The organism is Chitinophaga costaii (genome assembly GCF_900094705.1).
GTDB lineage: Bacteria > Bacteroidota > Bacteroidia > Chitinophagales > Chitinophagaceae > Chitinophaga > Chitinophaga costaii.
Genome location: NZ_FMAR01000009.1, coordinates 57,672 through 115,342, shown reverse-complemented (window position 1 = coordinate 115,342; position 57,671 = coordinate 57,672). Strand labels below are relative to the sequence as shown.

At 49.6% G+C, this 57,671-nt stretch carries 51 protein-coding genes (2 of these 51 cut by a window edge); 29 read left to right on the top strand and 22 right to left on the bottom strand.

The features are described 5' to 3' along the window. Both GA0116948_RS13475 and GA0116948_RS13465 read right to left on the bottom strand, forming a co-directional pair. Positions 1–539, bottom strand: partial view of an SMI1/KNR4 family protein gene (locus tag GA0116948_RS13475; protein WP_089713102.1) — the start only. 1,690 nt of this gene lie to the left of the window's left edge; 539 of the gene's 2,229 nt are visible here — the first part of the coding sequence; the start codon lies at positions 537–539; the stop codon falls past the left edge of the window. A 569-nt stretch (positions 540–1,108) separates the two neighbouring features. Next, a complete protein-coding gene (locus tag GA0116948_RS13465) occupies positions 1,109–2,218 on the bottom strand; it encodes a lipase family protein (RefSeq protein ID WP_089713096.1) in 1,110 nt (369 codons plus the stop codon). A gap of 99 nt (positions 2,219–2,317) precedes the next feature. Between GA0116948_RS13465 and aspA the strand changes: the two genes are divergently transcribed. After that, a complete protein-coding gene (gene aspA / locus GA0116948_RS13460; protein WP_089713092.1) occupies positions 2,318–3,724 on the top strand; it encodes an aspartate ammonia-lyase in 1,407 nt (468 codons plus the stop codon). 69 nt (positions 3,725–3,793) lie between these two features. Here aspA and GA0116948_RS13455 read toward each other — a convergent pair whose 3' ends face one another. Both GA0116948_RS13455 and GA0116948_RS13450 read right to left on the bottom strand, forming a co-directional pair. Then, a complete protein-coding gene (locus GA0116948_RS13455) occupies positions 3,794–4,318 on the bottom strand; it encodes a 5' nucleotidase, NT5C type (RefSeq protein WP_089713089.1) in 525 nt (174 codons plus the stop codon). 13 nt (positions 4,319–4,331) lie between these two features. Then, the gene (locus GA0116948_RS13450; RefSeq protein WP_249260573.1) at positions 4,332–6,791 is read right to left on the bottom strand and encodes an MG2 domain-containing protein; all 2,460 of its coding nucleotides are present in this window, start codon (positions 6,789–6,791) and stop codon (positions 4,332–4,334) included. 148 nt (positions 6,792–6,939) lie between these two features. Here GA0116948_RS13450 and GA0116948_RS13445 point away from each other — a divergent pair, with 148 nt between their 5' ends. From GA0116948_RS13445 to GA0116948_RS13405, 9 genes are all read left to right on the top strand, one after another. Then, positions 6,940–8,190, top strand: coding sequence for a BaiN/RdsA family NAD(P)/FAD-dependent oxidoreductase (locus tag GA0116948_RS13445; protein ID WP_089713083.1), 1,251 nt, complete (start codon positions 6,940–6,942; stop codon positions 8,188–8,190). 93 nt (positions 8,191–8,283) lie between these two features. Then, the gene (locus tag GA0116948_RS13440) at positions 8,284–8,877 is read left to right on the top strand and encodes an RNA polymerase sigma factor (protein WP_165798472.1); all 594 of its coding nucleotides are present in this window, start codon (positions 8,284–8,286) and stop codon (positions 8,875–8,877) included. Positions 8,878–8,986: 109 nt separating this feature from the next. Further along, on the top strand, positions 8,987–10,141 hold the full coding sequence (locus GA0116948_RS13435; RefSeq protein ID WP_089713077.1) for a FecR family protein: 1,155 nt from the start codon (positions 8,987–8,989) through the stop codon (positions 10,139–10,141). Positions 10,142–10,331: 190 nt separating this feature from the next. Next, the gene (locus GA0116948_RS13430; RefSeq protein ID WP_089713074.1) at positions 10,332–13,778 is read left to right on the top strand and encodes a SusC/RagA family TonB-linked outer membrane protein; all 3,447 of its coding nucleotides are present in this window, start codon (positions 10,332–10,334) and stop codon (positions 13,776–13,778) included. Between the two features lie 10 nt (positions 13,779–13,788). Then, complete coding sequence (locus tag GA0116948_RS13425) at positions 13,789–15,285, top strand: RagB/SusD family nutrient uptake outer membrane protein (protein ID WP_165798471.1); 1,497 nt, start codon at positions 13,789–13,791, stop codon at positions 15,283–15,285. Positions 15,286–15,333: 48 nt separating this feature from the next. Beyond that, positions 15,334–16,257 carry an ABC transporter ATP-binding protein gene (locus GA0116948_RS13420; RefSeq protein WP_089713067.1) on the top strand — a complete coding sequence of 308 codons (924 nt, stop codon included), beginning with the start codon at positions 15,334–15,336 and terminating at the stop codon, positions 16,255–16,257. Between the two features lie 28 nt (positions 16,258–16,285). Beyond that, positions 16,286–18,580: a Gldg family protein gene (locus tag GA0116948_RS13415; RefSeq protein WP_089713064.1), complete on the top strand. Its 2,295-nt coding sequence runs from the start codon at positions 16,286–16,288 to the stop codon at positions 18,578–18,580. Positions 18,581–18,582: 2 nt separating this feature from the next. Continuing rightward, positions 18,583–19,929, top strand: a complete 1,347-nt coding sequence (locus GA0116948_RS13410) for a MutS-related protein (RefSeq protein ID WP_089713062.1) — start codon at positions 18,583–18,585, stop codon at positions 19,927–19,929. Then, positions 19,926–21,257 carry a MutS-related protein gene (locus GA0116948_RS13405; RefSeq protein WP_089713059.1) on the top strand — a complete coding sequence of 444 codons (1,332 nt, stop codon included), beginning with the start codon at positions 19,926–19,928 and terminating at the stop codon, positions 21,255–21,257. The genes GA0116948_RS13410 and GA0116948_RS13405 overlap by 4 nt, the downstream gene beginning before the upstream one ends. A 22-nt stretch (positions 21,258–21,279) precedes the next feature. On the opposite strand, the gene GA0116948_RS13400 is transcribed toward GA0116948_RS13405, so the two are convergent. Continuing rightward, positions 21,280–21,906: a deoxynucleoside kinase gene (locus GA0116948_RS13400; protein WP_089713056.1), complete on the bottom strand. Its 627-nt coding sequence runs from the start codon at positions 21,904–21,906 to the stop codon at positions 21,280–21,282. Next, entirely contained in the window at positions 21,896–22,396 is a 501-nt protein-coding gene (gene folK, locus GA0116948_RS13395; protein ID WP_089713053.1) for a 2-amino-4-hydroxy-6-hydroxymethyldihydropteridine diphosphokinase, read from the bottom strand. The genes GA0116948_RS13400 and folK overlap by 11 nt, the downstream gene beginning before the upstream one ends. A 91-nt stretch (positions 22,397–22,487) precedes the next feature. On the opposite strand from folK, the gene sppA reads away from it, so the two are divergent. The 6 genes from sppA (at position 22,488) to GA0116948_RS13365 (ending at position 27,749) form a co-directional block, all read left to right on the top strand. After that, positions 22,488–24,257: a signal peptide peptidase SppA gene (sppA, locus tag GA0116948_RS13390; RefSeq protein WP_089713049.1), complete on the top strand. Its 1,770-nt coding sequence runs from the start codon at positions 22,488–22,490 to the stop codon at positions 24,255–24,257. A 211-nt stretch (positions 24,258–24,468) separates the two neighbouring features. Continuing rightward, entirely contained in the window at positions 24,469–25,566 is a 1,098-nt protein-coding gene (locus tag GA0116948_RS13385) for an ABC transporter permease (protein ID WP_089713047.1), read from the top strand. A gap of 58 nt (positions 25,567–25,624) precedes the next feature. Next, entirely contained in the window at positions 25,625–26,236 is a 612-nt protein-coding gene (locus GA0116948_RS13380; RefSeq protein ID WP_089713044.1) for an SRPBCC family protein, read from the top strand. A gap of 122 nt (positions 26,237–26,358) precedes the next feature. Beyond that, the gene (locus GA0116948_RS13375) at positions 26,359–26,865 is read left to right on the top strand and encodes a DUF2911 domain-containing protein (protein WP_089713041.1); all 507 of its coding nucleotides are present in this window, start codon (positions 26,359–26,361) and stop codon (positions 26,863–26,865) included. A gap of 210 nt (positions 26,866–27,075) precedes the next feature. After that, positions 27,076–27,447, top strand: coding sequence for a hypothetical protein (locus GA0116948_RS13370; protein ID WP_089713038.1), 372 nt, complete (start codon positions 27,076–27,078; stop codon positions 27,445–27,447). A gap of 11 nt (positions 27,448–27,458) precedes the next feature. Beyond that, positions 27,459–27,749, top strand: coding sequence for a hypothetical protein (locus GA0116948_RS13365; protein ID WP_089713035.1), 291 nt, complete (start codon positions 27,459–27,461; stop codon positions 27,747–27,749). Positions 27,750–27,843: 94 nt separating this feature from the next. On the opposite strand, the gene bioA is transcribed toward GA0116948_RS13365, so the two are convergent. The 4 genes from bioA to GA0116948_RS13345 all read right to left on the bottom strand — a co-directional run bounded on the left by bioA (position 27,844) and on the right by GA0116948_RS13345 (position 31,501). Continuing rightward, positions 27,844–29,115, bottom strand: coding sequence for an adenosylmethionine--8-amino-7-oxononanoate transaminase (bioA, locus tag GA0116948_RS13360; protein ID WP_089713032.1), 1,272 nt, complete (start codon positions 29,113–29,115; stop codon positions 27,844–27,846). A gap of 140 nt (positions 29,116–29,255) precedes the next feature. Next, positions 29,256–30,524 (bottom strand): sensor histidine kinase, encoded by a 1,269-nt coding sequence (locus GA0116948_RS13355; protein WP_089713027.1) that lies wholly within the window; start codon positions 30,522–30,524, stop codon positions 29,256–29,258. Positions 30,525–30,533: 9 nt separating this feature from the next. Continuing rightward, complete coding sequence (locus GA0116948_RS13350) at positions 30,534–31,208, bottom strand: response regulator transcription factor (protein WP_089713023.1); 675 nt, start codon at positions 31,206–31,208, stop codon at positions 30,534–30,536. 80 nt (positions 31,209–31,288) lie between these two features. Next, positions 31,289–31,501, bottom strand: coding sequence for a hypothetical protein (locus GA0116948_RS13345; RefSeq protein WP_089713021.1), 213 nt, complete (start codon positions 31,499–31,501; stop codon positions 31,289–31,291). 215 nt (positions 31,502–31,716) lie between these two features. On the opposite strand from GA0116948_RS13345, the gene GA0116948_RS13340 reads away from it, so the two are divergent. The 3 genes from GA0116948_RS13340 to GA0116948_RS13330 all read left to right on the top strand — a co-directional run bounded on the left by GA0116948_RS13340 (position 31,717) and on the right by GA0116948_RS13330 (position 33,143). Further along, positions 31,717–31,941, top strand: coding sequence for a hypothetical protein (locus GA0116948_RS13340; RefSeq protein WP_089713018.1), 225 nt, complete (start codon positions 31,717–31,719; stop codon positions 31,939–31,941). Positions 31,942–31,960: 19 nt separating this feature from the next. Then, entirely contained in the window at positions 31,961–32,164 is a 204-nt protein-coding gene (locus GA0116948_RS13335; RefSeq protein ID WP_089713015.1) for a hypothetical protein, read from the top strand. Between the two features lie 244 nt (positions 32,165–32,408). Next, positions 32,409–33,143, top strand: a complete 735-nt coding sequence (locus GA0116948_RS13330) for a DUF481 domain-containing protein (RefSeq protein WP_240619207.1) — start codon at positions 32,409–32,411, stop codon at positions 33,141–33,143. 81 nt (positions 33,144–33,224) lie between these two features. On the opposite strand, the gene GA0116948_RS13325 is transcribed toward GA0116948_RS13330, so the two are convergent. Beyond that, the gene (locus GA0116948_RS13325; RefSeq protein ID WP_089713013.1) at positions 33,225–33,875 is read right to left on the bottom strand and encodes a metal-dependent transcriptional regulator; all 651 of its coding nucleotides are present in this window, start codon (positions 33,873–33,875) and stop codon (positions 33,225–33,227) included. Between the two features lie 64 nt (positions 33,876–33,939). Beyond that, positions 33,940–35,796 carry an ABC transporter ATP-binding protein gene (locus tag GA0116948_RS13320; RefSeq protein WP_089713009.1) on the bottom strand — a complete coding sequence of 619 codons (1,857 nt, stop codon included), beginning with the start codon at positions 35,794–35,796 and terminating at the stop codon, positions 33,940–33,942. Between the two features lie 171 nt (positions 35,797–35,967). On the opposite strand from GA0116948_RS13320, the gene GA0116948_RS13315 reads away from it, so the two are divergent. After that, positions 35,968–36,465, top strand: a complete 498-nt coding sequence (locus tag GA0116948_RS13315) for an RNA polymerase sigma factor (RefSeq protein WP_089713005.1) — start codon at positions 35,968–35,970, stop codon at positions 36,463–36,465. An 11-nt stretch (positions 36,466–36,476) separates the two neighbouring features. Next, positions 36,477–37,136 (top strand): hypothetical protein, encoded by a 660-nt coding sequence (locus GA0116948_RS13310; protein ID WP_089713002.1) that lies wholly within the window; start codon positions 36,477–36,479, stop codon positions 37,134–37,136. On the opposite strand, the gene GA0116948_RS13305 is transcribed toward GA0116948_RS13310, so the two are convergent. Together GA0116948_RS13305 and GA0116948_RS13300 are read right to left on the bottom strand one after the other, a co-directional pair. Continuing rightward, entirely contained in the window at positions 37,128–37,943 is an 816-nt protein-coding gene (locus GA0116948_RS13305) for an MBL fold metallo-hydrolase (RefSeq protein ID WP_089713000.1), read from the bottom strand. The genes GA0116948_RS13310 and GA0116948_RS13305 overlap by 9 nt on opposite strands. 121 nt (positions 37,944–38,064) lie before the next feature. Then, the gene (locus GA0116948_RS13300) at positions 38,065–39,987 is read right to left on the bottom strand and encodes a beta-N-acetylhexosaminidase (protein ID WP_089712997.1); all 1,923 of its coding nucleotides are present in this window, start codon (positions 39,985–39,987) and stop codon (positions 38,065–38,067) included. Between the two features lie 236 nt (positions 39,988–40,223). Between GA0116948_RS13300 and GA0116948_RS13295 the strand changes: the two genes are divergently transcribed. After that, positions 40,224–40,772 (top strand): glycosyl-4,4'-diaponeurosporenoate acyltransferase CrtO family protein, encoded by a 549-nt coding sequence (locus tag GA0116948_RS13295; protein WP_089712994.1) that lies wholly within the window; start codon positions 40,224–40,226, stop codon positions 40,770–40,772. Here the strand turns inward: GA0116948_RS13295 and GA0116948_RS13290 are convergent. The 4 genes from GA0116948_RS13290 to GA0116948_RS13275 all read right to left on the bottom strand — a co-directional run bounded on the left by GA0116948_RS13290 (position 40,764) and on the right by GA0116948_RS13275 (position 47,105). Next, a complete protein-coding gene (locus GA0116948_RS13290; RefSeq protein ID WP_089712991.1) occupies positions 40,764–42,218 on the bottom strand; it encodes a serine hydrolase domain-containing protein in 1,455 nt (484 codons plus the stop codon). The genes GA0116948_RS13295 and GA0116948_RS13290 overlap by 9 nt on opposite strands. Positions 42,219–42,336: 118 nt before the next feature. Next, positions 42,337–44,775 (bottom strand): outer membrane beta-barrel protein, encoded by a 2,439-nt coding sequence (locus GA0116948_RS13285; protein ID WP_089712989.1) that lies wholly within the window; start codon positions 44,773–44,775, stop codon positions 42,337–42,339. 93 nt (positions 44,776–44,868) lie between these two features. Further along, positions 44,869–46,668 carry a M56 family metallopeptidase gene (locus GA0116948_RS13280; RefSeq protein WP_089712986.1) on the bottom strand — a complete coding sequence of 600 codons (1,800 nt, stop codon included), beginning with the start codon at positions 46,666–46,668 and terminating at the stop codon, positions 44,869–44,871. Positions 46,669–46,715: 47 nt separating this feature from the next. Further along, complete coding sequence (locus GA0116948_RS13275) at positions 46,716–47,105, bottom strand: BlaI/MecI/CopY family transcriptional regulator (protein ID WP_089712983.1); 390 nt, start codon at positions 47,103–47,105, stop codon at positions 46,716–46,718. A 104-nt stretch (positions 47,106–47,209) separates the two neighbouring features. Here GA0116948_RS13275 and GA0116948_RS13270 point away from each other — a divergent pair, with 104 nt between their 5' ends. Beyond that, positions 47,210–47,431, top strand: coding sequence for a hypothetical protein (locus GA0116948_RS13270; protein WP_089712980.1), 222 nt, complete (start codon positions 47,210–47,212; stop codon positions 47,429–47,431). 523 nt (positions 47,432–47,954) lie between these two features. Then, the gene (locus GA0116948_RS13265; RefSeq protein ID WP_089712977.1) at positions 47,955–48,545 is read left to right on the top strand and encodes a Crp/Fnr family transcriptional regulator; all 591 of its coding nucleotides are present in this window, start codon (positions 47,955–47,957) and stop codon (positions 48,543–48,545) included. 68 nt (positions 48,546–48,613) lie between these two features. Here GA0116948_RS13265 and GA0116948_RS13260 read toward each other — a convergent pair whose 3' ends face one another. The 4 genes from GA0116948_RS13260 to GA0116948_RS13245 are packed head-to-tail and all read right to left on the bottom strand — an operon-like array spanning position 48,614 to position 51,274. After that, positions 48,614–49,240 carry an alpha/beta hydrolase gene (locus GA0116948_RS13260; protein WP_089712974.1) on the bottom strand — a complete coding sequence of 209 codons (627 nt, stop codon included), beginning with the start codon at positions 49,238–49,240 and terminating at the stop codon, positions 48,614–48,616. A 20-nt stretch (positions 49,241–49,260) separates the two neighbouring features. After that, entirely contained in the window at positions 49,261–50,193 is a 933-nt protein-coding gene (locus GA0116948_RS13255; protein WP_089712971.1) for a ring-cleaving dioxygenase, read from the bottom strand. Between the two features lie 13 nt (positions 50,194–50,206). Then, a complete protein-coding gene (locus tag GA0116948_RS13250) occupies positions 50,207–50,539 on the bottom strand; it encodes a hypothetical protein (RefSeq protein ID WP_089712970.1) in 333 nt (110 codons plus the stop codon). Positions 50,540–50,551: 12 nt separating this feature from the next. Beyond that, positions 50,552–51,274: a pirin family protein gene (locus GA0116948_RS13245; RefSeq protein WP_089712967.1), complete on the bottom strand. Its 723-nt coding sequence runs from the start codon at positions 51,272–51,274 to the stop codon at positions 50,552–50,554. A gap of 221 nt (positions 51,275–51,495) precedes the next feature. On the opposite strand from GA0116948_RS13245, the gene GA0116948_RS13240 reads away from it, so the two are divergent. The 5 genes from GA0116948_RS13240 to GA0116948_RS13220 form a co-directional block, all read left to right on the top strand. Continuing rightward, positions 51,496–52,740 (top strand): dicarboxylate/amino acid:cation symporter, encoded by a 1,245-nt coding sequence (locus tag GA0116948_RS13240; protein ID WP_089712964.1) that lies wholly within the window; start codon positions 51,496–51,498, stop codon positions 52,738–52,740. A gap of 143 nt (positions 52,741–52,883) precedes the next feature. After that, positions 52,884–54,056, top strand: a complete 1,173-nt coding sequence (locus GA0116948_RS13235; protein ID WP_249260572.1) for a glycoside hydrolase family 88 protein — start codon at positions 52,884–52,886, stop codon at positions 54,054–54,056. A 470-nt stretch (positions 54,057–54,526) separates the two neighbouring features. Next, a complete protein-coding gene (locus GA0116948_RS13230) occupies positions 54,527–55,630 on the top strand; it encodes a DUF4856 domain-containing protein (RefSeq protein ID WP_089712962.1) in 1,104 nt (367 codons plus the stop codon). A 70-nt stretch (positions 55,631–55,700) separates the two neighbouring features. After that, positions 55,701–56,813, top strand: a complete 1,113-nt coding sequence (locus GA0116948_RS13225) for an imelysin family protein (RefSeq protein WP_089712959.1) — start codon at positions 55,701–55,703, stop codon at positions 56,811–56,813. Then, on the top strand, positions 56,800–57,671 hold the 5' portion of the coding sequence (locus tag GA0116948_RS13220) for an HTTM domain-containing protein (RefSeq protein WP_205686141.1). It continues 505 nt past the right edge of the window; only the first 872 of its 1,377 coding nucleotides appear in the window; the start codon lies at positions 56,800–56,802; its stop codon lies beyond the right edge, outside the window. Before GA0116948_RS13225 ends, GA0116948_RS13220 begins: the two co-directional genes overlap by 14 nt.

Here is a 57,671-nt window from a genome sequence, read left to right as displayed (position 1 = left end):
GAATAATCGCCAATTACATCATGATCGTTCAAAAGTAATCCGACTTGTACATTGTCATTATTATAAAAACGTTCATAATTGAAATGATAGTCCGATGCCATAAAAACCTTTGCGCTAATAAATCCATCCACATTTAATTGTCCATGATTATAATCTCCCCAAAATAAATCTTGCACAGTAAGATTTCCAGTTACATATATCTCCTGTCCGCCAACAACTATATTATCGGCATCAAGATTTCCTAGCACGATCAGCGAAACAGCACCATCGGTTTCACTATTGGAAATATTTTTCACTTTAATATTTCCTTTAATTAAAATCATATCTATCTGATCCAATACTGCATTGTTATCGACCTCGATGTTAAGGTCCAAAAAGTCCAGTGTAAGGTTTTCCAATGATATATTTTCTTCAGCGAAGGCAACCATCTCATTTTTGCATGACTCCTGATCATATTCCCATCGCTGAACACCCAAAGAATTATTAGGAAGTAAATGTATTATCTCAGAGAATTTTTTAATTTGAAATATGGGAGACATAATGTGTTAAATTTTATCCTTACAAAATAGGAGCTAAATAATAAAAGTATGGATGTTTCCCTATTTTGATGGACACTAAGTTAAATGTGTAAAAATATTAATTTAGTAATAGATATCAAAAAAGTGGTCCATGAAATCAGGTAGGAATGCTTATTTACTACTGGAGGCGATCAGTATGAGCTTTATAGGCGATAAAAACCGAAATCAAGTTTGTTTCTTCACTGCGATCGGTGATCAATATGTCAGTTATTATTTCTAAGAAGCGCTTTAAAAGGCTGGGAAAAGAGGTAGTATGCTTTGTAAAGGAAATTGCTAAGATAGTGAGTTGGTAGTGCATTTTTTCATGCTTACAAGGGAGATGATCTATCCTCATGGTGTATTTGACCAGCAGGAAAGAAGCCAGCAGTAAAATTTTTCAGGTATATCTAAATTTGGTACAATAGGATGAGAAAACATTCTGCATTACAATATTTGTCACCGTCAGCATACAAGTTTGAAATGGAAAATATATCCTTAAAAAAGGCAGCTTAATTGGGGTCCTGATTTCTAGGTAAAGTTCAATTCCCCCATCACCTAAACGCCTCCGCATACTGCGCATGCAACAAAAACAAATACTGCTCCATCTGGTGATGTACAAAAACATTCTTCCCATCAAATGGATATCTCGCATAATACGCCGGTGTAGGTTGCAGGATCACCGGGCTACCGGCGGTCATATAAGCATTACTCGGCGCGAAAGGGGGCTGCACATAACCGGGTAACGATTGTTTCACCCGCTTGCCTAGCAAGGGGCCCAGGGTATGTGCCATACGGCGGCTGGCTTTGCGGCTGCTGCGATCCATTTTATTATACAGGGAGCGCACCACCCAGCGCACCAATAGTTTTTGTTTTTTAAGCAGGGGCTTTACGTAGGGGAAGGGGCTTACCGGATTCATGTCGCGGGTAGTTTGCAACGAGAACGGTGTTTCCGGTACCCAATCGCGGGCGTTTACAATGCGGAAGCCCCAGCCGTTGCGGGTTAGGTAGTCGAAGTCGTAAGCGTAGTACAGGTTACCGGGTTTGGGAGCGGCGCTGCAATAGGTTTTGTACACAATATCTTTGGGCATATCAGGATCGTCAAGGTAGGCCAGGTAGGAGCGGAGCAGGAAGGCAATGGCGCCGCCCTGGCTATGGCCCATAATAATATATTCGTGTATGCCTTGCCGGTAGTAAGCCTTTATTTTTTGTACAATATCTGGTGCCAACGATGCAAGGCCTATCATCCAGCCCACGTGTACGTAGGCGGCGCTATCTGTGGCCACGCGGTAGGGGAAGTTTGTCGTGTCGTTCAGGTGTATACTCCCTTGTGCGGCAATCATACCGGCATAGAAATTTTCCATCCAAGACTCAGCGGCACCGGTGGTGCCGCGAATGCTGATAATGCCTACCCCATCGGGCCGTAGCCACAAATCCCAGCGGTTTTGGAGGCCGGTTACGGGCGACCGGTATACCAGGCGGGAGGCGGGTGCGGGGGTGCTTACCTGCCGCCAGGGTGTATCTCTATGCCGGATGGACAGCCGTAATAATTCTTCATATTCCCGGGCATCAAAACCCGCCTGCAGGTGTTGGGCGTTGGCTTGCAGCGTTACGCCCCAGCACAACGCCAGCAGCCAAAAATAACGGAATCGCTTCATCATCATTGAATGTAAAGTACTGGAATGGATTTAACAAATGTGATCCCCTTTTGCCTGCGCTTCAATGCCAAAGTTGTCTTACATTTAGCGATAATTTTTACGGATATGTCTACCAGGTTAGAACACGATTTTTTAGGTGAACGGGAGATCCCGCAAGACGTTTATTATGGCATACAAACCCTGCGCTCCCTGGAAAATTTTCACATTACCGGCATCCCGCTTCAATCGGAGCCGCTTTTCGTACAGGCGTTGGGGTATGTTAAAAAAGCCGCCGCACTGGCCAATAAAGCGCTGGGTGTGCTGGACGCCGGTATTGCCGATGCTATTGTTAAGGCCTGCGACCGCGTGATCGCCGGGGAGTTCAACAACCAGTTCCTATCCGATCTGATACAAGGCGGTGCGGGTACGTCGGTGAATATGAATGCCAATGAAGTGATTGCCAATGTAGCCCTGGAGATCATGGGCCACCAAAAGGGTGCTTACCAATTCTGTCATCCCAACAACCATGTAAACTGCTCTCAGTCTACTAACGACGCCTATCCTACAGCATTCCGCATTGCCCTCATCAATAAGCTCACGGCCTACCGCCAGTCGCTCGGCGACCTGGCAGATGCCTTTGCCGATAAAGGTGTGGCCTTTCAGGGCGTATTAAAGATGGGCCGCACCCAGCTTCAGGACGCTGTGCCCATGAGCATGGGCGACGAGTTCCAGGCTTTTGCTACTAACCTGCGGGAAGAACTATCCCGCATTGAAGACAGCAAAGGCCTGATTGCCGAAATCAATATGGGAGCTACCGCCATCGGTACCGGCGTAAATGCCCCTGCGGGTTATGCCGCCCTGGTAACGGATCAGTTGCGCAACATCACGGGGCTAGACTTAAAGCTGGCCGCCGATCTCATTGAAGCCACTTACGATGCGGGTGCTTATGTTCAATTATCCGGGGTATTAAAACGTACGGCCGTAAAGGTGTCCAAAATCTGCAACGATTTGCGCCTGTTGTCTTCCGGTCCTCGAGCCGGACTGCATGAAATAAACCTGCCGCCCTTGCAGCCTGGTTCTTCTATTATGCCCGGCAAGGTAAACCCGGTGATTCCCGAAGTGGTTAATCAAACCGCGTTTTATGTAATTGGGGCAGACCTCACCGTTACCATGGCTGCCGAAGCGGGCCAATTGCAACTCAATGTAATGGAACCGGTCATTGCTTTCTCGCTCTTTACGGCCATTACTTATATGACCAATGCCTGCATCACCTTGCGTGAAAAATGTGTGGTGGGCATCACCGCCAATGCGGAACATACCCGCCAGATGGTGATGAACAGCATTGGCATTGTTACCCAACTAAATCCCATTATCGGGTATGAAAAATCGGCCGCTATAGCCCGGGAAGCACTGGAAACAGGCAAGTCCGTACACGACCTGGTGGTAAAAGAACAGCGCCTTATTACCCAGGCAAAGTGGGACGAAATTTTTGCGTTACAAAACCTGATTAAGCCCATATATATTAATCAGTGAATACATAAAAAAAGCTGCGGCTCACAGCCCGCAGCTTTTATATTCGAAGTATTGTACTACATGTTTTTCTCACAATAATTTTCTCGCCACATCTTCCCAGTCCTGCACTCTTTCATAACCCTCCGTGTGTACATTATGATGGCCGTGGTATAAGTAGGCTTTGCCTTTAAAGTTGGTAAAATTACGTGCCAGGTCGTCTATCATATAATCGGTCTGCACAATGCTTTTGTCGCCGCAAAGGCAGTACTGCTTCCAGGTAAGGAAGGGCAGGTTGTCCTGTAGCCAATCGAACTTGTCGCGCAGGCTGGTGGGAAATTCCATGGCGGCAGACACGATATAGACCTTGTATTTTTTGTTCAGTTGTTCTATCACCTCTACTGCATGGGGAAAGGTGGCCAGATCGCGGAAAAAGCCGGGCGTATGCAGGTATTGATGAATGATGCCCCTTTTATCTTCCGGCAGGGCTTCTGCCAGGGTACGGCCATATAGCTGTTCTTCGGTAAACGTAACGCCGTGATCGCGAAAATACCAATCCCTCGCTTTGCGCATAGGGTCTGCAATTGTTTCATCCATGTCGATGGCAATACTCTGCATTGTTCCGTTTTTTTTAAAATACTTTAGATACCCTTCCTACACTGCCATCTTCTGCCATGCCTTCTGCTACTACGCGGAAGTGTTGGGTAAAGTCGTTGTTATAAAAACTAATGGTGGCGGTGCGGGTAGTTGGATCTACGCGGATGTCTGGGTTCCAGTACAGCGTAAGGCGCTGGTCTGGCAGTGTGTTCATGGGCGAAGCCACCGCATAGTCGGGTGAATAAAATTCTTTTACCAGCGCATAACCTGCTTTTTTGAAAATAGCAAAGTCTTTGAAGCTACCGTCGGTACTGTTATAAGGCTTATCGCTATTGCCTTCATTGCCGCGTTTCATGTAAATGGCAATGGCACCGTTGGCACCGTTAAAACCACCCATGAAAGGAGGACGGAACACCTTTACCATGGCGATATCGGTTACAGACATGGTAGATAGCATCTGGATATCGGTAGGCATTTCATTCAGGTAAAAAGTAGGTTTACCGCCCCGCCATTGAATGGTAGGGTTAGAGAGGTCGCCGGTTATTTGCAGGCCCGCTACCCGCGATTGCAGGTATTGGAAAATGTTTTGATACATGTTTGCTTCCTTGGTAAGATCAAACACGTATCCATCGCCACCGGAGAACATACCGCTGGTATAGCGTTTGTCGAGTTCCTCTTCTGGACGCACCTTTTTCTCTTCTACTTTTACTTCCTTCAGTTGAATGGGCTGGTTGGTCATGCTGGGTATGTTGCGGTTAATGCGGTTGCCCTGCGCGGCTGTGGCCAGGAAGTTTTTCAGCGTAGTGTTATCAATAGGTGGTGGCAGCAGGTAGGGGTAGGGCGTTTTTACTGGTACGCTATAATCAAAGAAGTGGTCATTGAACTTTACCGTTACATCGGTAAAGGCTTGTTTGCCTGCACCTTTGTAATAAATAAGGGCTGTATCCCTAAAATGGGCGTTGTCTACCGCAAATTCGCCGAGGCCATTCACCTGTACTTTGGAATAAAAGCTGCTGCTATCTACGGGCACTTTAATGATCATATCTAACTGGCCGTTCATCATGGGCAGTTTGCCGCCGGTGGTGTAGGCGGTGCCGCCCAGGTCTATGCCCTGTTCGTAGTGAAAGCGCATGCTGGGGTATTGGTTTTTCAGGATCTGTTTCCAGGCAAAACGCCGCCAGCCGTTGGTCATCATCACCAGGTCCAGGCCTTGCAGGGTACTGTCTGCTGTGTTCTGGAAATACCAGCCGGCATCGTGTACATACCCGGTAAGGTCGGAGGTCATGAGCAGGTTGCTCACAATATTCTGGTGGTCGGGGTTTTCCACTACCTGGTCGGCATCTGTGACGGCCACGGAAATGTGGGCCTGTAAGGTATCCGGCAGTTTTACGGTAAAAGTGTTAAGGGTGCGGCGGTTATGATTAATGGTACCCTCATTTACCGACAGGTTCATGAGGTCGGGCTGGCGCACAAAGGCCAGGCGCTCGGAGAGGGGGGTACCGTCTTTCTTGAATAGGGTAATCTGTAAAATACCGGAAGGCAGTTGCTGGGTGGGAATAAAACCACTGATCTTGCCTTCGCTCACATTCAGCATGGCGCGGTATACCAGTTGCTGTTGCATGCTGGCCACCACCAGCATTTCATTATACGCATCGGTATTATTTGGGCCGCTCACACTCTGGAAGAAAATGCGGGCACCCCGGTTAAAGATCTTGAGGGAAGCACCTTCGCCAATGGCCTGCGGTAGCGGGAGGGTCTTGGCAGCACCGCTGCCTGCCTGCACCACGGCCTGGTAGGTTTCGCCGGCGACGGGGGTAATGGTAAACTGGCCCATGCCATCGTGCTGGGTCTTAATATCGGTTACGGTAGCCCCTTTACTATCCTTTACTGTACCTGTTACCGCGATGGGGAGGCCGTTCTGGTCAATGGCCTTAAAGGCTACTACACTGGCAGCACCAGTGATCATGTTGCCGCCTTCTGGGAAAAACTGTACCGCGTAATCGCTGGCCGGGGCAACGGTGGGTACTGTTTTGGTGCTTTGATCGAAGATGGTGATGTTCTTATAAAAGAGGAAGTGGGCATCGAAATTGAGCATCCAGGCGGTGTAGGCGCGCACCTGGTACTGGCCGGATTTTACGTTAGCGGGTATTACCAGCTCGCCGGGCGCTCCGCTGCCCTGGGCGCCAAACATTTTCTTAACGATCACTACGCCGTCTTTATTCAGCACCTCCACATACAGGTTGCGGGCTGTAATATCGGGCAGGTTCTGCAAGGTTAGATAGGCTTTGAACCAAATACTTTCTCCGGCGGCATAATAATCTTTATCGAGGTGCAGGTACACCTTTTCCTGGGGGAAACTATTCGCATACTGCTGGAGAGCGTTGGTAATGTCGTCTGGCCACTCGTCGTCCGGCAGGAAGCTGAACAGGCAGAGCAAACTAATGCAAAGGGCAGGCGTAAGCAGGTAGAGTCTTCTCTTGATTCTTTGTGACAAGGAGCGTGGATGCGTCATGGTTTACAAAAGTTATAATAGGCTGCGAGGGAGCTACTCCAAATAGTAACAACCACCAAAACAGCTTAATATTGTGTTTTGAAATATGGCTACAATAATAGCAATTATTCCCTTGAAATACATTGAATAGATGAAGCAGCGCAGATTGGTAGTGATAGGTGGCGGGGCGGCGGGATTCTTTTGTGCGGTAAATGCCGCCCGGCTGCACCCGGCACTGGAGGTGATCTTACTGGAAAAAACGGGCAAATTACTCTCCAAAGTGAAGGTGTCTGGTGGTGGCCGTTGCAATGTTACGCATGCCGCCCCAGACCTGGCTTATATGGCCAAACGCTACCCCCGGGGGCAGCATTTTGTGAAAAAGGCTTTTGGGTTTTTCTTTGTGCCGGACACCATTGCCTGGTTTGCCGAACGGGGGGTAGCCCTGAAGGCTGAGGCAGACAATCGCATGTTTCCGGTAACCGATAGTTCGCAAACCATTATCGACTGTTTGCTACAAGAGGCAGACCGTTATGGGGTGCGGGTGCGTACCAACAGCGAGGTGCTGGCCATCCGGAAGGCCGGTGCCCACACCCTTTCCACCCCGCCTGGCAATACCGGCTGGATCGTGGAGCTGGGCCAGGGCAATAGCCTGGAGGCAGACGCCGTATGCATTGCCGCCGGTGGGTATGCCCAGGCGGCCAAGTTTGGATGGCTGCAGGCCCTCGGCCACCATATTGCCGAACCGGTACCCTCACTCTTCACATTCAATATGCCCCATCACCCTATCACCGCGCTCATGGGGGTAAGCGTTCCGGAGGTGCAGGTAAAAATAGCCGGTAGCAAACTACAGGAGCAAGGCCCGGTACTCATTACCCACTGGGGGCTCAGCGGGCCGGCAGTGCTGCGGCTCTCCGCCTGGGGCGCCCGGGAACTGTTTGATAAAAACTACACCTTTACCGCCATCATCAACTGGACGCCGGCCTACCACGAAACCAGTATGCGCGAAACCCTGCAAGCTGCCCGCTCCCTGGGCGGACAGAAATTGCATGGTAAAAACCAGTTTGGCCTCCCCCAGCGCCTCTGGCAGTTTTTGCTGTTACAGGCGGGCATTCCGGAAGACATGCGATGGGCTGATATGCCGGCCAAGGCCCAGCTACAGCTTACCAAACTGCTCACCGCCATGGAATGCCCGGTGAGTGGCAAAACCACCTTCAAAGAAGAATTTGTGACTTGCGGGGGCATACAATTGCCGGAAGTAGATCCCAATACCATGGAAAGCAAAAAAGCCCCCGGCCTTTTCTTTGCCGGCGAGGTGCTGGATGTAGATGGTATTACCGGCGGTTTTAATTTCCAGCATGCCTGGACCAGCGGTATGCTAGCCGCAAAGCATTGTGTGAAGTAAATAAGCACGCCTTACTAACCAGGCAGGGCGCATATGAGTATTCGCGAAAATTTAGGTAGGTTTGTCAGGAAGGAGAAAAATAACGGCTGTTGTATGAAGGAAAGCTCCGGGGAATATTCCGATTCACAATTATTGGTCTTGGTGCAGCAAGGGGATAAGGATGCATTTACGCTCCTGTATAACCGGTATTGGGATAAGTTGCTGGTGTACGTCATGCGCGCCGTTCAAGTGCAGTCAGATGCGGAGGATATCGTGCAGGAACTTTTCATTTCCCTCTGGAAGCGCCGGGAGTCGCTCGATATCCGGTCTGCCCTCTCCACCTACTTATTTAATAGCGCACGTTACGGAGCGATTCGGTATATCGAAAAAAACATTACCCGCTCTAACTACCTCGAATTTTTGTCGAAGACCACACCCGCAGCGCCAGCGGCCGATCAGGCCCTGGCCCTGAAAGAAGTGAGTGCACAAATGGAGGAGGTGGTGGCCGGCATGCCCGAGCGCATGCAACAGGTGTTTCGCCTGAGCCGGGAGCAGCACCTCAGCCACCGGGAAATAGCCGCGCAGTTGGGCATTTCCGAAGAAACCGTGAAAAAACAAATTTACCGGGCCTTGCAATTATTACGTGCCCGCTTCGGGGATATTCCTTCGGCACTCCTCGTGTATATGACCCTGTATCTTTTCTTTTAAACTTTTTTTTAGCACCATGTACCACCCCGGCATTAGTTATGTCACTAATCAATGGGGGTTGGTAGTCCATCAACGGAAATAGCCGGTGCGCCAACCCTCACTTATAAACATGACGCAGGAAGCAGCCGAAATATTACTACAGCGTTACCGGGAAGGCATCTGCACCCCGGAAGAAACAGCATGGGTCGAAAACTGGTTCCAATCTTTGCAGGAGCAATCCACCTGGCAGGTGCCGCCCGCAGAAGCGGTAATGATACGCGAGCGCATGCTGGCGGCTATCCGCGAAAGCATGGAGGAAGCCACCACTCCGGTATACCGCCTGCCGCCCCAGCGCCGCTTCCCCTGGTGGGCCGCCGCTGCGGTGTTACTACTCATGGGGGCAAGCGCCTGGTGGATGTATCACCAAACACATATCACGCCGGTGGTAGCACAGGCACACACCGATCTGGCCCCGGGGCATGCGGGTGCCTTGCTTACCCTGGCCAATGGGCAGCAGGTGTTGCTGGATAGCGTGGGCAATGGCCCCGTGGCCAGCCAGCACGGCGTGCAGGTAGTGCAGCAGCATGGACAGCTTGCCTACACCGGTGTGCCGCAGGAAATGGCGTACAACACGCTGAGTACCCCGGCGGGCAAAACCTACCGCATTGTATTGCCAGATGGCACCCAGGTATGGCTGAACGCCGCTTCCTCCATTACTTACCCGGTAGCTTTTACGGGCAAAGACAGGCAGGTAAGCATGACGGGTGAGGCCTACTTCGAGGTGGCCCATCGCCCGCAGCAACCTTTCCGTATAAAGTGCGGCCATGCCCTGATAGAAGATATTGGTACGGCCTTTAACGTAAACGCCTATACGGACGAAGCTGCCCTCACCACTACGCTGGTGGAGGGGGCGGTGAAGATAGCCCTGCAGCCGGGAACGGCGGCGGTGGCCAGGCCGGCCAGCACGGTGCTGAAGCCGGGAGAACAGGCCGCCCTGCAAGCCTCCGGTGAAATAACGGTGGCCAGTGAGGTAGACCTGCGCGCAGTAACTGCCTGGAAAGACGGTAATTTCCGCTTTAATAATGCCGACATCCACACCATTATGCGGCAGGTAGCCCGCTGGTATAATGTACAAGTGATATATGAAGGCGATATAGAAGCCACCTTTTCCGGCGGCATTTCCCGGGATGTAAATGCTTCCGAACTCCTGCACATCCTGGAAAGTACGGATAAGGTGCGCTTCGAGATCAGCAGTAAAACTATCACCGTAAAAGCAGTAAAATAATCAACCACCAGCATAGAAGAATAGCCTGCCAAACGAAATCATAGCGGCATATCCATACCTGCAGGATGGAATAACGCAGCATGTTTTCAGCAAGATTGTCAACAACGAATAAAAAGAGCAACAATGCCTGATCCTTAAGAAGGGTCCATCTTTTAGTCAACCAATTCTTTTATCAACCAATCGATAGCGCATGCAATCAAATGCTTACAAATGGCTACTGCCCGTATGGCAGAGGGCTGCTTATGTACATACCGGAACAGCTATGACCGGCCAGGGAAACAGGAAATATTTTACGGCGGGCCGCAAACTGGCGGCAGTGCTGCTCCTGTTTTTTGTGCTGGGGCTTACGCCGGCCTTTGCCCAGCAAGTAACAGTGATGGAAAAAAACATTCCACTGCGCAAGGTGTTTCAGCTCATAGAAAAACAAACTGGCTTTCAATTTTTCTTTAGCGATGAAGACTTGCAACAAGCCAAGCCCGTAACCCTGCATGTGCGGGAGGAGGAGATGGGGAACGTATTGCGCCAGTGTTTTTCCGGCCAGCCCTTCGTGTTTGAAATAGTGGGCAAAACCGTGGTGGTGAAAAAGAAGAAAGTACTCCAGGAGGGACTTCCACCCACTACCTTCCGCACCGATACTACGGCTGCCGGCCTTGATATATACGGCACGGTGATCGGGGCACAGGGCGAATTGCTGGTGGGCGCTTCCGTGGCCATACAGCACACCCAACGCGGAGTTATTACGGATGCAAAAGGGGTGTTCCAGTTGCATAACCTGTCGCCGCACGATACGATTGCGGTACGTTATATAGGTTACCAAAACCGTTTTTTCAATGCAGGGGAATTTAATAAAGCAGGTATCCCTTATATATTCCTCGAAAAAGCGGATAATAAACTGGACCAGATGGTGGTGCAGGCTTATGGCACCACCAGCCAGCGGCTTACCACCGGCAACATTGTAAAAGTAAGCGGAGATGAAATTGTAAAGCAGGCGGCCATTATGAACCCCCTGGTAGCACTGGAAGGCCGGGTACCCGGCCTGGTGGTTTCCCAACCCACCTTCGGGTATGCCAGTGGCAATGTGAAAATGGAAATTAGAGGCCGCAGTACCATTAGTTCACAATTTACTTCCGACCCGCTCTACATTATCGATGGGGTGCCGCTTACTACACTGGATGTTGAAGGTTCCTCCTACACCAGCGGTTCCAATGGGGTGGTGCAGAGTGGGGTTATCACACCCGGTTTTGGTCAAAGCCCTTTCTTTAACCTGAACCCCGCTGATATTGAAAGCATTGAGGTGCTGAAAGATGCAGATGCCACCGCTATCTATGGTTCCCGTGGGGCCAATGGGGTGCTGCTCATTACCACCAAGAAAGGGCATCCCGGCGCTACAAATTTCAACGCTACCGTAAGCCAGGGCTTTAGCGTAGTACCGCGTTATTGGAAAATGCTCGATACGAAACAATACCTGCAAATGCGCCGGGAAGCTTTTAACAACGACGGCATTACACCCACTACGTCCAATGCACCGGACCTCCTGGTATGGGATACTACCCAGGATATTAACTGGCAAAAACAACTGTGGGGACAACATGCCGGTAAAATTACAGATGCCTCCCTGAGTTTGTCTGGCGGCGATGCTAAAACCATGTTCCGCATTAACGGCGGCTACCGCCGGCAAACGCCTTTACTTACCAATACCGGTGCAGACCGGCGGGGTAGTATAGACTTCAGTCTTACCCACCATGCGGGCAACTTTACCGCCACGCTTTCTGCCAATTATTCTATCTCCGATGTCAATACCATTTATACGCCCGGGGGTGTTACCCTGGCGCCGGATGCGCCGCCCATTTACAACGAAAAGGGCGCACTTAATTATGATGCCTGGAATGCGGCGGGCATGATGTACAGCTATCCCTTTGCTGCGCTTAAACAACCCTATTCCTCTAAAACGAATTTGCTGATCAGCAGCATGCGGCTCAGTTATGAACTGATGAAAGGGCTTACCCTTACCCTGGGCGCCGGGTACAATAACTCGCAAAATAAACAACTGAGTTTGCAGCCAGCCAGCTCCCTAAACCCGCTGCTTTTCCCAACTAGCATAGGAACATATGGTAACACGGCCAGCAGTTCCTGGATATTGGAACCCCAGCTTACCTACAACACCTTTGTAGGTCCCGGCTCCCTGGAAGTATTGGTAGGCGGCAGCCAGCAGACTACTAATACAGATGGCATGCAACAACAGGGGTATGGTTTTCTCAATGAAAGCCTCATGAAGTCGGTCGTGAACGCGCAGACCATCCTCACGTATGAAAACGTAGGGCAGTATAAATACGCCGCCGTATTTGGCCGGGTCAATTATAATATCGGTAACAAATACATCCTGAACCTGAACGCCCGGCGCGATGGTTCTTCCCGGTTTGGTCCCAACCGGCAGTTCGGCAATTTTGGCTCCGTAGGCGCCGCATGGATCGCGTCTGAAGAACCCTGGTTGCGAAAAGCATTGCCTGCCGTCATCAGTTTCTTTAAGTTCCGGGGCAGCTATGGCAGTACCGGTAGTGATGCCATTGGCGATTATCAATATTTGTCGCAGTGGAGTAATAACCAGAACTACCAGGCGCTGTACAGCTATGGTGGTATACAGCCACTCATTAGCCAGCATGCCGTAAACCAGGACTATCGCTGGCAGGTGAACCGTAAAGTGGAAGGCAACGTAGACCTGGGTTTCAATAAAGACCGGTATACGCTTTCCGTATCCTGGTACCAGCAGCGCACCAGCAATCAACTGATGCAATTTCCTACACCCATTTTCTCGGGTTTCGAATCCGTAGCGGCCAACTGGCCGGCTACCCTGCAAAACGCCGGATTGGAATTTACGGTAAGCGCTAAAATAATACAGACAAAAGCTTTTTCCTGGTCTACCAATGTAGTCCTTGGCATCAATCACAACCGCCTCATCCGGTATGATAACATTGCCCTATCTGCAGATGTGGGCCAATATAAAGTGGGCAAATCTATCAATAGCGTGTACCTGTTTCACGCCACCGGCGTGGATCCGCAAACGGGGCAGTACACTTATGAAGATCACAACCACGATGGCAGCCTGACTACCAATTACAGCGTATCGCCCGGAACGGGCAATGATGATCGTGCTGTTTCGGTAGACATCAGCCCCCGTTTTACCGGTGGGTGGGGTAATCAGTTCCAGTATAAAAACTTTCAGCTCAGTCTTTACTGCGTGTTTAAAGATGCTAAAGGGGTAAATGGGTTTTCCGGCAACCAGCCCGGTCAAATGGCCAATATCAGCCCAAAGGTGCTGGCAGACCATTGGCAAAAACCAGGCGATAAGGCTACCTACGCCCGCTTTACTACCCAGCAGTCTTACAACGATGGACTTTACTCCCAGTCGGACGCCGTGTATTCCGATGCTTCTTACCTGCGGCTGTCTACTGTAGCATTTTCCTATAGCCTGCCGGAGCATATCGCCAAAAAGGCGGGCATGAAGGCTTGCGCTTTCTCCTGCTCGGCACAGAATATTTTCACCATCACCGGTTATAAAGGGTTGGACCCGGATGCCCAGTATTTTGGCTCCATGCCACCAGCCAGGTCTTTCACCGGTACGTTATCGCTCACTTTTTAAATCCAGCTCCATGCAAACGTTTTATAATTATAGGATCAGGCCTACCGGGGCCACCGGTTACAGCAGGATGCCAGTGGGTTTGTTCGGCTTACTGCTTGCAAGTGTTTTTGCTTTCACAGGTTGTAAGAAACTGGTGACGATCGATGAACCTGCCAATACTATCACTACTCCGGAAGTATTCAGCTCCGACCAGCAGGCCTATGCCGCGATTGCAGGCATGTATTCGGTGATGATCAACGCCAGTATTTATTCCTCTTTCAGCAACGGGGGAGTTACCGTTTTAGCAGGGTTTTCTGCAGACGAATTGAATAATGTATCGCCCACCTATTTACCCTTTGTTACGAACCAATTGCTGGCCAAGACCGCCCTGCCGGATATGTTATGGCGTACGGCTTATACTACTATTTACAATGCCAATGCGATCATAGAAGGCATTGCCGCGAGCAAGGGTGCCATGCATGATAGTGTGAAGACGGCGCTTACCGGGGAAGCCAAATTTGTACGGGCATTCAGCTATTACTATCTCACGGGCATGTATGGCGATGTACCATTGGCGCTTACCATCGATTTTAACCAAACTATCAAGGCGGCCAAAACACCACAGGCCCAGGTGTACCAGCAGATGATCCAGGACCTGCAAGATGCACAGGCCACGTTGCCGGCAGATTATAGTGCTGGCAGCGGAGAGCGCATCCGGCCCAACCGGCTGGCCGCTACCGCGCTGCTGGCCCGGGTGTACCTCTGTACCCATGACTATGCAGCTGCCGCTACCCAGGCCAGCACGGTGATCAATAATACGGCCCTTTTTCACCTGGAAACAGATCTGAACAATGTGTTCCTGAAAAACAGTGCAGAAGCCATCTGGCAGTTGCAGCAAAACACAGCTGCTCCCGCAGTGGGCAGCGCCACGCCGGAAGGTATTACGTTTATGCCTAACCCACTGGCTACAGGGGTGCCCAGCCTGGCCACGCTTACTAATGAACTCATGGCCGCCTTTGAAACCGGCGACCAGCGCCGCAACGCCTGGATAGACAGTTCCGACAACAGCCAATCCGGCACCCCCGCCCTGTATTATTATCCGTATAAATACAAAACAGGCAAACACAATACCGTAGTGGGCGGCACAGCCACCGAATATTACATGGTGCTGCGACTGGCCGAACAATACCTGATACGTGCCGAGGCAGCGGCCAATGGCGCGCCGGGAGGGCTGCCAGCTGCCATTACAGACCTGAACGTGATCCGGGTACGGGCAGGCTTGCCGCCATTGCCCGCCACCCTGGAACACGATGCTGTGATAGCCGCCGTGGCCCACGAACGGCAGATAGAACTGTTTGCCGAATGGGGCCACCGCTGGCTGGACCTTAAACGCACCGGGCAGGCACATGCCGTACTATCGCAGCTACCGGGCAAACAGCCCTGGACGGGCGATTTTCAACTGTTATACCCGGTGCCGGCTACGGAACTGCAAAGGGATCCTAACCTTTCACAGAATGAAGGGTATTAAGCACCATACTTCCTCTTGTTTATAAAAATATTGCTAGTAATACACCTTATGGAATCTATCGTTCAAATTGTAGGACTATCGCACCGCTATAGTACCAACTGGGCTATCCGCGATATTAACATGGAAATAAAACGCAGCGGCATCGTAGGCTTGCTAGGGTCCAACGGGGCCGGCAAGTCTACTACGATGAATATTCTCTGCGGGGTACTTACCCAAACGGAAGGCGATGTATTCATTGGCGGCATCAACCTGAAAAAGGAACCGGAACGTGCCAAACAGGAAATCGGCTTCCTGCCACAAACGCCCCCCCTGTATATGGACCTTACCGTAGATGAATACCTGCGTCACTGCGCCATTATCCGCTCGGTAAGCAAACAAAAAGTGGCTACCGCCTTGGAGGAGGTAAAACAGCGCTGCGGCCTTTCCCACATCAGTAAGCGCCTTATCCGCAATCTTTCCGGCGGATACCGCCAGCGGGTGGGCATTGCACAAGCCATCATTCACAAGCCTAAGCTGGTGGTACTGGACGAACCTACCAATGGCCTGGATCCTAACCAGATACTGGAAGTACGTAGCCTCATTCAGGAAATAGCGCAAGAGCATGCCGTAATACTCTCTACCCATATCCTCACGGAAGTACAGTACCTGTGTAAAGACATCCAGATGATAGAAAATGGCCGCATCGTGTTTGCCGATACTATGCAGGCCTTCGACAACTATGTGGCGCCGCATAGCATGCTGGCGGTAATGGAGGCCATGCCCTCAGAACAGGCGTTGCTACAAATAGCCGGCATTGCCCGGGTGAATTTTCTGACCGAACGGCAGGTGCGCCTGCATTTTAATGGAGATAGTACCGTTTCCGAACGCCTGGTGCTGGCCAGCGCACAACATGGCTGGCGCCTGTCGGAAATAAGCCTGGAAAAAAATTCACTGGATGAAACTTTTGCCCAATTATCAAAAGTATCCCACTAAAAAAAGCAGCCATTAAACATATTATTGCATGAAAAAAACATTGCAGATAGCTAAGCTGGAACTCAGCCTGCTATTTTATTCACCGATCGCCTGGTTGCTCACCATTGTACTCTTTGTGCAGGTGTCGCTTACGTTTACATTTCCCATAGAAGGATATCAGCATATACAGGAAATATGGCCCCACCTGGCCTTCCTCACCACCGAAATATTTACCCGTCCCTTTTCCGGTATATTCAGTTCCCTGCTGGGCAGCCTTTACCTGTATATGCCACTTATCACCATGGGTATCATTAGCCGCGAAACCAGCAGTGGCACCATTAAGTTGCTGTATGCTTCGCCTCTTACCATCCGGCAGATCATTTTTGGGAAATACATTGCCATGCTGGTCTACAACCTTATCCTCATCGGTGCACTGGGCCTGGTGTGTATAGGGGGAGGGTTGTCTATCCTGCATTTCGACTATCCGAATATTTTATCGGCCTTGCTGGGTATTTACCTGCTGCTGTGCGCGTATGCGGCCATAGGCTTGTTCATGTCCAGCCTCACCGTGTACCAGGTGGTGGCGGCTATTTGCACCTTTGTGGTGTTTGCCTGTTTAAATTATATCGGCGCTTTATGGCAGGACAAGGCCTTTGTACGCGACCTTACCTATTGCCTGGGCATGCCCGGGCGCACGGAAAAGTTTATCGCAGGCCTCCTTACGACGCGGGATATTATTTATTTCCTGGTGATCGTGTTTATTTTCCTGGCCCTGGCTATCAGCAAACTATGGTTGTCGCGGGAGTCTAAATCCATGTCTTATCGCGTGGTGCAGTATACCGTTATTGTACTCATCGGGCTAACCATCGGTTACCTGAGTTCCCGCCCCCGCTATATTGGTTATTACGATACAACAGACACCCAGGTAAACACCCTGCGCCAAAACACCCAGGACATCCTGCAACAGCTAGGCGATGCGCCGGTAGAGATCACAGAATACATTAACTTCTTTGAGCGGGGTTATGGCTATGCCGCGCCGTCGGCCCGCAATGCAGACATAGAACGCTGGGAACCTTACCTGCGCTTTAAACCCAACATACATTTGCACTGGGTGTACTTCTACGATAGTATTCCTGATCCCGGTTTTTATAAGGTCAATCCCAACAAAACGCTGGAGCAGATACTGGAAAAGAATGCAAAGTTTCTCGATGTAGATCCGGATGATTTTATGCCCCCCGAAGCCATGCATCGCACGATGGACCTGCGGGGAGAGGATAACCGCCTTACCATGGTGGTACAATATAAAGACAAAAACACCTTGCTGCGTACCTTCAGCGACGCCCAGTTCTGGCCGGGTGAAACCGAGATTGCCGCGGCCTTTAAACGCCTGCTCACCGAGCGGCCCAAGGTGCTGTTTGTGAATGATGGCTATGAAAGAAGTATTGAAAAACTGGGCGACCGCGATTATGAAATGCTTACTAACTACAAACCCTTCCGCTATGCACTGTTGAACCAGGGTTTTGATGTAGATACCCTGTCGCTGAAAACCCAGGACATACCGGAAGGACTTGCCGCCCTTGTAATAGCAGATGCCAAAGTAGACTACGATACGGCCACCCTGGGTAAAATAAAAAGGTACATTGATAACGGAGGCAACCTGCTAATAGCCGGTGAACCGGATAGAGCTCCCATCACTAACCGTATCCTGCGCCTGCTAGGCGTTCAGCTGCTGAACGGTACCCTGGTAGAGCAAAGCAAAGACCTGGCCTTTAACCTGGTGGCACCTCAGATGACACCAACTTGTGCGAGCCTCTCTGCCGCACTAAAGTATAGCCGCGACGACAGTGTGCCGGTGTCCATGCCCGGCGTATCGCCGCTGGCGTACGACAGTGCCGGTAGCTTCAAGGTACAACCCCTGCTGGTGAGCGATCCTAGACAAAGTTGGAACCGTACTGGTAAGCTGGTGCTGGATTCCGGACAACTTGTATTCTCTCCTTCCGCCGGTGATGTTGCAGGTTCCTTTCCCACCGCCCTTGCGCTAACCCGTAGTACACATGGTAAAGAGCAGCGCATCGTAGTGACCGGCGATGCCGACTTTCTGAGCAATGCAGAACTGAACCGCACCAATGTGAAAACGGCCAACTTCCAGTTTGCCAACGCCCTCTTTGGCTGGTTTGCTTACAACAATTTCCCCATAGAAACCACCCGTCCTAAGTCGAGGGATAATACCATCACCCTCACCGCTACCGGCGCTAAGGTGATCAAATACACTTACCTGGGCGTTATTCCGGGCATCTTCATCCTGCTGGGTACTATTATGCTGGTGCGCAGAAAACGTAAATAAGTATGGCTTTTATCACCGATAAACAAACACTGGAAGACCTCCATATTTTCGGCAGGCAGGGCAGCGATGCGGTGTATAATATCTTTCACCGCACGCATACGCGGGGTGGAGGGGTGGTACTGGAAAATATGTTCCGCTACCCGCTCTCTAACCAGGCGTCCATTCAGCAACGCAGTGATATGATCCGGTATTTCAGGGAAGTACCCACAGAATTTCCCTTTCCGCCGGAATGGTTCGACGTGGTAGAGCAGTACCTGGAAAACACCGACGAACGCACCAAACTCTCCACCGGGCCACCATCGCAGGGACGTATGCTCCATCACCTCATGGGCGGAGACACGGCCTACAAAACCATTTACAAGGGAGTGACCACCAGCATACAATTGCTACATGCGCTACGGGTCTTTATCGATCAACTGCCGCCCGCGGCGCTGGAAAGCGGCTACCAGTCCAGCAGGGTGCAGATTGGCAACCTGCTGGCAGATGAAGCCCTGGTGTCCTTGCTGGACATCCATTACACTGCTAAATTATCGTTTGAAGCCGTGGCTGCGCTGGACCGGGACATCCGCTTCCGGCAGCGGGATAAAATAAAGCAAGCACTGGAATATATTTACCACCTTGATGTGTATATCGCGGTGGCCAGGGTTGCGGGCGAACGGGGATTTGTAATGCCCACCACCTTGCCTGCGGAAGCCGCTTCCGTATACCTGGAGGGCGTGTATCATCCCCAGGTGAAAAACGCGGTAGGCAATACCCTGCACATTACCCCGGAAAGTAACATCGTTTTTCTTACCGGGGCCAATATGGCGGGCAAATCTACCTTTATGAAAACCCTGGGTATAGCCATCTACTTGGCCCATATGGGCTTTCCGGTGCCGGCGGCAAAAATGGAGTTTTCCGTGCGTGATGGCCTGCTTACCACCATTAACCTGGCCGATAATCTGCATGCCGGCGTAAGCCATTTCTATGCAGAAGTATTACGCATCAAAAAAATGGCAGACACTTTAAAGCAAGCCAAAAATCTATTTATTATCGTAGACGAATTGTTTCGGGGTACTAATGTAAAAGACGCCTACGAGGCCACCATCGCCATTACCGGCGCTTTTGCAAAGCAGCGGCAGTGTATGTTCGTCGTGTCTACTCATATCATCGAGGCTGGCGAAGCGCTGCAAGCAGCGTGTAGTAATATCCATTTCGTATACCTGCCCACCAGGATGGAGCAGCAGGTGCCTGTGTACACCTACCAGTTGAAAAACGGCATCACCGCAGACCGGCACGGGATGGTCATTATCAACCATGAAAATATCATTCCCATCATCCGGAGCCGGAAGAAAAATGTGCGCCCATGAATTTTATTATCGATCAACAAACGCTGGACGACCTGAACCTGCTGGGCAAGTTCAAGCAGCATTCCATTTTCAGCTTCTTTCATAAAGTGCATACCCGGGGAGGGGAGAAACTGCTGGAAGCCATGTTCCGCCAGCCGCTTACGGATGCTGCCGCCATGAATGAGCGCAGTGCACTGTTCCACTATTTCCAGCAGCAACAACTTGCCTTCCCTTTTACGGCGCAGGAATTTGAAGCCATGGAAACCTACCTGGAAACTCCGGGCGATGCAAACCTGCTGCTGGCAGGATGGAATGCCTGGCGTAAAAAAGGCCTGGCCAGCCTGGTGAAAGATGAGCGGTATGCAACCATGCAGCATGGGTTGCAGGCCACCATACAAGGCTTGCAGCAACTGCGCAATTTCCTGGATACGCTGTTGCCCCCCGCCGAAGCAGGCGGTGCTTACCAAAAACAGATAGCTATTTTTGGCCAGCTACTGCGTCACCCCGCGCTGGTGGCGCTGCCGGCAGGGGATAGTTACCAGCCGCTGTCTGTTATGCAGCTGGCGCGTTATAGTTACCTGCTGCGCCACAAGCTGCGCCAGGAAATGGCCACGCTACTGGCGTTGCTGTATGAACTGGATGTACTGCTGGCTGTGAGTGGGGTGGCCCGGGAACATGCATTCACCTGCGCCACCGCCCTGCCCAAAAGCGAGACCGGCGTACTGGAGGTGAAAAACCTGCGCCATCCCTGGCTGGCGCACGCGGTGACTAATTCCCTTTTACTGAACGAAGACACGAATGTGCTTTTCCTGACCGGGGCTAACATGGCGGGCAAATCTACCTTTATGAAATCGCTGGGGGTTACTTTTTACCTGGCCCACATGGGCTTTCCTGTGCCAGCGGCCCATATGCGCTTCTCGGTAAAAGATGGTATGTATACCTCCATCAATGTGCCGGACAACCTGGACATGGGCTACAGCCATTTTTATGCAGAGGTACTGCGCGTAAAAAAAGTGGCCGAAGCAGTGCGCGACGATAAAGACCTGCTCGTGATCTTTGACGAACTGTTTAAAGGCACCAACGTAAAAGACGCTTACGACGCCACGCTGGGCGTTACCGACGCACTATGTGCCGTAAGGGATTGTTTCTTTATTATCTCCACCCACATCATCGAAGTGGGGGCGGCGTTGCAGGCTACGCACGCCAACATACAATTTTCCTTCCTGCCCACCGTGATGGAGGGCAACCAGCCCCGCTATACGTACACGCTGCAAATGGGCATTACCAATGATCGTCATGGCATGATGATTATCCGCAACGAACGCATACTGGAAGCCATTCTTGGATAAATTCCCAAAGTGATTTAAATACTTATTGAAAATAGTGTACGCCCGGGGTGTATTCCTGCTCCAAGGCCAGTAGCAGCCGCTCAAAATCGGCCGGGTTGTGGAGGAAGTCTACCTTGGTGGTATCCACCATCAGCGTGCGGATGGGGTGCTGGCGGATGTATTGCATGTACATATCGTGCACATTGCTCAGGTAAGCATCTGGAATGTTTTGCTCATAACTGCGGTCGCGGCGTTTTATGTTTTCCTGTAGTTTAGCGATGGGTGCATTCAGGAAAACCATTAATTCCGGCTGCACCAGTTGGGGGTGAATGATATCAAATAGTTTGTTGTACAAGGTATACTCATCTGCTGAAAGCGTAATCTTGGCAAATAACAGGCTTTTTATAAAGAGGTAGTCCGACACGGTTTTTTCGGAAAACAAATCATTCCCGTGCAGCATATCCTTTAATTGTTTATAACGCTCTGCCATGAAAAACAATTCCAGGGGAAAGGCATATTGCTGCGGCTTAGCGTAAAACTTGCCCAGGAAAGGATTGTCGGCAAATTCTTCGAGGATCAGCCGGGCGCGGTAGTGATGGGCCAGGCGGGTGGCCAGCGTGGTTTTACCTGCGCCAATATTGCCTTCTATGGTAATGAAATTATACAGCATCGGCGGGATATTCTACTTTGGTAACGGGCAGATCATCGGTGGTGGCTGCCAGCAGCTCCGCAACGGTTTTGTGCAGGAGCGGATGCACCCAGTTGGGCGCTATTTCCGCCACTGGCACCAGTACAAAATTGCGGTGCTGCATTTGCGGGTGCGGCACTTTCAAATGGGGGAGGGCCATGATGGCGTCGTTATAAAAGATAATATCAATATCGATTACCCTTGCGCCCCACTTCTCCCGGCGAATGCGTCCTATGCGATGTTCTATATCCAACAACTTGTGCAGCAAGGTCTCTGCATCCAGCGGCGTATCAATGAGCAGGGCTTGGTTCAGGTAGCCGGGCTGCTGCACCTTGCCCCAGGGAGCGGTCTCATACAGGGATGACAGGCTGCGTACCGGCCCCGCTTCCGCTTGGATAAGGGCTATCGCCTCCTGCAAGTGCTGCCGGCGCGGACCCAGATTGCCACCTATAACTAAAATTGAATGATTCATGTATATTTAAGACGGCAAAAGTAGCCATATTCCTTATTTTTGAGCACATTGTCTGGAATTTCAATATAATTTCCAGCCTTATCTTTCCACTATGCGTAGTTTCTTAAAGTTTTTTCTCGCTGCTTTTGTGGCCCTTGTGATTTTTTCAGTTGTAGCATTCCTGCTGTTAATGGGGGCCATTGGTGTTGCAAGTTCGCCCAAAAAAGTAGTGGTGCCGGCCAATTCTGTGTTAGTACTTGAAACCAGCCAAACCTACAAAGAACAACATGTTTCCGCCAATCCGATCAATAATTACATAGGCCGTGCTGATGGTGCAGCCGCCGGTTTGTACGATGCCGTGCGCCTTATCCAGCATGCTGCCTACGACGATAATATTAAAGGCATTTATATTAAAGTAGATGGCAATGGCTCCGGTTTTGCTACCAACGAAGAGCTACGCAATGCCCTGGCCGCATTTAAAAAGACCGATAAATTTGTGTATGCCTATGGCGAAGTAATGAGCCAGCACGCCTATTACCTGGCTTCTGTGGCCGATAAGATATACCTGAACCCAAAAGGTGGCCTGGAATTTTCAGGCTTTGCCGTGCAATACATGTACCTCAAAGGCCTGTTGGAAAAACTGGAAATAGAACCGCAGATCTTTTATGATGGTAAGTTTAAAAGCGCTACCGAACCGCTGCGCGAAACGCAGATGACGGAAGCGAACCGCGTACAAACCACCGCTTTCCTCTCCCAACTCTATGGACACTATCTCCAGGGCGTGAGCGAACAGCGCAAGGTAGATACTGCCAGCCTGCACCGCTATGCTAATGATGGGCTTATCCAGGAACCTTCAGATGCCCTACATTACAAACTGGTAGATGGTTTGAAATATGATGACCAGGTACTGGACGAATTGCGTAAAAAACTGAACATAGACGGTAAAGACGACAAAGTAAATTTTGTATCACTCAACGAATACGATAAAGCCACCGATATCTCCACCACCGGCGATAACAAAATAGCACTCATCTATGCCCAGGGCGACATCGTAAGCGGCAATACTGAAGACGATGATAAGATCAGTAGCGGGGCCTATATAAAAATGATCCGCAATGCACGGGAAGATGATGACATCAAAGCCATCGTGTTCCGGGTAAATTCTGGCGGAGGCAGTGCCCTGGCTTCAGAAGTGATCTGGCGGGAACTAAGCCTGGCCAAAAAAGTAAAACCTGTAGTAGTATCCATGGGCGACTATGCAGCATCTGGCGGCTATTATATTTCCTGTATGGCCGATTCTATCTTTGCACAGCCTAATACCCTCACCGGCTCCATCGGGGTATTTGCCGTACTGCCTAACCTGGGCGGCTTCTTTAAAAATAAACTGGGCGTCACGTTCGATGGTGTGAAAACTGCGCAATATGCCGACCTGGGTACGATGAGCCGCCCTATGAACGATGCCGAAAAACACCTGATGCAGCAGGGCGTAGATAGCACCTACGCCAGCTTCAAATCGCGCGTGGTAGCCGGTCGTAAGCTGTCGGGCGCAGTGGTAGACAGCATTGCCCAGGGCCGGGTATGGAGTGGGGAAGATGCCAAGCGCATAGGACTGGTAGACCGTATTGGTGGTATCCAGGACGCTATTGCTTGTGCCGCCAGGCTGTCGCATGCCGGCACCTATCAACTGGAAGAATATCCTGATGTAAAAAATCAGCTCGGCAAAATCCTGAAATTGTTGGGAATGAATGATGATGAAACCAGCACCCGCCTGTTGAAAAAGGAACTGGGCGATCATTATGAAATGTATATCCGCGTAAAACGCCTGAAAGAAATGAGCGGACAGGTGGAGGCCCGTATGCCGTTTGACTTGCTGTTCCAATAAATTTTAAGGGTAAATTAATCTCCTGTAGCCGCAGCGGTTGTACCGCCGGCGTTTGCCTGCCAGCTGTTATCTGCGCGCAAACACCGGTTGTTTGCCAGCTGCGGCTATTGGTTTTTAAGCAGGCCCCCGGTATATTATTACCGTAAAAGGCTGGTAATTGGCGATTGTTTTGTGTAGTTTTACGGCGAATTTTACTACAATCAGATAGGATATGAGTGCGCAGTATAACCAGTGGAGGGCAATGTTTGCCATCATGAAGGCCAGTCTTAGGGCTATGTTCCGCAGCCCCTCCGCCGTGGTATTTACCCTGGGGTTTCCGTTAGTATTTATTTTAGTATTCGGCTTCATTGGTACCGGCTCCACTACAGTGCCTGTAGGCTTCACCGCCACCAGCGATACGAGCAGCGTGTTGTACAAGGCCCTGCAAGCTAATCCTGCACTCAAGATTATCCGCAATCAATCGCCCGTAGATATGGAGGCCGATATGCGCAAAGGCCGGGTTACAGCCATCTTAGACATTACCACCCTTACGCCTTTGCCCCTGCCCAAATACAAAGTAACAGTGCGTACCTCCACCGCTGGGGTAGATAAGATACACCTGTTTTGGTCTGTCTTTAATGTAACTACCAGTCGCATGGACGACCGTTTTTACCCACGGGCCTCCATTGCCGACGTGCATACCGACACCGTACCGGGCCGCCGGTATACCACTATCGATTTTATATTGCCCGGCATGCTTGCCTTTTCTTTGTTGAGCGCCGCCGTGTTCGGCACTGCATTTTTATTTTTCTCCCTGCGCCAAACCCTGGTGTTAAAACGCTTTTTTGCCACCCCCATCCGCCGCAGCTATATCGTGCTGGGCGAGGGGCTCAGCCGCATGCTTTTCCAACTGTTTGGCTCTATCGTGATCATTGGGTTGGGGCATTTTGCTTTTGGCTTTACGTTGGTGCATGGCTTTAGTACCTTCCTGGAAATGCTGGTGCTCTGCGTGTTTGGCCTAATTATCTTTATGGGCTTTGGTTTTGTGATCAGCAGCCTGGCCAAAAATGAAAGTACCATACCACCACTGGCTAACCTGATCACCATGCCCCAATTCCTGCTGGCAGGCATTTTCGTTAATGTAGACGCTTTTCCGGCCTGGCTGCAACCCATTTGCCGCGCACTACCGCTTACTTACCTGGTAGACGCATTGCGCAAAGTAGCCTTTGAAGGGCAACACCTCTGGAATGTAGGACTGGAAATAGGCGTGCTTACCTTGTGGGGCATTGCCGTATATGCTGTGGCCGTAAAGGTTTTTAAGTGGGAGTAAGCCCCGCTGCCAGCTTTACCTGCTCGCTTGCCCCTGCTATCTTTTAACCTGTTGTTGTATGCGTTTTTTTAAATTATTTGTCATTAGCATCTTCGGCCTCTTTGTCGTGGTATTTTTATTGTCGCTCCTCATTCCGCCAGATGCTATGGTAGAAAGAACTGGTGTCATAGAAGCGCCGCCCGCCACCGTGTATGATCACCTGGGCGACCTGCGCCATTGGAAAAGCTGGTACCCGATGTTTGCGGAAGACAGCCTCTGGGATCTCACTATTTCCAACCCCAGTAATGCAGCCGGCGCTAACGTGCGCTGGACAAATAAACAAGATCCTTCCGACACGGGCCGGCTCACGCTGATGCGGGTAGATAGTACCGCCGGTGTGTACTACCGCCTGGTGGCCCGTAAAGGACAATTGGCCGATGGAGGCATAGAATTTAAAAGCACCTCCGATGGCAAAAGCACTGCTATTCACTGGTATGTAACCTCTCACCTGGGTTATATGCCCTGGTGGAAGTTTTTCGGTTTTGTGGCAGACCGTGTACTGGGTCCGCAAATGGAATCCGCCCTCAATACCCTGCGCGATGATTGCGAGCACCGCATCCGTTCTAAACAGGTAATGCCGGCAGATAGTTCCTCCCCCCGGCCAACCACCAGCCAGGCTACTACTCTTTGAGCCGCCCGCTCCCATAAAAAAAGTATGACCGGTAAAAATTAAAGATTGAAGCCAAGGCTGATATTGTACGATTTCGTAATTTAAGGGTGCATTTTACAAGTGCGTTCACTCAAAATATATTTATGAAAACATTGCATGTATTACTCCTGCTGCTGGGGGTAGCCACCACCAGCACCGTGTTTGCACAGGATCAGAAACCTCGTGCCAGCGCGCATTCCACCGTTACGGGCGCTAACATTAAAGTAGTGTATGGCCAGCCTAAAAAGAAGGGCCGTGACATCTTCGGCGGTCTGGTACCGTATGGCCAGGTATGGCGGCTAGGTGCAGACGAGGCTACCGAGATCACCTTCGATAAAGACGCCACCTTTGGCGGCAAGCCTGTTAAAAAGGGTACTTACACCCTGTTTGCCATTCCCACTGCTACCACCTGGACGTTCATCCTGAACGGTAAGCTAGGACAGTGGGGTGCATTTGATTATGAGAAGAATAAAGCACAGGATGTATTGTCTGTAGTAGTGCCTTCTACACAAACTACCAAAGAAGTAGAGGTATTCACCATTACCCTGCCTGCCGGTAAACTGGTGCTGGATTGGGACAAAACCCACGTTGAGGTACCAGTGAAATTCTAAATTTCCACGCATAACTTTTTAGAAGACCGCTTCGTGGGAAGCGGTCTTTTTTTTGGAGTAAGCATTATTATAATTATTAAAATTAATATATAAATATATTAATATCAATAATTAAAACCTTTAATAAATGGGAAGGCACTGATTATTTTATAAAAAAATAATAGTAAATATGTAGGCATATCACTAGTCTTTAGACTTTAAACTTTATATATGACTACCGAAGCAAACATTAAAATCACCAAAGACAGGGACAAGATATTCTTTGTTTCTGTCCATATGCCCATATGGACTAAATGGAATGAGTTCGGTAACTTATCTGTAAATATTCCTTTATTGGGTATTGATACTATTGCAAAAGATGAACATGACGCAGAAAAAGCAATCGAAGAAGCGATTATATCTTTTTGCCTAATTGCTGAAAAATTTGGCCAGGGAATACAAAAAGAGTTGCAGGCGTTAGGGTGGTCATTAATTGACTCTTCCAATTTCAAATTTGATGTAAATGATGATAACGCCGTTTTGGATAGAATTTTTAAAACAGGAGATAATTATGTAAATGAAAATTTAGAGATTGCTGCATAACGTATCGTAAAATGTTTGATAGTAATAACCCCACGGCTTCGACCGATTTCATTGTTGAGTGTATAGAGAATAGCGGCAAACTGGCAAAAGGTGGAATCATAAAAATTGGCAATACAATAACCTTTGTTATAGATGGACCACAAGCAATATTTAAACGTAGCTGCTCATTAAGAGAACTTTCCAAGGGTGAGGTTAAATTTGAACAAGCCACTGCTTTAGCCATTCGATTTGGTTTTATGGAAAAGCTTTTAAGATGGTTTGATGTGCATATGAAATGGAAAGATGGTGCCTATCGTTTATAAAGTTTTATTAAATTATAGAAAGGAAAGGTTGGATATTAAACGTCCAACCTCTCCTTTTTCTGATAGGTCAATTAGTATAATATTACTGTGCCACTCACTGCAATCCTTCCAAACACTCCACTATAGCGGTATACACCCGCTCCAGTTGCTCATCTGTAATTACATAGGGTGCTAAAATATAGAGCGTATTGCCCAGTGGTCTAAGCATCACCCGTTTAGCACGGAAAAACCGGTGCAGGTGGTCTGCCAGGTTATTCGTATATCCATCTACGTTAGTAGTCGTTATTTCAAAGGCGATAATGGTGCCGGTTTGGCGAATGTTTTTTACGTTAGCCTGACGGCGTAGTACCTGGGCAAACGCGGCGTGTTTTGCTGCCACGCGGGCGCGATTGGCCGCACAGGCAGGGTCTAAAAATATATCCAGGCTGGCCAGGGCGGCTGCGCAGGCAATAGGATTGGCCGTGAAGCTGTGGCCGTGGAAAAGGGTTTTAAGTTTGTCCTGGCTTAGAAAGGCATCAAAAATAGCCTTTGTGCAGGTAGTAATGCCCAGGGCCATGTTGCCACCGGTAAGTCCTTTAGAGAGGCATACCATGTCTGGGGCGGTAGGCACATTTTCCATGGCGAAATTTTTGCCGGTACGCCCAAAGCCGGTCAGGATCTCGTCGGCAATGAGCAGGATACCCTGCGCTTTGCAGGCCTGTAGCAACTGATCGAAAAGCCCGGCCTCGTACATCAGCATTCCGCCGGAACCGAGTAGCAGGGGTTCAAAGATGAAGGCGGCCATGTCGCTGCCGGTATCCTGAACCTGCGCAACCAGTGTATTAATATTTTCGGCGGTAGGCAGGGGCAGAAATATAACGTCGAAGAGGTATTGATCAAAGGCGCGGGTAAATACGCTGCGGGCGCTCACACTCATCGCGCCAAAGGTATCTCCATGATAAGCCCCTTCAAAAGCCAATAGTTTTTTACGGGGTGCGCCGGTATTTTCAAAATACTGTATGGCCATTTTCAATGCCACTTCCACCGCCGTAGAACCGTTGTCGGAATAGAATACCCGGTCTTGCTGGCCCGGGAGTATAGGCAACATACGTTCTGCCAGCTCCACCGCCGGTGCATGGGTATAACCGGCAAAAATACAGTGGGGAAGCAGCTTGGCCTGTTCAGCTATCTTATTGGCAATATGTGGATGTGCATGCCCATGAATATTTACCCACCAACTGCTGGTGGCGTCTATGTATTCCTGCCCTTCTTCGTCAAATAACAAGGCCCCTTCGCCACGCACCATTCCAATGGGGGCAGGTGCCGTTTCCATCTGGGTGTAAGGATGCCAGATGACCCGCTGGTCGCGGGCTGATAATGTGTCCATGTCGCTCCGTTTATGTAAAAAATGGACAAGGTACAATGTATTCAGAACAATGTATGCGTGTTTTAGCCTGAACTAGGTGTTACCCGCATGGTAACGGCTACTCATTTTTGTGTAACATACAGGGGCCGTACTATGCCCTGCTAATGCACAAAATGCACGACAAATACATGCATACCTTCTTCGTACCGGTAGGTCAGTTGCCAGCCATGGGCTTCGCAAATGCGCTGCACGATGGCCAGGCCGAGGCCGTTGCTATGGTTAGGGTAGGCATGGTATTTTTTGAAGCGTTCAAAGTTATTGGTAACAGGCAGCGGGGGCAATAGGCTGGTGTTGCGGAAGGTGCAGGCCGCTTTGTCCAGCGTGATGAAGATGCGTCCCTGGGGCATGTTATATTTAATGGCATTGCCCAGCAAGTTGCTGATCAGGGTATCTGCCAGGATAGGGTGCAGGGGCAAGGGGGGCGAAGCCTTTAGTTGAAACTGAAGGGAAAGGTGTTGTTCCTGTAGTTGCAGGTCAAAAAGCTGGGTATATTTTTCAATGATGGTTTCTAATGCGATGGGGGCTGCTGCGATATACTGGTTATTCTCGATTTTGGCGAGAAACAGCAGGGAATTTGTAAGCCGGGACAATCGTTGTAGTGCCTCGCTGGTCTGCAAAATAGCATGGCCTTGTTCGGGTGCTATGGCGGGGTCTTGCAGCAGCAGTTCCAGTTGCTGCTGGGCAATGGCCAGGGGCGTCTGCATTTCGTGGGCTGCGTCTTCGGTCAATGATTTCATGGCCTGGAAGTCGTGGTGAATGCGGGTGGTCATTTGCTGCAGGGCCGCCTGTAAACGCTGAAACTCCTTGGTGCTGCTCTGAGGAAGGGCTGGCAGGGCTAATGTATCTAACTGCAGTTGTTGCATGTTTTCTAGTGTTGCATAAAATGGCTTCCATATGCGACGGCTCAAAACCCAGTTCACCAACAGGATACAGCCCAGTAACGCCACGCAAATGAAAAACATGACCATGCTAATATTGCGATACCAATCGCCTTTTTCTATCATGGAGCGGCGTAAGGTGAGTAAATAGGGCTGTTGGCCTATATTGATAATCTCCTGGCGTTGCCGGAAAGGCACTCTTTCATGATCAATTTCCTGGTATAACATCACATCTTTCAAGAAGGGACTTTTAATATCCGTTTTATCCAAAGGTGTTATGTCGAAGGGCTGTGTATGGATATCAAGTACGGCCAAATCGGCATTTGGCGCAGAAAAATAGGCTTTCCAATACTGGCTATCATTATTCAGTTCTTCATCGATCTCGTGCTTCAGTTGCCGTTTTAACTGCCAGTACAATAAGAAACCTGTGCCCGCGATCAGCGGGAGTAAAAGCAGTGAAAAATAAAGAGTGGTTTTGGTAAGCAGTCGCATGCAGGCGTATTAATCAGAAAAGCGGTAACCCGTGCCGTATACGGTTTGTATATAATCGGGGCAGCCTGCATCCAACAGTTTACGGCGCAGGTTTTTAATGTGGGTATAAATAAAGTCGTAAGAGCCGGCATAGAGATAATCATCTCCCCATACATGACCTGCCAGTGCTGGTTTGGTAACTACCCGGCGCTGGTTGGCAATGAAATAAAGCAATAATTGATATTCCTTGCCGGTGAGGTCCAGCGGTGTATCATTCACAGCCACCACTTGCGCGGAGGTATTCACTTTTATTTCCCGGAAGTTCACCACGTTATTGCCATGAAATTTTTTGCGCCGTATCAGCGCATTCATGCGGGCATTCAATTCTGAAAGATGGAATGGTTTGGTGAGGTAATCGTCGGAGCCTAGCTCCAGCCCCCGTAGTTTATCTTCCAGCGCATTGCGGGCGGAAATGATGATGATGCCGGCTTCGGCATCCAGAGACTTTAGTTCCTGTATGAGTGAAAGGCCGTTGCCATGGGGCAACCCAATGTCCACAATCATACAGTCGTAGTCAAATTCTGCGATCTTGTCGCGGCCTTCGGGGAAATCGTATGCAGCGGTAACGATATGGCCCTGCTGCTCCAGATACTGCTGCATGCTGGTGCTCAGGGCTGGCTCGTCCTCTATGAGAAGTACTTTCATAATCGGTGCTCCTGGGTCATTCAAAGGTAATACATTTAAAACTTCCCAATATCTCACCGCTTTCTGTAGCCCGCCTGAAGTCAGGAGCGGCGCTTGCCCGATAACACCAGCACTACGCCTACCACCGTTACGATACCACCGGCGTAGGTGGGCCAGCCTATCCACTTATTTTCTTTTTGGTTCACTTGTAAGGGACCCAGGTCTACTACCTTTTTCTCTGTGGGTACGGAAAAACCACGGATAATAACCATTACAATACCTGCTACGATGAGAATAATACCCAATGTTTTCATGTTAAATAGGTTTAGAATGCATAGGCAATCGCTGAGCCAGGATTAAAATCGAACACTATCCCCGGTTTGGGCAATAATTCAGGCAAAAATTGCCCTGAACTGTGGAAAATTGTAGGAATAAGTATATTTCGTTGATCTTTATTTTTTGGCACAAAATTTTAATGCTATCTGCAAATGAGGCGCAACATTATTTAAACACATTAAAAGTTAGTTTTATGAAAGAAGGAAATATCACCCTCGACTTCGACTTACAGATTTGCTATTATATTAACCAGCATTCCGATTTTATCCGCTCCGTAGTAGTGAGCAATAACCGGGATGTTACTATTGCAGCCCTGGAACGGTTTAAAACAGACACCCGCCATAATGGTTTTGAGTGGAATGAGGCACTGGAAAACCGTTTTAAACACGTAGCCCGCCGCTACTTTAGCGAAAATTAATATAATTAAAATAACCCTTATGCCCACTTTTATGCATTCCTCCGGAGACCATAATACTTCGGTAAATCTGGACCTGGTGAAAAATATCCGGCAAGAGATGGTGGAAGGAAAGCAAACCCTCACATTTGTTTTTGATCCATCTTTTATACTGGAATGGTCGTACATCGATCGTGAACATTTTGAGAATGATGTACGCCGTTTGCAGGAAAACTTTTTTATCTGATGGTTTTGTAAAGATGCAGTTAGGATGATAAAAAGACGCTATAACAGGCGTCTTTTTTTGTGCCTTCTAAGGCTTATTTAACCAAGCCGCTAGCTGTGTTGGGCTGCTCTTTTTTATAGCCTGCTGTGCCGGCAACGGTGGCTGTTGCATGAAGAGGTGGAGGTAGCAGTAATATAGCAAGGTAGCTGTTTAATTGTTTAAGGCATATTAATTGCGGCATAGGCGCCGGCAAACCAAATCATACATGATGATGCGATCTTTACTCGTGTTGCTATTGCTCCTTATGGGCCATACCCTGCAGGCGCAATACAACGATAGTACTCATTACTATTTCCGCTATGCGTCCACAGGTTCTATTAACAGTACCGATGAAGGACATGCGTACCTGTTAAATAATGCCCTCAAAGTAGGAGTTAAGAAAACAAACTTCACGATGAATGGCAGCGCCAGTTATATTTATGGCCAGCAAAATCGCAGTATTACGAACAATGATTTCGCCAGTGCTATAGATTTCAATTATAAAAGCAGCCTGCCCGGATTATATTACTGGGGCCTGGCCAGCTACGAAAAAAGCGTGTCCCTAAAAATAAACGACCGCCTGCAATCGGGGGTAGGAGTGGCTTATGGCCTGTTAGATACAAAAACATCTATGCTCAATATCAGCGATGGTATCCTGTACGAAAAGAGCGATCTCTTTCTTAACGATACCATTCGGGATGTGTATCACACCTTCCGGAATTCATTTCGCCTGCAATACCGTTTTTCCATCCATGACATTGTGATTATCGACGGTTCTAATTTCTACCAAAACTCATTGCAGCATGGCGATGACTATATCATTAAATCTGTTAACAACCTGTCAGTAAAACTCCGCAAATGGTTACTCATCACCGCATCTATGGCCTATAACCGGTCTAGCCGCACTGGTAAGGAAAACCTGCTCTTCAATTATGGGTTTACGATAGAGAAATATTTTTAGCCCTGAATGGTGGGTGTGCACCCTCTTTACAGTTGCCAATCAATACTGTGTGCTGCCCTACGGCTACGCTAATGGCCTGCCTTACATCACCAGCAGGTACTGGCAAACGGTGTAACTGAAAACAGTAGGCGTTTGCCCCCGCAATACCACCGACATGGATTTATCGAACGGCTGTATGGTGATAATGGTTATCGTAGCGCCAATAGAAAGTTGCAGGGTATCAAGGAATTTGAGGAAAGATATTTCGTGGTTCAATACCCCGCTAAGTGTATAGGTTTTACCTTCTATACCGCTGCTGAGGGGAATGGCCTTAACTACCGGCAGTTTGCCGTCGGCATCGGGAATGGGTTCGCCATGGGGGTCAAACTTCGGATAGCCCAGCATTTCATCGATACGGTTAAAGAAGCGGTCTGACTGTATATGTTCTATCTGTTCGGCGATGTCGTGTACTTCTTCCCAGCCCATGCCCATCACTTCGGAGAGGAAAAGCTCGGTGAGCCGGTGTTTGCGCAGGATGTGCAGGGCCTGGCGGCGTCCTTTATCAGTAAGCTCTATGGCTTTATACTTTTCGTAGCGTACCAGTTTTTTCTCCGAAAGTTTTTGGATCATGCTATTTACAGTGGGCATTTTCAACTCCAACTGGGCGGCAATATCCTTTACCGTGATCGCTGTTTTTTCCAGGGATATCCTGAACAGCGCCTTGAGGTAATTTTCTTCCGTGAGTGTCATCATCCGGTAAATGTAGGAGATTTCACTAATTCCAGGAAAAGTAACGGAGCAAATTTTCCGGGTGCGGCTACCGGTAGCCGGCGGCCTGTAATTGGAATAGTTCTGCGTAGCGGCCTTTTTGGGCCAGCAGCGTTTCATGGCTGCCAATTTCCAGTACCTGGCCTTTTTCCAGCACCATGATGCGGTCTGCCATGCGTACGGTGGAAAAGCGATGGGAGATGAGAATAGCAGATTTGCCCCGCGTAAGCTCCGCAAAACGCTGGAACACTTCATACTCTGCCCGCGCGTCCAGCGCTGCGGTAGGTTCGTCCAGGATAAGCACTGACGCATCGCGCATGTAGGCCCTGCCCAGGGCAATCTTTTGCCATTCACCGCCAGAAAGATCTACCCCATTATTAAACCGCCGTCCCAGGGCCTGCTGATAGCCATTGGGCAACTTAGCGGCCAGGGTGTCTGCCAGGCTTTGACGGGCGGCAGAATGAATGAGGGGATCATTAAACTGCTCGGCAATATTACCCACCGCTATGTTTTGAGAGAAGGTCATTTGGTAGCGGAGGTAATCCTGGAATATAACGCCTATGTGTAAACGAAGCGATACAATGTCATATTCGCGCAGGTCTACCCCGTCTAGCAGGATGCGGCCTTCGGTGGGATCGTACAGGCGGCACAAAAGCTTTACCAGCGTGGTTTTCCCGGCGCCGTTTTCGCCTACAAGCGCCAGTTTTTCTCCCGCCTTCAGCGTAAAATTTAAATGCCGGTTGGCCCAGCGCTCGGAGTTGCTGTATTTGAATCCTACGTTCTCAAATGTAAATCCTTCTTTAATGATGGCCGGGAAGGGTTTAGGATGGGCCGCCACGGCTAATTTGGACTGGATTTCGAAAAATTCAAAGAAGTCGCGCAGGTAGATAGCCCCCTGCGATACACTGGTGAAGCGGGATAGTATGTTTTCCAATAAGGTTTTTAACTGGCGGAAGGAACCCGCCAGGAAAGTAAGGTCGCCGATTGAGAGGGTGCCGCTTACTGTACGGAGAATAATGAAAACGTAAGCACCGTAATACCCTGCAGTGCCTAGCAGCGCAAACACGGTACCCCATATAGATCGCCGGATGGAGAGGTGCTTACTATCCAGGTAAAATTTTTCAGACAAGGTGCGAAAGCGGTCGATGATAAATGCAGACAGGTCGAAGATCTTTACTTCCTTGGCGGTTTCGTCGCTGGCACCCAGGTAACGGATGTAATCCAGCTCCCGCCGCTGCGGCGTTTGGCCACGGGTCAGGGCATACGTCTTGTTGTTGAAATAAGACTCGCCGAGAAAGGCCGGCAAAATAGCAACGAGCAGTAACAAAATCAGCCAGGGATTAAATAGCAGTAGCCCGCTTGCAAGAAATCCCATGGTAATCAGGTCTTGAACCTGGTTCATTACCTGTGCAAGCAGCACGGTGCGCCCAGTGGTTTGCTGCCGGGCGCGTTCCAGCTTGTCGTAAAAACTGGCGTCTTCAAACTGGTCCAGGTCTAGCGTGGCAGCGTGCTGCATGATGCGGATGGAGGTGTGGTTAGAGAATAAGTCGCCCAGCAAACTTTCCAGCAGGGATATTGCACGGCCCAATGCATCGGAGCCGATGGCCAGGGCAAATTCCAGGCCCACCATCCACCAGAGGTGATGGGTGTCTGCAATTTTTCCACTGTGGAGTTGTACCACCAGGTCTATGATAACTTTACCTATATATAAAATGCACAGCGGCGTGGCGGCGCGGAGCAGGCGTAAAAAAGCGTTGGCGATAGTCATCCATTTATTGGTTTCCCACACCAGTTTAAAAAAGGCGGGCAGCATGCGCAGGGCATCCAATCTTTCTTTCAGCGTTACCTGCGGCTTGCCGTCGGGCAGGGGAGCAGGGGGTGGAAAAAGTTTCTTCCAGAAATTCATACGCCTAAATTATGTTAAATGTGGCAGAAAGGAAAGATGGGAAGCCCACCCTTACAGGTTCCAGGAGGGCGGAAATTCCGCTGTTTATTGGGTATCTTAAAAAAAATTGTGCCCTGGCTGTGATATTTTTCCTTTTGCAGCGAATAATGATATAGTAACAGCTTACTTCCCATGCAGCAAGCACCAGCAGAACATTATACCAACCTGATCGCCCAACATAAAGGACTGATCTATAAAGTGGCCAACGCTTATTGTCAAGATGCGGAGCACCGTAAAGATCTGGTGCAGGAAATCCTCATCCAGTTATGGCGTGCTTTCCCAGCTTACGATCCGCAGTACCGGGTAAGCACCTGGATGTATCGCATATCGCTGAATGTAGCTATTTCATTTTATCGCAAAGACAACCGTCATAAATCGGTGTCGGCGCCGCTGCCTGCCAGTATCCTGGAGCTGGAAGATGAGCATCCGCCACCTCAACAGGCGGCCCTGCAGCAGTTACAGCAATTCATTAACGAGCTTCCGGAATTAGACCGTGCCTTGATGCTGCTGTACCTGGAAGAAAAAACGCATACAGAGATGGCCGATATCCTGGGTATTTCCACGACTAATGTGGCCACCAAGATCAGCCGTATTAAACAAAAATTAAAACAACGTTTTTCTCACCATTAATAAATAAACTGATGGAAGCAGATGAATTGAAGAAGATCTGGCAGGTATACGACCAAAGGCTGGAACAAGCGCTCCACCTTAACCTGCTTAACTTGCGCGAAATACAGACCCTCAAGGCAAAATCTGCCCTGCATAAAATGTTGTGGGTAAAATGGCTGGGCATTATCCTGGGCATTGGCTGGGTATGGTGCCTGCCTATATTTATAAATGCGGCCTTGTACGTGCATAATTATTTCTTTGCCTTTTCGGCGGGCTTTCACTTGCTGGTAACGGTGATCGCCATCGTTGTGTACCTGCAACATGTGATACGCATTTACAAGGTAAACAATGCCAACACGGTGCTGGAAGTACAGGAGCAACTAGCCAAACTGCAAACCTCCACACTACAGATTGCACGCCTGCTATTCTTGCAGCTGCCAGTATTCACCACCTTTTACCTGCATACGGAGATGTTTCATAATGGTTCTTACTGGTGGATAGCGCAGGTGTTGGTGACAGGTTTATTTACCTGGGCGGGCATCTGGTTGTACCGGAATATTGCTATAAAAAACGTGCATAAACGCTGGTTCCTCACCTTATTCAATTCGCCGGAGTGGACCCAGCTCACAAAAGCGATGTTGCTGCTCGATGAAATAGCCGTGTATAAAAAAGAAACCCCGGTCCTAAAATAAAGACAATTGTTTGCGCTGGCCTTCCTTCGACGTGCCAGGTGCTGCAGTAATATAGTAGAGGGCGGTTGCTGCGTAACGCGATGCTACCACGATCTCTGTACCCCGGGCATGGGGGCGGAATAGCTGCTCCACCAGGGAAGGATCGTTGTTGTCTTTGGATAAATGTGCAAGCAGTAAATGACTCATAAATGGCGGTTTGTGTTCGCAGAAAAGGGAAAGTGCCTGCGCATTTGAAAGGTGGCCCCGCCCGCCACGGATGCGGTTTTTGAGCATCCAGGGATAACGCCCGTTGAGCAGCATGTTTTCATCATAATTAGCCTCCAAAAAAGCAGCATGGCACATTTTAAAATAGGCGGTGAGCTGTGCACAGGGCTGGCCAATGTCTGTAAAAATGCCGATGGTTACTTCCTGGTTGCGCACAATAAAACTATGGGGATCTGCGGCATCATGCAATTTGGGGAAGGCGGTCACCTGTAGCGCGCCTATCTGCACCGGTACATGTGCCGAAAAGGAATGTACCCGCTCTGCCGCCAGTTCCAGGCCCCCCTGGTGCAGGGTGCCGGCAGTAATGTAAACGGGCAGTTGGTATTTGCGGGACAGCACCGGTATGCCGGTAATATGATCACTATGCTCGTGCGAAACGAAGATAGCCTTCACCGTTTTCATAGATAGCCCCAGGCGCTGCATGCGCTTTTCCGTTTCCCTGCACGAAATTCCAACATCTACGAGTATGGCCTCTTCCTGGTTACCGATGTAATAGCAATTGCCATTACTGCCGGAATTCAGGGAGGTGATGAATAGTGACATAGTCCACAAAAATAAGGGCTTTTTTCATACCGGGCGGGTAAGTAGGGTGGCAATTACACGAAAAAAGCGGCGCCAATTCCGGGAGGAGATGGCGCCGCTTCGTTTAAAAAATTTAAGGAATTTATGGTTGGTGTTCCAGTCTTTTTTGCAGGGTGGCCACCGGCATGGTGATCATACGGCCAATGGGCTGGGTACCGCGATAGGTAATTACCTTCAGCACCTTCGCATCTTTGGGTGGGACCAGGGGCGCCGTGTACTTCGGGTAGAAACGGTCGGGGAAAGAGTTGTCGAAGCTGTAATAAATATCAAGGTCTTTCACTTCCGTGGCCATTTCAATCAGTAGTTTGCCATCGGCATCTTTTTTCGCGGTAAAGCTGGGGTCAAATATACTGGGCGCATATTTCACGTTGGCCGAATCGAAGCGTTTCATATGGGCTTCCACCCGGGTTTCAAACAGGTCCCAGTTTTTTAAAGCCTTGGGTGTCCATACCGATTCTGAAATGGCAAAGGCCCTGGGCCAGGTCATATATTCGGCGTGACGCAGGTTGTACACCTGTTCCGTCCATAGGTTGGCCTGTCCGCCGCGGATGTAGGCGGCATCGGCGCTATCGGGTACCGGTTCAAACTGGTAGGCTTTGTTCAGGCGCAGGGTGGCATACACGTGTGGTTCTATCACCTCATCGCCCTGCATATAATCTAGGTAGCCATACGTGGTGGGGCTCATCACTACATCGTGTTTCAGGCGGGTACCTTCTACGCCGCCTTTTTCCCCGCGCCAGCTCATCACGGCTGCACCGGGCGCCAGGCCGCCTTCCAATATTTCGTCCCAGCCAATAACCTTTTTGCCCTTGGCATTTACTATTTTCACCACCCGTTTTTCGAAATAACTCTGTACTTCTTCATAGGAGGTAAGGTGTTCTTTTTTCATCAATGCAGTGATGGCTTCACTTTTTTTCCAGAAGGTTTTGGCGCATTCATCGCCACCAATGTGGATGTATTCAAACGGGAAGAGGGCTGCTACTTCCGTAAATACTTTGTCCAGAAATTTATACGTGTTTTCATTGGCCGGACACATGGTATTGTCTATGGTGGCTACGATGCCACTGTCTGTCCATTCCATGAAACCGGTTTCGCCGCTGCGCACCTGGTATTTATCTGCACCTGGTGTGCAGGATATTTCAGGATAAGAGGCCACGGCGGCCAGGCTGTGACCTGGGGCTTCAATTTCGGGCAGTATGTTTACAAAACGGTCTTTCGCGTATTGAATGACTTCTTTAATATCCTCCTGGGTATAAAACCCGCCAGCGGTGCGAGGCGCATCGGCTGGCTCGGGAGAAAAGTTGCCAAACTCCCCGGTTTTATCCAGGTTGTAAGCGCCTTTCTTGGTGAGGTTGGGCAGGCTTTTGATCTCTATGCGCCATCCTTCATCATCGGTCAGGTGCCAGTGAAACAGATTGAATTTGTAGCGCGACATCTGATCAATATAAGCCTCTACGTCTTCTTTTTTGAAAAAATGGCGGGATACATCCAGCATCAGCCCTCTCCACGCATAACGCGGGTAGTCGGTGATCTCTACGGCCGGCAGCAGCCAGGCTACATTGGGCACGGCTACATTGCTTTCAATAGCGGGGGGCATCAATTGTACCAATGTTTGGGCACCGTAAAAAAGGCCAGCCGGCTCGTTGGCTGTAATGGTTACGCCTTGTGGCGTTACGCTCAGTTGGTAGCCTTCATTGCCCAGGGGCGCTGCTTTTTTCGCATTGAGCCGCAAAACAATCGTGGCCAGCTCGCCGGTCTTTACGCCAATGCCCTGCGTGGTAACGGCGTACCCGGTGGGCGTACCCAATCGCTTTTGCAGGAAATCGGTGACCGGTTTGGTTTTTACCGCATCAGGCGTGGCAATGCGGATGCTGGAAGGCAGGGTAAAGGAACCGCCGGAAGCGGTGAGCTGTACGGGCTGCGGAATAATGGCAATGGGCGCCTGCTGTGCAAAGACGCCGGCGGCCCACAGGCTGGCCGCGATAAGCAGTGTTAGTTTTTTCATGACGATTACAAAAAGCATAGTTTGTTAGCAAATAAAAAACACGATGCATTACGCCGGGCATCCACCCGGGTTGATAAGGTACGGCGCATTCCCATATTTTGCAAACCTGTCTGGACAAATGACTGGAAATTGCTCTCCGCCTTCCATTTCCTGCAAGCGAATGCCTATTTTAGCCATTTACGCGTAAGTTCATTCATTTATCAACACATTCGAAACATTTAAATTCCACGCTTCTAATGCCACCTAAAGAGCAGTTCATATTGCAGCCGCAATGGCTGGCGGCCCTGTACAATACCTTGCCTTACCTGATCTGGTCTGCGATGCACCTTGTACCCGCGTTTTATTATTATGATCATTTTATGCTACCTTCCTGGTTATGGGTCATTCTTCCGCTTTGGGGGTTGCCTTATACGCTGAGGCCGGCTGTAATGGATTTTGTCTCACTGAGCAAACGCCCTGAATGGTATCATCGTTTGGGCGTAGATGTTATACAGGACTATGTGCAGCACGGGGGCATGGTCAACCGCCTGATTCGCCGCCGCTATCCGGCATACCGAATTGTGTACGACAAGGCCACGGTACGCAAGCAACTGTCGGCCTCGTATATGTTTGAGCGTTTTCACCTGGGTATGTTGCTGCTTTTTGGGGCGCTTTCTGTACATGCAGTAAGTGGCCGGTGCTGGAAGTGGGCGTTGCTACTGCTGCTGAGCAATGGGATGTACAATGTATATCCTATTCTTTTACAACAATTTATACGTTTGCGTCTGAAACGTTTGTTACAATAGTTTGGTGAAAACCATGTTGCCGCTGCCTGCATGCTGGTAAATATGAAGGCCGCTTACCGCGCCACTGTTGCTGCGATCCAATACCAGCCTGAATTTATCTGTAGCGTCCCGGATGGTGCAGCTATCCCCGCCAAGATAGAGCAGTGGCAGGTTTTGTCCGGTACCCGTTTTTAGGAATAGGTTACCTGCTTTGGCGGTAATGCTTATTTTACCCCTGTCCGTTGCGTAGTTTCCGCTGAAAGCGGCCATGGTACTATCGTTCAGGGGTTGTAATGTATAGGGTTGCATTACCGGCCAGTGATAGGCCCGGGCAATGCTCCGTATAATTTCGAGCGACAGCCATTCACCTCCATCCGAATTAGTCATTACCACTGCTCCCTGCCCGTTATAAGGCAGGCCATAGGCAAGGCATACAAAGCCGGCGGTATTACCTGCATGCCAAAAAGCCTGTACTGCCGCCGCGCCACTCAGGTGTGGACCCAGACCCATGTTATTGATCTGCGGCGTAAGCATGGTCCTTGCCAAAGTGCTGTCCAGTATCTTATCGGACCGGCCATTGGCGGCGGCCTGTATTTCCAGCAGCAGACGGGCTATGTCTTCCGGCGTGGTCCAGGGACCTGCTGGTGCCATTTCAGGATATACGTTGTACCTGCGTTTAGGATCGGTTTTGCCATTGCTTTCATGGCCGGTAGCAATGTGCGCGCCACTTTCATCGGGGTAATAGTTGTAAGTAGTATGAGTCATTTGCAAAGGCTGCAAAACTGTTTGGGTAACGTATCCCGCAAAGGATTGCCCGGTTAGATCTTCCACCAGTTGCTGCAATATTACATACCCACCACCTGAATACAACTCTACCGTGCCGGGTACTTTATTTACCCGCAAGGGTTTTTCGTTGTTAGCAGGTTTTTGTGCGTTTAGTATCTGCAATAAAGTAGGTAGTTCCGTGTGTGGATAGTAGCCCTCAAATCCGTATTCGTCGGTCAGTCCGGCAGAATGGGAGAGCAAGTTACGTACGGTTACAGGATGTTGGGCAGTATGATCGTTGACAGGCACTTTCCAGCTTTGTAGTTTATTGTTCACATCTTCGTCCAGGGAGATTTTATGTTCCCGCACCAAATGCAGCACTGTTATGGCGGTTAATAATTTACCGATAGAACCCATTTGGAAAAGTGTTTGTGGGCTAACGGTATCCTGCGGATCATCAGCATTGGCTAGTCCGAAACCTTTACTCCAGGCAATATTACCCTGATCGATCACGGTGATGCTTAGGCCGTTCACGCGACGGGACTTCATGCGGGCAGCAAGGCTGGTATAGGGCAAGGGCGCACCGGGTGCAATGATGCCGGCAGTAATAATGCTGTCGATGCCCGGAAGCACCGGTTTTTGGGGAAATGCGATAGACGCCGTGTTGAGGGCATATAACAATAGTACAGCGCTCTTTTTCATGATGGTGGAGGTTATGTACCCAAGTTAATGTATAGCCCCCAAAAAAGCAATCGGCAACAGGACTGGCGGATCCCTGTTACCGGATTGCTGGCGATGTAGTATTCTTATTGCTATGCTTTTATCTTACGCGGTTCATTTCACTCTCCGCACTATTGTCCTCATGTTTGCGCTGGTCGCTGATGGCTTTTCCAAAACGGTAGGTAAAGGAGAGGGTGATGCGGCGGGTGTCGCTTACGTTGCGCCATTGTGCATCAGTGAGGGCCAGGTTATTGATAATACCGGTATTGATTTGTGTCTTAAAAATATCCTGTGCGCTGCATTTTATCGTGGCGTTGGGTGACAGTTTTTTGGAAACCCCAAGATTTACAGCGCCGCGCCGGCCCAGGATAAACTGTGCCGAGGTAACGGTACTCTGGTAACGCCCATCGGCCTGCAAGGCCCAGTCTTTGGGCAGTGTAACCGTAACCGTGGGCATGATCATGGTAAAGGTACTTTGATTATCTAGTATGCCGGTGTAAAAGATGCTGCGGGAGTGCAGATAAGTGAGTTGTGCATACAGGTGCAAGTTCACCACTTTACCCAGTCCTTGCTGGGCGTCTACATTAATTTCCATCATTGTTTGGGAACCGATATTGCCCGGCCGGCTGTAGTAAATACCGTTCACGATCGCTATAGTTTCGTTCATATCGTCTTTAACGTGTGTATAGGAAAGCGTGGTAGTAAGCTTGCTCTTGTAGGTATGCGACAGCGCTATGCTTTGCATGTAAGATGGCCGTAGGTAAGGATTGCCCACATAGTACGTGAATTTATCCAACGGGGAAATGAAAGGGTTCAGTTGCTCGTAGTAAGGCCGGTCTATGCGGCGGCCATAATTCAGTGCCAGCACATTATTGGAGGCTGTATCCAGCTTGTACGACACATAAAAGGTGGGGAAAATACCAGTGTAATTACGGTTAAAGGAGGAATCGTTTTTCTCCGCATTGCCCAGTTGGTGGCCGATAGACACCGTGTTTTCCAAACGCAGGCCGGCCTGCACCGACCATTTTTTATAGTCCTTGTTTACGTTCAGATAACCGGCATTAATATTTTCGTGGTACAGGAAATGATTGCTTTTGTCGTAGTCTGGCAGGTATTCGCCATCCACGCGGTTATAATATTTGGCCAGATTGTCGGTGCTGGTATAGCTGCTTTTAAGCCCACCTGCTAGTTTGTAGCCGCTTTTAAACGGGTGGGTGTACGCTATTTTGCCCGCAAAAATATCCAGGTGGGCCGGCACCTGCCCGGTGAGCTGGTCGTTGGCGTAGGGCAAGGCTTGTTCCGGGAGGAAACTGTAATTATCGTACACTTCGTTACTGCCGGTGTTGTAACGCAGGTAATCCACGTCTACCGTAAGCTCCCGGCCATTTTTATCGTACTGGTGGCGATAGTTGAGGTTAATGCCAACGTTATTAAAACGGTGATGAATATTGTTTAGCGCGTGAATACTGGAATCGGGCGTTTGGGAGGCGTCTTGCAGGCGGCTGGTATTATCGTTGTTACTGTTGGAGGGGTTTTGCGTGCCAGTGAGTACCAGGCCCAGGGTACTTTTTGCGGAGGCATAAAAGTCTACCCCAATTTTTTCGTTGAACGATTGTGCATGGCGTGCAATGAAATTATGTTGCAGGAAATAATGGGTTGTTTCGCCCACGCTGTCGTGAAAGCGCCGGTTGATGTCGAGGGCGCTATAGCCGTTATTAAATGTATAACCAAAGTTGCCGGTTACATTTAGTTGCTGGTTGCGGTAAGTGAAATTAAAACTGTTGGAAGAATTAGCGTACCGTCCTTGGGTAAATGCAGCATTCAAGTTGCCATTAAAACCCTTGTTCTTGTTGCGTTTCAGGCGGATATTAATAATACCACCGGTGCCGGCAGCATCATAGGATGCGGGAGGGTTGGGCATCAGTTCAATGGCGTCAATGGAGGACGCAGGCAGGGATCGCAGGTAGCTTTCTAGATCGGCGCCGGAGAGGTAGGTGGGCTTGTCGTTCACGTAGATCATCACGTTGCTTTTTCCTTTCAGGCTAATGCTGCCTTCCTGGTCTATGGATACGCCGGGCGATTTTTCCAACACCTCCAGTGCACTGCTACCGGCGTTGCTGATCAGTGCATCCACATTCACCACGGTTCGGTCTATCTTTTTTTCTATAAAGGGTCTTTGCGCCGTTACGGCTACTGCTTTAAGCTGGGCATCTTGCTGCAGCAGGCTTACGGCGGGTAATTTGTATTCCTGGTTTTTATCCAATATAAAATCAGGGCTGTTATAAGTTTTATAACCCATCATACTAATCCGTATGTGGTAGGAAGCAGGGGGGAGGTGGGGGAAGCTGAATCGTCCATTATCATCGGGCAGCGTGGTCTTTATCAGGCTGCTGTCGCTGTTGCGCAACAAGGCTATGGTGGCGGCCAGGGCCGGTTGTTGTTGCTGGTCTGTCACCAGCCCGCTTACGGACTGTGCATGAACGGCGGGTATAAACATGGCTATCCCGGTGGTCAGCAGGACCATAATTTTTTGAACCATGTAATAATGATTTTAAGAAGGTAAAAGGGCATGCCTTACCCGCACGGCGCAGGGTGGCAGTGTGGAATGGTGCCAGGATAATCTATGAAAAACTTATTGGAGGTTGTAATGATATTCCAATGTCCAGCCGTTGGAGGGTACATATTTGTTGGCAAACTGCCGGGCTATGTTTGCAGGCATGTGCTGGTTGTTCACAATAAATTCCGTATTGTTTAATTTAAAAGACAAGGAATTGCTTTTTTTGATCAGGCCCTGGGTGACGAGATCGTGTATTACCTTGTCTGTTATTAAATTTCCTTCCTGGTCAGGGGTAATAATGGCTTCGCCGGCTTTGTGCTGCTGTTGCCTCATGGCAGGTGCCTGCGGTTCAGGAATGCCGGTAATAGGGGTGGTGGGCGTTACCACGGCCACGGGAATAGTTGTTCCAATGGGAATAGGTAAAGTAATTGCCGGCAGGGCAGACAAGGCAGTTTGAGGTACTGGTGGTACGGGCGGAACCGGCGGAACAGGTGGTACTGGCGGAACAGGCGGAACGGGTGGAACCGTCGGAACGGGTGGTACCGGTGGAACCGGTGGAATAGGTGGAGACGATTTGCCATGTGCCGGTTGGTAACCATCGTGGTGATAAGGCGTAGTGTCGTACGGTAGGGCAGCAACGTAGCTATTGTAAGGTGCCGCCGCTGGATTTTGTACAATACCCATGCTCTTTACCGGATAGCGATGGGCAGTATCCGGTTGCCGGGTAGCGATAGATGGGTAAAACCCGTGCATGTCCTTATTACGTGTATTCGTTACCGTTGTAGTGGTCGTTGTAGTGATAATTGCTTTGCCGGTATTGGGTGTATAAGCCAGTTTGCGGGCCGCATTGCCGGGGAAGGCCATCAGCAGCATGCCAGCACTTACCAGGCAAAGGCTGAGCAAGGTTTTTTCCATGGTATTCAGGGAATGGTTGTGATCATTGACCAGCCTTTTAACCCGGGCCAGCAGGGTATTGCGGCTGCCGGGCAGGCCCATGGCCAGTTCCGGGTGGCCATACTCCTGGCAAGACACCAGCGCCTGAATGTATACCGCTTTGCTTTGGGTGTGGCGCATCACCATATCGTCGCAACAGTTTTCCCGCTCTGCTTTAATCAGCGCGGAAATCCAGTTTACGGCGGGGTTAAAGAAAAAGATGATCTCCACGCCATATTGCAATAAGTTGATGAGATAGTCCCTGCGTTTAATATGGGCCAGTTCATGAAGTAAGATGGCTTCAATGGCCGCTGTCGGCATATTGGAGAGCAGCCCGGCGGGCAGCAGTATCATAGGTTTCAGGTGTCCGAGCGCGATGGGTACTTTTGCCAGCGTAGATTCCAGCAGGATAACGGGCCGGGATATACGAAGCTGTAAGGCCAGTGCCGACACCTTTTCCGCCCACTGCGGGGGTGGGGGAGTGGTATGCCGGGTGCGCAGCGATTGTACATGAAGCAGGCCGGTAAGCATACGTATGCTTTTAATGCAGATGAACAGGAACCAGACCATTACTACCTGCGCCGCGTGGCCATTGATAAATTGCAGGAGGGCCTGGGTAACATCATTGGCTGGCAGCGTGGCCACTTCCGTAGGAGCGGGGGAGGCCAGGCCGTGCAAGACCTGGGCGCTGGTAGCCGGTATGGGCGCGGGTTGCAGCGTTATCATCTCTATTACAAAAGTAAGGAGGGTGCCAACGGTAAAAAGCCCCAGGCTGCTTACCAGCAGGTAGTAACGACTAGAAGCCTTGCATTGGCGGGTGGCCAACATAATAGTGCCTGCTAGTACTGCCAGTAATAGGCCCTGCCAGAGCGAATGCAACAGGGTATGGCACAACGCCTGTACAAAGATACCGGCTGGAAAATAAAAGCTTAACGCTTGCATATAATATAATTTAGCGTGTGATGCAGGTGATAAAAAGGATGTGTGCTCTACTTATCCAGTTGATGGAGCAAATCCTTAATGGCGTTCAGCTCCTCGGCAGACGTTTGCCGGTTGCCCAACAATTGCATGACCAGGCTGCTGGCAGAGCCTTTATACAAGGCATCTACAAATTTTTCCAATAAATGGGCCTTGGTTTTTTGTTCTTCCTCGGCTACGTTGTAAATATGCTTCATGTTAGTTTCGTCCCGGGTGAGGATACCCTTATCTGCCATGATCTGCATGAGTTTGAGGGTGGTGGTATAATTCACCTCCTTTTGTTTACTCAGTTCCTCGTTCACAAACCGCACCGTAGCGGGGCCGTGGGCCCACAGCACCTGGAGGATTTCAAGTTCTGACCGGGTGGGGGCTATGTTTTTATCTGTATGATCTTTCTTCATATCTTAAAGCTACGAAAAAATTCGTACGAACAAAATATTATTTCTCTGGTCTCCTTAAAAAAACTAGCTTTCCTATATTAAGGTATCAAGCCCAAAAAAATAATATGAAATACAAGACTTTCAGCATTACGGCCACCAGCGCGGCATTATTATCAGAGGCTATTGACAGTTTTTTTGAGGGAAACCCGGATATCACTGTGGTATCTGCCCTGCAATCTCAAAGCAGTGGTTCCGATGGGCTGCAAATTACGTTTACGGCTATTTATAAGCCCGCGCCCAAAAAGAATGAGGTAAGTGGTTTTGGGTTTAACGCTATGCGGGAATAGGGAATGTGGCTTATCCGATGCCGCCATTCTGTTTGAACTTTTATGTGTTCGTTTGCAAGTGTTATGTTTTTCGTTAAAAGTCCGCCAGTGCGGTTTTCCCGGCATGCGCCGGGAGTACCCCCGCAGCGGCGGAGCCAGCGCATGCCGGAAAAACGTAACTCCTCCTTAACCGTTAAAATTCCAACAACCATTTGAACGAAAGCTTCTAATTATCTTAGACCGCAATCCACAGCGACTGGAAGCTGCCGCCGCGTTATTAAAAATGTAACGCCCATTGTAACGGATGTTTTTAACCAGGAAGCGGTAGCCGTACTAGTGAGGAAATTACAGCAGGATTTCCCGCAGTTAAAGGTATTGATCAACAATGCCGGCGCTGCCAATATTTATACACTGGGGCTTAACGCAGGTAGTAACAATAGAACATTATATTGAAAGCTTAGGCGCTTTTACGGCGAAACCATTCCCCCTTTCAAACCCTCAAATACCCGGCATAAATTATTTACGAATTCCCTAACTTCCCGCCATGGAGCATTCGTTCAACGCCATTGATCAATTTGTGTCGCGCTACATTGCGCTAACGCCGGAAGAAACCGCTTTGTACCATACGCTGTTCACTTTTAAAACGGTAAAGAAGAAACAGTTTTTGCTGCGGGAGGGAGAAATCTGCGATTTTGAGGCGTATATCCTGAAAGGCTGTATCCGCGTGTATTACGTGGATAAGGAAGGGAAAGAAACCGTGCTGCTGTTTGCCGTGGAAGACTGGTGGGTGAGTGATATCAGCAGTTTTATGGATCGTAAGCCGTCTAATCTTTACATTGAAACGATAGAAGATTGTGAACTGCTAGTCATAGACTTTATCAGCAAGGGCATTTTATTTGAAAGCATTCCCAAATTTGAAAAGTTATTCCGCATCCTGGTACAACGAAACCTCGGGGTGCTGCAACAACGGTTTTATGCATCCGTATCGCAGACCGCCGAGGAGCGTTATATTCATTTTGTGGAGAAGTACCCGCATATTTTGCAACGCATTCCCCAACACCAGGTAGCCCGTTATTTGGGTGTTTCACCAGAATTTTTAAGTAAGGTGAGAAAGGGTTTATCCCAAAAGCGTTAAGGAAAAACAGCCATGTAAAAGATTGGTTTGCCCTGGCGGCTAGTGTTTACCTCCACCGATCATCTTGTTTACACCAGTTTAAACACCTGGGCATTAGCCTGGGTAATTTCATCCTGGCTGATGGTGTGTCCCATGTTAGGATATATTTTCGTGTATACGTTCGCGTGTTTTTCCTGTAATATTTTGGTAGTGGCTTCCACGCGGGCCACGGGTACGTGCATGTCTGGATCGCTGGTGCCAATGAAAATGGGAGTGCCTTTAAAATCGCCGTTAGCGTAGGTTGCTGGTTTCACCTGGTCGCCGATGAGGCCCCCGGTGAAAGCGGCTGCACCGCCGTACCGGGTGGCATGCCGGGTAATGTACTCCAGCATCAGGCAGGCGCCCTGGGAGAAGCCTAGGAAATAAATATTGCCATTGCTTACGCCTTGTGCGTTTAGATCATGTACTATTTCATCTATCAGGTGGAGGGCAGCAGAAAGGTAAGGCTCATTCTGGTCTGTAGGGGCCAGGAAAGAATAGGGGTACCAGCTGCCGCCGGTGGCCTGGGGTGCCAGCAGGGCATAATCGCGTACGTGCAGGTGGGGTGCCAGCGTGAGGATGTCTTCCGCACTGCCGCCGCGCCCATGAAGCAGGATCAGGACTTTGCCGGTGGCGCTCACGGGAGCGCCGCCGGTCAGGTACTGTTTTTTATGCATGGTAGTTCATTGAAAGGTGATTAAATTTTTACCAACGTACGCTCCAGTGTTGCGCGCAGGTGTTCGTGCTGGGAAGGCAGTTTCAGGTGGGTGCCTAACTCGTTCAGCGGCTCGTCTACGGTGAAACCTGGATTGTCTGTAGCCAGTTCAAACAGTACGCCACCTGGCTCGCGGAAGTAGAGGGAGAAGAAGTAATCCCGGTTGATCTTCGGTGTGATGTTCAGCCCCTTGCGCACAATTTTTTCGCGGAACTCCATCAGCACGTTATCATCCTTTACCCGGAAGGCTACGTGGTGGTTGGTGCCACCGGCATTGAGTCCACGGGGTGCGTTGGGAATTTCCACGATGTCTACAATGGCTGCATTTTCCACGGCGTTGGTTACATAGCGGTAGCGATTGCCTTCCTGTTCCAGCAGCACATAGCCAAAGATATCGGTAAGAATAGCGGCAGTAGGCTTCACGTTATTGAGCGTGAGGGTTACCGCATGAAACCCTTTAAGGGCGTTGGAGGCCGTTATGTCGGCGGTTTCCCAGGCGGTACGGTTGTCTGGCTGCTTGGGCACCACCAGGTTCAGGTTCAGCCCATCGGGGTCCTGGAAGGGCAGGATCACTTCGCCCAGGCGTTCAGAGGTTGCACCCTGCTTTACCTTTAATTGTTTAAAGCGTTCTGTCCAGAAAGGCAGGCTGCCATCGGGTACGGCATAACTGATTTCTGTGGCCATGCCGGCGCCGGTTTTACCTGGTACAATACCTTCCCAGGGGAAGAATGTAAGAATAGTGCCGGGTGTACCCTGCTCGTTACCGAAGTAAAAATGATAAGTACCCGGGTCATCGAAGTTCACCGTTTTCTTTACCAGCCGCAATCCCAGGGCCTGGGTATAAAATGCGTGGTTGCGCTGGGCATTGCCCGCAATGGCGGTAATGTGATGAAGCCCTAAAATAGTATTGCTCATAAAAAGTGTTTTTTTAAAGGGAGAGAGAAATATTATGGGCTGCCAGCAGGCCACGGACCTCACTTTCCAGCAGTCCGCTGCCGCCGCCATAATGTTGGGCTATGATAACCTGGGGCTGCCGCTGTAGCAAGGCCTGGCGCAGTGTATCTTCTTCTGCTGCCGGGATGCCCGCGCAGAGCAGTACTATGTTGTAGGGCGTTTGTTCTATGGCGCTGAGTGCTGCCGCATTGCTGGTTACGGACAAGCCTTTCCAGTGTTCGTGGCTGTTTAGCAATCTTTCCACCACGGCCATGATAGCCGGATTACGGCCTATAGCCAATATATGCAGGGTGTCTATTACTTTCATACAAATACGCTTTTAAATGTCCATAGGAATTTCCATCAGCAGGATGGTAGCAGCAGGGGTGTGGGCTTGCAGGGCAATATCGCCGCTGATCTCCGCAATGCCTAGTCCATCGCGCACCTCCAGCAACTGTCCGTCTACCGTAAACGATCCGCTGATCACGAAGGCATATAGGCCGTTGTCTTTCTTATGCAGGGTGTAGTGGGTGGTATCACCGGGTTCAAAATGACCAAGGTGAAACCAGGCATCCTGTTGTATCCAGGCACCATCGTCGTCGGGAAAGGGGGAGAGTATTTGCTGCAATTTGCGCTGACTGCCGGAAGGATCGAGAGTGATCTGCTCATAGCGGGGCTTGCCGTTCAGCGTTTTGGGGAATACCCATATTTGCAGGAGAGCGGCCACCTCGTCGTTGCTGGCGTTAAATTCGCTGTGAAACACGCCCTCACCGGTACTCATAATCTGCACCTCGCCAGCTTTAAGGCGTTTTACATTGCCCATGTTATCTTTATGTTCCAAAGTTCCTGCCAGGGGAATGCTGATGATCTCCATATTATCGTGGGGATGCTCGCCAAAGCCCCGCCCACCGGCTATCACGTCGTCGTTCAGCACGCGGAGGGTACCGAAGCGGATGCGGTCGGGGTTGTACTGCCCGGCAAAGCTAAAGGTCTGGTAGCTGTTCAGCCACCCATGATCCAGGTGTGCCCTGGTGGCTGCCTTGTGTAAGGTGTAATGTGCCATATGTTTGTTGTTTGTGATACAAATGTACGATGGCGCTGGGTGGCTATCCATTGAACTAGTTTAAGAAATGCACCGTGTAATGGTTACAGCAATACATGGATAAAGGTAGCACTCAAACATATGAATCGGAGGGTGGCTATTTTGTAGATATGCCCGTTTAAATTGTATGTATTAAAAGCATAGATTGGTAAATTGTGTTCGCAACTTCCCAACAATTGGCCATGGCTACTTTTTTTCGTTCCTTTTTACAGTCGTACCGAAACATCTTTTGGCTGCTGGGTGGCATCCTGGCCGGTACGGTGGCCGGGCTGATCCTGGGCCCAAGGGTGGCGGTGCTGAAGCCTGTGGGCGATATTTTTATCAACCTGCTTTTTATGGCAGTGATCCCGCTGGTGTTTTTTGCCACTACTGCTGCGGTGGCCAATGTGCAGGGCACCAGCCAGTTGCTCCGGCTTTGCCGGATAACGCTGCTGGTTTTTACGGGTACGGCCCTCGTGGCGGCAGCTTATACGTTGCTGGGCGTGTATGCGTTCCCGTTACACACTACCTTGTCCCGCCACGAAAGCCTGCCCGCCTTGCCACCTATGAGTGATCTGGGTACGCAACTGACCCGGCTTTTTACGGTAGATGATTTTTATAAGCTGTTATCGCGGGAGTGTATGTTGCCGCTCATCGTATTTTCGTTGCTGGTGGGGTTTGCCAGTTTACAGGCCGGGGAGAAAGGCGCAGCATTCCGGCATTTTTTGTTGTCTGGAAATGAGGTGATGAAACACTTGCTGGGGTACATCATGAAGGTGGCCCCATTGGGCCTTGGGGCTTACTTTGCTTACCAGGTGGGCATATTGGGGCCACAGCTTTTTGGAACATATGCCCGCGCACTGGGCTTGTACTATGGGCTTTGCCTGGTGTATTACCTGGTTTTTTACAGTGGTTATGTGTACTTCGCAGGTGGACGGGCAGCACTGCGCCGTTATTGGAAATACAATCTGGTGCCTTCCCTCACAGCTGTGGCCACTTGTAGCAGTGTGGCGGCTATCCCGGTAAACCTGGAAGCGGGGGAGAAGATGGGCATACCTCCCTCCGTGCGCAACCTGGTGTTGCCATTGGGGGCCACCTTACATAAAGAAGGTTCGGCTATTTCATCTATGATTAAAATCGCGGTGGTGTTTGCCCTGTTTCACCGGCCCCTCAGCGGGGTAGATACGGTGGCCATTGCATTGGGCATGTCTGTGCTGGTAAATATGGTGGAAGGCGGCATTCCCAATGGCGGTTATGTAGGAGAACTGTTAGTAATGTCGGTATATGGTTTTCCGCAGGAAGCACTGGCACCATTGATCATCATTGGTACACTGGTAGACCCGATGGCCACGCTGCTGAACGTGAGTGGAGAAACGGCCAATGCTATGCTGGTGGCTCGATTTATGGGACATTCCCTCCTGGAAGAAAGGCAGGATGATAAGGCATAACCCCTGTGGATAACAGGCCCGGCGTATGTGGCTACACCCGGTTTGGAAGCTACTGATAAATAGCCGAAAACGATTTCGTAAAAAAATAGCGCCGACAATGGCGGATAACGGAAGTAAGCGATTAGATTTGGTAATTATACACCATGTTTAAGATGAAATATTTTTTTGCAGGGTTCCTGCTTACCACGTTGATGAATGTGCATGCACAAAGTAAATTGAATGTAGCCCGCCAGTTGCAACGTGCGGCAGTTCAATACCGCGGCATGCTACAGGAGCTGGGCGATACCACCACCTTTTTCCCCCAGTCTATTAACCCTGATGGCAGCTTGCGCAAAATGAGGAGTGATTGGTGGTGCAGTGGTTTCTTCGGGGGCAGTTTATGGTATCTTTATGAATACACGAAAGACAGCACGCTGCAACATGCCGCCGCTACCTGGACGGAAGCAGTGTCTAAGGAACAATATAACACCGGCACCCACGACCTGGGGTTTATGCTGTATTGCTCTTTCGGTAATGGTTACCGCATTACTCACCGCGAAGCATATAAAAAAGTATTGCTCAACGGTGCCCAGTCTTTATCTACCCGATTTCATCCAGCGGTGGGCGTCATCAAGTCCTGGAACAATTTTAAAGGGTATAATTATCCGGTGATCATTGATAATATGATGAACCTGGAGTTGCTCTGCGAGGCCACTAAACTATCGGGCAACAAAAACTATTACAACATAGCGGTGGCCCATGCCGATAAAACGATGGCGCAGCATTTTCGTCCTGACTACAGCAGTTACCATGTGGTGTGCTACGATAGCGTAGGGACTGTATTGGCCAAAATAACTGCACAGGGATATGCCGATAGTTCTGCCTGGGCGCGTGGGCAGGCCTGGGGCCTGTACGGGTATACGGTGATGTACCGCGAAACGAAGGATGAAAAGTACCTGGAACAAGCCAAACACATTGCCCGGTTTTATATGTACCATCCCCGACTGCCTGCTGATAAAATTCCTTATTGGGACTTTGATGCACCGCATACCGATAACGAGCCAAGGGATGCATCTGCTGCGGCCATCGTGGCGGCGGCCTTGTTAGAACTGCAACAGTATGTACCGAAGCAATTGGGCAAAACATATATAGATTTTGCCACAGCAAGCCTGGTAAGCCTTTCCAGTCCCACCTATTTTGCCGGGGAGGGCAATCATCACTTCCTGATAAAACATGGTACCGGCCATTTGCCGGCTCATTCCGAAATTGATGTGCCGCTCATTTATGCGGATTATTATTATATCGAGGCCTTGCTGCGCTATGATAAGCTGCAATAGAAATGGTACGCAGCTCCTGTATTACACACCTATCCTTGTTTGTTTACCTGAAAATGGCTTGCAGTTTATCTAACTGTAAGCCGTTTTGGCGAAATAGATAATGTAAACAATGGCTGGTGGCGTGTTTGTAAACTATGTTGTTTGTTGTCGGAAATTTTAATGATGCTGGTTTATGTCCTAATTAATTATCCAATGAATGCCCATTTGTCTTTCAGCATCCCGAAATAAGCGTCCCAGAAAATTTTTTCCCAGGAGCATCTCCACGGTGCTGGCTTCTGCCAGCCCTTGGAAAGGCGGTTGGCTTTTTTTCACTGCGGCTACAGGCAACCATTTCATATATTTTTACTATCCCAATTATTTTCCCGATTGCGTTTAAATTTTCCCGATCCGATTAGTTGACAATAGGATGTGCCATTAGTTTTGCGTCATCATTTTTTTATATAACTGTATAATAAATTACGACTGTATTTATGCAACGATCTACTTCTATGTGGACTACCTGTTTATTGGCGGTAGCCCTGCTCGCTAGCTGTAAAAAAGATAGCAACCCCTCCACACCTTCCTACAACGTGCCAGCTACCTACAACTTTGCCCCGGCTGATTCTTTGAAAGCGAAAACCATTCTATCGATGATTGGTGAAATGGAAAACCTGATCAATACTGCCAACAGCGGTGCTACTATCAGTGCTTCCCAGCTTAAAGGCATGTACGCCAATACTGGCAGCTATTTCACCGACACTACTTTTAGTGGTACTATCTTGCAACTAAACAGCAGCGGTATTTCCCTGCAAAGCCTTACCACCAGCAGCGCACAGCCCTTTATACTTTCTATACTGGACAGTATTGCTGCAAATAGTGCCTCTAAAGTAGCTGCTGCCGACGGTGTAGCAGGCGTAAGCGAACGCAAAACACTGCTCTCAGCCAACGGTATCTACTGGCGCCAGTTATTCACCAAAACGATGATGGGTGTAGTAATAGGTCATCTAACAACAGATGTGTTCCTGAAAGATTCTCTCACCGTGGCCGATAATAATGCTAAAGCACACGCGTGGGACAATGCCTTTTTTCTCTGGAGCGTTCCGGCCAACTTCCCGTCCAACCGTGTTGGCGTGAAATACTGGGGTTCTTACACCAGTCAGATCGATTCCGGTCTGGTAAAACCAGTCGTTAACCTCACCGGTGTAGCAGCAAACACCACGCTGCTATCTGCCTTCACCACTGGCCGTGCCGCTACCGGCGCTAACGATCTGGTGACGGCGCAAAAGCAGGCAGGTATTATCATCAACACATTTGAGAAGATGGAAACCGCCGCTATCCTGCATGAACTGAATGAAGCCAAAGGCAACTTGGCCAATGGTGCCAGTGCCGTGGTAGGAAACCTGTCTGAATCACTCGGCTTTGTACAGGCCCTCAAGTACAACACCCAGCGTAATAAGGTTACCGATGCGCAGGTTGCCGCCATTGAAACGATGTACGGCACCAACCTGTACGACGTTACCCCCACGCAGATAGATAACATTATCAATGTACTGAGTGCATTGTATGGCTGGGATAGCGTAAAGTCTTACCTGTAAAATTTATTATCATTCCCATAGTTGGTATCCGCCGCCATGGCGGGTACCAATTATCATTATATCTGAACATATGCAACAACGGAACATACTCGTGGCAGTCCTCGCAGGCTGCATTGGCCTGGGTGTTTTAATCTCCTGCGGTAAAAGCGGCGACAAAGACACAACGCCTGTAAACAATAGTAAAACAGATTCGGTGCTGGCAAATTTTGGTGCCAACATTATTGTGCCCGCTTACCAGCAATTGGCCACCACCACTGCCGCCATGGATGCGGCGGTGACTACCTTTACGGCTACTCCCAATGCAGGAAATCTCACCAGCCTGCAAACGGCTTTTAAAAATGCCTATGTGGCATATGAAAGCTGCACCCAGTTCGAGTTTGGGCCGGCCGTGGACCAGTCTTTGGTAACCACCATCGTGAATGTTTTTCCTACGGATACCAATACCATTAAGAACAACATGACCACAGGTAACTTTACCATCGATGGATTGTCTAACTTCAAAGCACAAGGCTTCCCGTCATTGGATTATATACTGTATGGCGCTAATAGTGCTACGGTGGTGGCTAATTTCAGTACAGCTGCCAATGCGGCCAATGCTCAAAAATATCTAGCTGCGGTAAGCGCTTCGCTGAAGGCTAAAGCGGCCGCGGTGTTAAATGCATGGTTGCCCACTGGTGGCAACTACCTGGCTACATTCAGCGCAGCCACCGGTGTAGACGCGGGTAGCTCCCTGAGCATCTTAGTGAATGCTTTCGTGTACGATTACGATGTAATTCTGAAAAATTATAAACTGGGCATTCCCATCGGTAAGTATGGTGCCTCTACCATTCCGCAAGACCCGGCTAAAGTAGAAGGTTTTTACGGAGGGCTTTCCCTGACCCTGCTCCATGCTGAACTGCAATCTATGCAACGGGTGTATACCGGCGCTTTTGAAAAGAAAGTAGTAGCATCCAGTGCGCAGTCTAACGGAGGCTCTCTCAATGATGCCATTAAAAACCAACTAGCTACTGTTATCACCAAGGTGAACGCTATTCCTGAAACGCTGTCTGGTTCTATCACTACAAATGCCGCCGCAGTGAATGACGCTTATACTGAAGCTACTAAACTGGTGGTGCTGGTAAAAGTGGATATGAGTTCTGCCCTGGGGGTAAAAATATCCTTCTCCGACGATGATGGCGATTGATAATGATTACTGGCAGCATATAAAGAATAAATATGTTACCCAGCCTGTGCATATCGCTCCGCTGGCTGTGCTACGCATGGTCTTCGGGGCGGTTATGTTTATCAGTACCGCGCGGTTTATGGCCAATGGATGGGTGAAAGATTTTTTTATTACGCCCACCTTTCATTTTCCCTTTTATGGATTTGAATGGGTGAGGCCCTTTCCGCCTACTGGCATGTATGTGCTGTACGGAGTGATGCTGCTGGCTGCGCTGTGTGTGGCCATAGGCCTGTTTTACCGGGTGGCCGTTGCAACATTTTTCCTTTGTTTCTGCTATGCCGAACTGATAGATAAAACTTATTATCTTAATCATTATTACCTGGTAAGCATCATCACATTTTTGTTGATGTTGACGCCCGCACACCGTTATTTTTCGCTCGATGTGCTAAGGAAACCTGCGCTGAAAGTAACACAGGTGCCAGCCTGGACGATTTATATCTTCCAGTTGCAGTTGTGCATCGTTTATTTTTTTGCGGGGCTCTCCAAGGTGAATTATGATTGGCTGATTGCAGCGATGCCATTGAAAATATGGTTGCATGCCAAAGAGCAAACACCCTACCTCGGGATATTGCTGCGCCAAAGCTGGTCACCCTGGGTTTTTAGCTGGGCAGGGGCTTTGTTCGATCTGTCTATCGCGTTTTTATTGATGGGCCGTCGTACGCGCAAAGTGGGTTATGCCATGGTGGTTATTTTTCATGTGCTTACCGCACTGCTGTTTCAGATAGGCATGTTTCCTTACATCATGATGGCAGTTACCATTATTTTTTTTCCTGCATCTTTTCACTGGCAGCTTATCCGTTTACTGAGCGGGGGAAGAGG

What these genes read in the sequence shown, in the direction of transcription:
- GA0116948_RS13430 (WP_089713074.1), top strand. Translation starts at nt 10,332, where the DNA reads ATGCAATCAAATGCTTACAAATGGCTACTGCCCGTATGGCAGAGGGCT.
- GA0116948_RS13225 (WP_089712959.1), top strand. Translation starts at nt 55,701, where the DNA reads ATGCAACAACGGAACATACTCGTGGCAGTCCTCGCAGGCTGCATTGGC.
- GA0116948_RS13250 (WP_089712970.1), bottom strand. Translation starts at nt 50,539, where the DNA reads ATGAAAGTAATAGACACCCTGCATATATTGGCTATAGGCCGTAATCCG.
- GA0116948_RS13280 (WP_089712986.1), bottom strand. Translation starts at nt 46,668, where the DNA reads ATGCAAGCGTTAAGCTTTTATTTTCCAGCCGGTATCTTTGTACAGGCG.
- GA0116948_RS13410 (WP_089713062.1), top strand. Translation starts at nt 18,583, where the DNA reads ATGGCTTTTATCACCGATAAACAAACACTGGAAGACCTCCATATTTTC.
- GA0116948_RS13465 (WP_089713096.1), bottom strand. Translation starts at nt 2,218, where the DNA reads ATGATGATGAAGCGATTCCGTTATTTTTGGCTGCTGGCGTTGTGCTGG.
- sppA (WP_089713049.1), top strand. Translation starts at nt 22,488, where the DNA reads ATGCGTAGTTTCTTAAAGTTTTTTCTCGCTGCTTTTGTGGCCCTTGTG.
- GA0116948_RS13365 (WP_089713035.1), top strand. Translation starts at nt 27,459, where the DNA reads ATGTTTGATAGTAATAACCCCACGGCTTCGACCGATTTCATTGTTGAG.
- GA0116948_RS13400 (WP_089713056.1), bottom strand. Translation starts at nt 21,906, where the DNA reads ATGCTGTATAATTTCATTACCATAGAAGGCAATATTGGCGCAGGTAAA.
- GA0116948_RS13275 (WP_089712983.1), bottom strand. Translation starts at nt 47,105, where the DNA reads ATGAAGAAAGATCATACAGATAAAAACATAGCCCCCACCCGGTCAGAA.
- GA0116948_RS13405 (WP_089713059.1), top strand. Translation starts at nt 19,926, where the DNA reads ATGAATTTTATTATCGATCAACAAACGCTGGACGACCTGAACCTGCTG.
- GA0116948_RS13370 (WP_089713038.1), top strand. Translation starts at nt 27,076, where the DNA reads ATGACTACCGAAGCAAACATTAAAATCACCAAAGACAGGGACAAGATA.
- GA0116948_RS13295 (WP_089712994.1), top strand. Translation starts at nt 40,224, where the DNA reads ATGCCACCTAAAGAGCAGTTCATATTGCAGCCGCAATGGCTGGCGGCC.
- GA0116948_RS13355 (WP_089713027.1), bottom strand. Translation starts at nt 30,524, where the DNA reads ATGCGACTGCTTACCAAAACCACTCTTTATTTTTCACTGCTTTTACTC.
- GA0116948_RS13300 (WP_089712997.1), bottom strand. Translation starts at nt 39,987, where the DNA reads ATGAAAAAACTAACACTGCTTATCGCGGCCAGCCTGTGGGCCGCCGGC.
- GA0116948_RS13320 (WP_089713009.1), bottom strand. Translation starts at nt 35,796, where the DNA reads ATGAATTTCTGGAAGAAACTTTTTCCACCCCCTGCTCCCCTGCCCGAC.
- GA0116948_RS13385 (WP_089713047.1), top strand. Translation starts at nt 24,469, where the DNA reads ATGAGTGCGCAGTATAACCAGTGGAGGGCAATGTTTGCCATCATGAAG.
- GA0116948_RS13240 (WP_089712964.1), top strand. Translation starts at nt 51,496, where the DNA reads ATGGCTACTTTTTTTCGTTCCTTTTTACAGTCGTACCGAAACATCTTT.
- GA0116948_RS13375 (WP_089713041.1), top strand. Translation starts at nt 26,359, where the DNA reads ATGAAAACATTGCATGTATTACTCCTGCTGCTGGGGGTAGCCACCACC.
- GA0116948_RS13235 (WP_249260572.1), top strand. Translation starts at nt 52,884, where the DNA reads ATGTTTAAGATGAAATATTTTTTTGCAGGGTTCCTGCTTACCACGTTG.
- GA0116948_RS13285 (WP_089712989.1), bottom strand. Translation starts at nt 44,775, where the DNA reads ATGGTTCAAAAAATTATGGTCCTGCTGACCACCGGGATAGCCATGTTT.
- GA0116948_RS13415 (WP_089713064.1), top strand. Translation starts at nt 16,286, where the DNA reads ATGAAAAAAACATTGCAGATAGCTAAGCTGGAACTCAGCCTGCTATTT.
- GA0116948_RS13265 (WP_089712977.1), top strand. Translation starts at nt 47,955, where the DNA reads ATGGAGCATTCGTTCAACGCCATTGATCAATTTGTGTCGCGCTACATT.
- GA0116948_RS13445 (WP_089713083.1), top strand. Translation starts at nt 6,940, where the DNA reads ATGAAGCAGCGCAGATTGGTAGTGATAGGTGGCGGGGCGGCGGGATTC.
- GA0116948_RS13380 (WP_089713044.1), top strand. Translation starts at nt 25,625, where the DNA reads ATGCGTTTTTTTAAATTATTTGTCATTAGCATCTTCGGCCTCTTTGTC.
- GA0116948_RS13340 (WP_089713018.1), top strand. Translation starts at nt 31,717, where the DNA reads ATGAAAGAAGGAAATATCACCCTCGACTTCGACTTACAGATTTGCTAT.
- GA0116948_RS13345 (WP_089713021.1), bottom strand. Translation starts at nt 31,501, where the DNA reads ATGAAAACATTGGGTATTATTCTCATCGTAGCAGGTATTGTAATGGTT.
- GA0116948_RS13270 (WP_089712980.1), top strand. Translation starts at nt 47,210, where the DNA reads ATGAAATACAAGACTTTCAGCATTACGGCCACCAGCGCGGCATTATTA.
- GA0116948_RS13350 (WP_089713023.1), bottom strand. Translation starts at nt 31,208, where the DNA reads ATGAAAGTACTTCTCATAGAGGACGAGCCAGCCCTGAGCACCAGCATG.
- GA0116948_RS13260 (WP_089712974.1), bottom strand. Translation starts at nt 49,240, where the DNA reads ATGCATAAAAAACAGTACCTGACCGGCGGCGCTCCCGTGAGCGCCACC.
- GA0116948_RS13325 (WP_089713013.1), bottom strand. Translation starts at nt 33,875, where the DNA reads ATGATGACACTCACGGAAGAAAATTACCTCAAGGCGCTGTTCAGGATA.
- GA0116948_RS13310 (WP_089713002.1), top strand. Translation starts at nt 36,477, where the DNA reads ATGGAAGCAGATGAATTGAAGAAGATCTGGCAGGTATACGACCAAAGG.
- bioA (WP_089713032.1), bottom strand. Translation starts at nt 29,115, where the DNA reads ATGGACACATTATCAGCCCGCGACCAGCGGGTCATCTGGCATCCTTAC.
- GA0116948_RS13420 (WP_089713067.1), top strand. Translation starts at nt 15,334, where the DNA reads ATGGAATCTATCGTTCAAATTGTAGGACTATCGCACCGCTATAGTACC.
- GA0116948_RS13335 (WP_089713015.1), top strand. Translation starts at nt 31,961, where the DNA reads ATGCCCACTTTTATGCATTCCTCCGGAGACCATAATACTTCGGTAAAT.
- GA0116948_RS13305 (WP_089713000.1), bottom strand. Translation starts at nt 37,943, where the DNA reads ATGTCACTATTCATCACCTCCCTGAATTCCGGCAGTAATGGCAATTGC.
- GA0116948_RS13255 (WP_089712971.1), bottom strand. Translation starts at nt 50,193, where the DNA reads ATGAGCAATACTATTTTAGGGCTTCATCACATTACCGCCATTGCGGGC.
- aspA (WP_089713092.1), top strand. Translation starts at nt 2,318, where the DNA reads ATGTCTACCAGGTTAGAACACGATTTTTTAGGTGAACGGGAGATCCCG.
- GA0116948_RS13435 (WP_089713077.1), top strand. Translation starts at nt 8,987, where the DNA reads ATGACGCAGGAAGCAGCCGAAATATTACTACAGCGTTACCGGGAAGGC.
- GA0116948_RS13330 (WP_240619207.1), top strand. Translation starts at nt 32,409, where the DNA reads ATGATGATGCGATCTTTACTCGTGTTGCTATTGCTCCTTATGGGCCAT.
- GA0116948_RS13455 (WP_089713089.1), bottom strand. Translation starts at nt 4,318, where the DNA reads ATGCAGAGTATTGCCATCGACATGGATGAAACAATTGCAGACCCTATG.
- GA0116948_RS13290 (WP_089712991.1), bottom strand. Translation starts at nt 42,218, where the DNA reads ATGAAAAAGAGCGCTGTACTATTGTTATATGCCCTCAACACGGCGTCT.
- GA0116948_RS13440 (WP_165798472.1), top strand. Translation starts at nt 8,284, where the DNA reads ATGAAGGAAAGCTCCGGGGAATATTCCGATTCACAATTATTGGTCTTG.
- GA0116948_RS13245 (WP_089712967.1), bottom strand. Translation starts at nt 51,274, where the DNA reads ATGGCACATTACACCTTACACAAGGCAGCCACCAGGGCACACCTGGAT.
- GA0116948_RS13315 (WP_089713005.1), top strand. Translation starts at nt 35,968, where the DNA reads ATGCAGCAAGCACCAGCAGAACATTATACCAACCTGATCGCCCAACAT.
- GA0116948_RS13230 (WP_089712962.1), top strand. Translation starts at nt 54,527, where the DNA reads ATGCAACGATCTACTTCTATGTGGACTACCTGTTTATTGGCGGTAGCC.
- folK (WP_089713053.1), bottom strand. Translation starts at nt 22,396, where the DNA reads ATGAATCATTCAATTTTAGTTATAGGTGGCAATCTGGGTCCGCGCCGG.
- GA0116948_RS13425 (WP_165798471.1), top strand. Translation starts at nt 13,789, where the DNA reads ATGCAAACGTTTTATAATTATAGGATCAGGCCTACCGGGGCCACCGGT.